Raw genomic sequence first — 57,671 nt, forward strand, 5'->3', positions numbered from 1 at the left:
GGTTCAATGAGCTCCATATCCCATGCCAGGGCCTGCGGCTCCGGCGATTGGAGGTGGCCATGTTTTCCCATCAATCATCCAAGTACATGTCCAGGATCGCGGAAGCCGACGGCGCTCCCGCGCATCTCGACGAGGAGGCGCGCCCCCTGCACGAGCGAGGAGCGATGGAGGAAGGGCTCCTGGAGCTGGAAGGAGCCTGGTTGCGCGCCGTCGCGCTCTGCTGGGAAGATCCGACGCAGCGCGATCGGTTGAAGAGCGACCCGCGGGGATACTTGATGGCTCGCTGCGGCTATGCGTTGCCGCCCGGGATCGAGCTCACCATCCGCGAGGCGCGGGAGCCAGGCTCGCCGGGCGGCGACGCGCTGCGCTTCTGCGAGCAGCGCAGCGGCTGGGACCCCTCGGCGGGCGCCATCACGCTCTGTATCCCACCAGCGCCGGAGCTGGAGGATCAGCCCGTCGCGCTGGCCGAGCTCACGAGCGATCCCGGCTCGTCTTGCATCATCTGCTGAGTCAACCCTCGACGCCGTAGAAGCTGGCGGCGTTGTCCCAGAGGATCTTGCGGAGGCTCTCGCCGGGGAGCTTGCGGCGGAGCGCGAGCGCCCGCTCCACCATGCCTGCGTCGTGATCGATGTGGGGGAAGTCCGTCCCGAAGATCGCCCTGTCCTCGCCGAGCCATGGGATCGCCTGCTCCAGGCACGGCTCGTCCGGCTCGATCTCGATGAAGCACTGGCGGCGGAAGTACGCGGACGGCTCGCGGCGGACGTGCGGCGCGACCTCCTCGGCCAGGCCCCGGTACTCGATCTCGTCGAGGCGCCAGAGCCAGTAGGGCAGCCACCCGCAGCCGGCCTCGAGGAAGGCCACCCGCAGGCCGGGGTGGCGCTCGAGCACGCCGCCCTCGATCAGCGCGAGCAAGGCCATCATCTGCTCCATCGGGTGCGAGCAGGCGTGCAGGGCGAAGCGGCTGCGGAAGCGATCGGCGCCGGCCGCCGGCAAGGAGGCGTGCGTGCCCTCATGGATGGCGACAGCGATCGAGCGCCGCTCGCACTCGGCCCAGAACGCCTCATAAGCAGGGTCGCCCAGCGTCCGCCCCGCGACGGGGTTCGGCCGGAGCACGACGGCGCGGAAGCCGAGCGCGGCCGCGCGCGCGAGCTCAGGCACCATCTGCGCCGGATCGTGCGGGCTCATCAGGGCCACGCCCCGGAGGCGCGAGGGGTCGTGATCGCAGAAGCCCCGTAGCCATGTGTTGTACGCCCTGGCGAGCGCGCTCGCGAGCGTGGGATCCAGCGGGGTCATGCCGAGGAGCGCCAGCGCGAGCGTCGGGTAGAGGAACGCCACGTCGATGCCCTCGCGATCCATGTCGTCGAGCTGCGCTCGCGGCTGCTCGAGCGGCCCGAGCGACGCGAGCGCCCCGAGCCGCCGGCGGCCGGCGGCGGCGATCGCGCGCCAGGTCCGCGCGCTCATCCTGTCATGGACCGGCCGGCCATCCACCATCGGCTGCGGGGGGAGCCGGAGCAGCCCCTCCGGCCCGAGGTGCGCCACGCGGTCGGCCAGGGGCTCGCCGTCACCGGCATACGCAAGGTACGGGGCGTGAGCGCGGAGCTCCGGCTCGAGGTGGGTCTTCCACAGAGAGAGCGGTTCGATCACGTGACGATCCGCGTCGAGGATGCGATAGCCGTCGCGCACGGGACATCTCCTCTTCTGCCGGTGCAGGCCCCGGCCGCCCTCGCGCCGAGCTGCGCCTCGCTGAAATGGTGCAGGGCGTCCGGAGGGATGCCGTCGCCGCCGAGCTCGGCCAGGCGCGCGCGACGAGCCCGGTCGACGGGCTCACGTGGCGGAGGACGGTCTCCTTGTCACCAGCGAGCTCGACGCCCAGGTGGTGCTTGAATTGCAAGGTGCGCCGGGTGCATTGGACGCGTTGGAGGCGCGGAGTGCGTGGGATGCGCTTCATGAACACCGGACCCTGATGGACAAGCTGGTGCGTCGCCGCCCGCCGGAGACGCCCGTGCTGGTGCGCAATTCAGCGTCAGCGAGCGCCTGCCTGGAGCGCGGGCGGGCGGGCTCGCCGGCGCAGGCCGCGGGATCGCGCGGACGCGCCGCCCGCGAGCCCGGGGGCGAGGTCGTGTGAGAAGGGGGTGAGCAGCGTGGCAGTCATTCGCGAGACGGACATCGGCCCGGAGACAACGCCGCTGTCCAGCAGCTTCATCGATGCGATCCAGGGTGTCAGGCAGGACGATCGACGCGTCGCCCTGCTCGTCTACCACCGCGACGGCGCCGAGCGCGCCGTGCTGAGCCCGGGCGTGCCGGTCGTGATCGGCCGGGCGCCGCCGTCGCAGGTCCAGATCGGCGACGTCAGCCTCTCGCGCGAGCACGCCCGCTTCACCCAGTCCGGCGACAAGGTCGTCATCGAGGATCTGCGCTCGACCAACGGCACCTGGCTCGGCGGCGAGCGCATCACGCGAGGCGAGGTGAAGCCGGGCGAGGAGGTGATCCTCGGCAAGGTGGTCGTCGCCGTCCGCTCGATCACGGCGGCCGAGGACGAGCTGCCAGGGCTGATGAGCCACGAGCAGCTCCGCGTCGCCCTCGAGGAGGAGGTGAAGCGCGCGCGGTACTTCGGGCGGAGCTTCGCCGTCGTGATGGCCCGGGTCGCCCGCCAGCCCGGCGCCCACGTGAGCCACCTGTTCCCGCGCGTGCGGGCGCTGCTGCGCCCCGTGGACCGGATCGCGCTCTACAGCTCGGACGTGGTGGCGGCGCTGCTGCTCGAGGCCGGGGCCGAGGTGGCGCTCGACGTGGCGCGCGCGCTCGCCGCGCCGCCCGGGGGCGGGTCGCCCGTCGTGCTCGCGGGGTTCGCGACGTTCCCCGACGCGGGGACCGTGGCGGAGGAGCTGCTCGATCGGTGCTGGAGCGCCGTGCGCAGCGCGACGGTGGAGCAGCCGGTGCGCTCGGCGCCGGGCGGGACATGGAAGAGCAGCCCGGGCGCCTGCAACTTCGAGCCGGTCGTCGTGAGCTCCGCGATGCGCCGCGTCTTCGAGATCGTCAAGCGGGTCTCGCGCTCGTCGATCCCGGTCCTCTTGCTGGGCGAGACGGGGACGGGCAAGGAGGTCGTGGCGCGGGCGATCCACGACAGCGGCCCGCGGAGCGGCAAGCCGATGGTGTGCGTCAACTGCGGGGCGATCCCGCAGCAGCTCGTCGAGAGCACGCTCTTCGGCCACGAGCGCGGCGCGTTCACCGGCGCGTGGCAGCAGCAGCGAGGGGTGTTCGAGGCGGCGGACGGCGGGACGGTCTTCCTCGACGAGATCGGCGAGCTGCCGGCCGCGGTGCAGGCCGCGCTCCTGCGCGTCCTCGAGACGCGGCAGGTGACCCGCGTCGGCTCGAACAAGCCGATCGACGTCGACGCGCGCGTCGTCGCGGCGACCCACCGCGACGTCGAGGCGATGTGCGCGTCCGGCGCGTTCCGCAGCGATCTGTTCTACCGCCTGAACACGATGACGATGACGATCCCGCCGCTCCGGGCGCGCCCGGAGGACATCGAGCCGCTCGCGCTGCGCTTCCTCGACCAGGCGAACCAGGCGAACGGCCGGTCGATCCGCGGCTTCGACGCCGAGTCGCTCGCGCGGCTCCGGGCGTACTCCTGGCCTGGGAACGCGCGGGAGCTGCGGAACGCGATCGAGCGGGCCGTGGTCATCGCCGAGGGCGAGTGGATCGCCGAGGAGGATCTGCCGGAGCGCGCCCGGGCGGCGCCCTCCTCCGAGCCGGCGGCGGAGGCGGAGAAGGAGCTGCCGTACCAGGTCGGAGAGCTCACCGCCGCGGCCCCGGGCGGGGACTACCTGAAGACGCGGCTACAGCGCTGCGAGGCCGAGCTGATCGTCGAGGCGCTCCGCAAGGCGAGCGGGAACCAGACGGAGGCGGCGCGCGCGCTGGGCATGCCGCTGCGCACGCTCGTGTACAAGCTCAAGGCGCACGGCATCAAGCGGCTCGGGTACGCGCCCCCCCGGGATCCGTAGCGCGCGCCGCATCGACGATCAGGGCACGGTCTGGAGCGCGCTCTCGGCCGAGCGGAGCGCGCCCTCGATCCCTTGATAATCGCAGTAGGCCTCGCCACAGACATGGACGCTGCCGACAGGCGCGTCGCTGCCGGGGAGGTCGAACGCCCTCAGCCTCTCGAGGACCTCCCACGATCTGACGCCTGGCCGCCAGGTATGGGCCCCCGCCCCGTAGGGCTCCCGGCTCCAGTCCCGGATGGCCCAGGTCGTCACGGTGCCGGCGGCGCGCTGCCGCCCGTCCGGGTCCTGGAGATCCACGCCGAGGTATTTCAGGAGCTGCCGCTTCAGCGCCTCGCTGCCGTCGATCTCCGCACGATCGTGGGCCTCGCCCTGGACATAGACCTTCCAGAACTCCGTGGCCGGTCGATCGGTGTAGAGCATGATCATGCCCTTGCCGTCGCTCTCGCGGTAGGTGGTGTGGACCTCCCTGGCGGGCATCAGCGACGCGTTCCTGTGGGGCGGCGTGCGCGCCGTCCACCACGGCGCGTCCGTGACCAGGAAGCACTTGAGGAGCGGAAACCCGAAGACCGCGTCGAGATCCCGCTGGATCTCCCGGGAGAAGCAGCCGGCGAGCCGCATCAGGGGGCTGCGGGGCAAGGCGAGGATCACGTGCTTCGCGACGGCCTCCACCGTCTCCGCGCCGCGGGCGAACTGCAGGCGGATCTTCCCTCCTTCCGCTGCCGCGAGCGACGTGAGCGCGTGGCGAAGGTGGATGGCGACCTGCTCGGGGCGCCGCTCGAGCTCCCGCACCAGGGCGAGGGGTAGCGCCCGGGAGCCGCCTTCGATGCTGACGAGCGAGCCGTCCCCCTCCCCCTCGCTGGACAGCGCGCGAAGCCAGAAGACGATCCAGTCCATGGCGTTGGGGTTCTCCGGGATCAGGTGGAAGAACGTGCCCTGATCCCGGATCGCGAGCACGGCCCCGTGGCTGAGGACGTCGCTCAGCGCGTTCCAGAACCCCTGTTCGTAGAGGAAGTCGCCTCCCAGCCTGGCGCCGCGGCGCATGCTGGCATAGTCGTCCTCCGCGAGGCGCCTCAGCCATTCCCTGTGCTTCTCGTCCCTGGGGTCGTCCGGGTTGCCAGGGCTCGCCCACGGGGTGTCCTTCAAGATCCTCAGGATACCGAGCTTCATCAGCTCGAGCGTCGTGTGGGGGCGATGAGCGGGTCCGGCCTCGTCGGGGGCGAGGGAGAACCGCGGCCCCTGGACGGGCTCGGCCGCATACGGGGTGAACGGCCTGGTCTTCAGGCCGAGCTCGTCGAGCAGCCCCATCAGCAGGCGCTGCCGGCGCTTCTCGAAGCGCATGGGGCCGCACTCGGCGAGGAAACCATCGAGGTCGACCGTCTCGATCCGGCCCCCGAAGCGCTCCGAGGCTTCGAAGAGCCCGACGGTGCGGCCAGGGTCCCGCCGGGCGAGGCGAAGGCTGCAGTAGAGGCCGGTGATGCCGGCGCCGACCACGATCGTATCGAACTCTTGCACGCGGATCCTCCTCGGTTCCTGGACAGGGGGTGAGGCCGGCGCCCCCGCCGGCCTCCGCGGCGCCGTCACGCGGCTGCCCGCTCGGCACAGGCGCCGCCCATCTCCGCACCTTCCTGCGTCGTTTCATAGAACAGGAAGCGCCCGGTGGTCGCCTCGCAGACGGCCTGCCAGCCGCGCATCCGACCGACGACATCGAACGAGAGCCCCCAGCGAGGCGTCTCGTCGATCACGCGCACGCCGAGGGCGTGCATCGGCAGGAGGGCGACCGGCGCCAGGGCATGGAAGACGCTGAGGGCGGGCCGCGGACAGCCGGGCTTGGCGTGGACGCTCGCGCGGAGGTAACTCGCGCTCGAGAAGCCGAGCCCGTCGACAACCCGCTCGATCAGGCCGAGGCCCCGGATGCCATGATGGTTGATGGCCATGTAGAGGGGCGTCACCTCGTCCGTCGCCGCCTGGAAGGCTCTGGCCTGGGCGGCGAGCCCGGTGGGGATCCCGTCCGGGTGCCCGGCCACGGCGGCATAGAACAGCACCGCTTCGTCCTCGTCGGAGAGGCCGCAGTCCTTGATGAACATCAGCGATCTCGACTGGGCGGCGGCCGCCTCCCTCACCGCTTCATCCTCCGCGATCGAGGCGACCACCTCCGCGGCGCTGCGCTCGACGACGCTGGCCCAGTCCGCGGGAAGGTACGCGAGGGTATCGGCGACGATCACTTCGTCACGGACGCCGAGGCGGGGTAGATCGCGCCAGAGCTGCTCGAGGTGGCTCCGGACCTCGTCCGCGCAGAAGCCCATGTCGCGGGTGTGAAGGCACGTATCCGGCACGACCACCACGTGGGCGCCGCCAGGGTGGAACTCGCGCAGGACGCGCGCCAGCGCCGCTCGCATCTTGATGCCGAGGAACTCGGCGAAATCGGGCCCCCGACCGAACCTGCCTGTCTTGAGCGGCACTGGCACCTTGCCGCCGCCCTCCGGCATGGCCAGCACGATGGGCTCACCCGTCCGCACGATCCGCTCGAGCCTGGCGTCGAACTCGGCCATGTCGCGCGGGCACTCGAACCGCGTCTTGCTGGTCTGGATCGAGGCCTTCTTGATGATGGCCTTGAGCTGGGCGGCCCTGTCGCCGTGTCGGGCCCCTGCCTTTCGCAAGCAGTCCTCGAAAGGCCGGATCGCCTGATCGAGCTCGCCGAGGAAGACGTCGATCTCGGCAGGGCCGGCGGAGCGGACCGAGGCCGCAGGTAGCCTGCTGCCGGACAGCACGCGCTGCTTCGCGGCGAGGAGCTCCGGCGCCTTCGCGAGGCCGGCGGCCGGCTGGGTCACGGCGCTCTGGTAGCGAGGGACGGCGGCGCCGCCGGAAGCCGCCCTCTCCCCGTCGAGCTCCGCGAGGCCGGCGGGTCGCGCGCTCATGGAATGACGCGCGTTGTGAGCCTCGGTGTTCTTCGCAGCCTCCGAGACGATGGTGGGGTGACCTTTGCCGAGCACAATGCTGATGAGGTCGCTGGTCGCTTCGATCTTCATGGTTCTCCCTGCGACGCGGGCGCCACGACGACGCCCCATCGATCGATCGGCTCCGCTTCGATCGAGCATTCGTCGAACGCGGATTGCCTGTCTGGCCCTAGCTCTCACGTGAGCCAGAGCACACCTCGTGCCGGCCGCGCCCGCGCAGATTCACGGGGATATCGGCGCGCTGGCCGCGCGAGCGGGGATGAGCGCGCGGACCGCTACACGATCGAGCAATGGATTGCGTGCCAGGGAGGGCGCGCCCCGCTGTCGACGGGTGATGGCGTCCTCGGCGAGGCGGGAGATCAGGAGATCTCGCGGCGAGCGAGCAAGTCGCGCGGGCGCGTGCCTGCGCTGCGGACCGCGCGAGGCGGCGGGCGGCGGGCGCGCCGCGCGCGGCCGGTGAGCTCACGTCGATGGTGGGGGATGCGCGGCGCCTCGCGGTGTGGGCGGGCGCTTGGCGAGGGGATGGGGACGATGATGGCGTGTGGGCGGGCGTCGCAGGGAGCGACGGTGTCAGGGGGCGAGCGAGATGGCGGCCCGACTGACGGGCTCGGGCTCGAGGGGGAGCTCGACCAGGAACGTCGAGCCGCAGCCCGGCGAGCTCTCCACGCCGATGGTTCCGCCGTGAGCGCGCACGATCTCGCGCGCGATGTAGAGCCCGAGCCCGAGGCCGCCGAAGTGCACAACGCCGCCCGCGCGCTCGAAGCACCTGAAGATGCGGGCCTGGTCCTCCTCCGCGATGCCCGCGCCTCGATCGCGGACGAGGAGCTCCGCTCCGCCGGGACAGGCCTTCACCTCGATGGATATCGGCCGGCCCGCGCCGAACTGGATGGCGTTCTTGACGAGATGAAACACGAGGCGTCCCATCTGCTGGCGGTCCCAGCGGCCGACGATGCCCTCCGGCGCGTCGATGGAGAGCGTGGAGGACGGGGAGCGGAGCTCCACCGGGAGCCCGGCGATCACCTCCTGGACGAGCGCGCCGAGATCGACGGTCTCGCGCTCGGGATCGAGCGGGCCCGATCGGAGCCGGATCGCCTGGAGCATGTCATCGCAGAGCCGGGTGAGCCGGTTGACCTGCCGGCCGACGACCTCGAGCGAGGCGACCCACGTTGACCCGTCCTCCGCCCGCTGCTCGCTCAGCCTCTTCATCCGCTGCACCTGCAAGTTGAGCGAGGTCAGCGGCGTCAGGAGCTCGTGCGACGCGAGCGTGAGGAACTCGTCCCGAACACTGGCGCCTGCGTCGGGCTCGCAGCCGCGGGCGGGCCGGCGAGCTTCGGGGGTTCCAGTCAGAGGGGCGTTCGAGACGGACATGGTTCAACTCCCGTTGGAGAGTGGATGGACTTTCGCGATCGCGTCCGAAGCATCGGCGATGCCACGCGTCATCGCCCTGGGAGAAGCGCGGTTTCCGCAGCACTGCGCGCAGGATCCGCGCCGCCGAGGGCGGGGGGGGGCCGTGGCGCGCGGCGAACGGTTGCTCAGGTACGCAAGAAGCAGAGCCGGTCCCTGCGAGCGGCAGTGCCAGGCTCGCCCGTCCGGGTGGGCGACCCGACCCAGGTTGGGGCAGCGACCCGACCCAGGTTGGGGCAGCGACCCGACCCAGGTTGGCGCGGCAGGGCAGGCGGCCGGCAGGCGACCCCGACCCGACCCAGGTTGGGCGATCCGACCCGACCCAGGTTGGGCGATCCACAGCGGAGACGTCATCGGTCCCTCGTCACGCAAGGCAGGGCCACGCACGCGCGCCGACCAGGCTGCCGCAGGCGGATCGACGGCCGGGTGAAGGGCTGAGGCGCGCCGTAGCGGGCCGGTCGACGGCAGCGAAACCGCGGAGGGGCTTCCGCGTAGCAGCGGATGAACCCGCCCGACGGAGCGCGCAGAGCCGCGCGCCCGCGAGCTCGGGGCGCGCCGTGCCCGTCGTCACGACGGAGATGCGCCTCGACGATCGACGCACCGACAAGCCCGCGCCGCTGGGTTCGCGGCGCCATTCCCCAGGAGCTTTCTCATGTTTCGCAGCACGATGAGCATCACGGCCCTGAGCTTCGGTCTCTTCGCGGCGGGCGCGCCCGGCGACGCCATGGCGCACGGCAGCGGCGTCCACCGGCACGGCCAGCTCTTCGTCATGAGCAACGCCGGAGACGGCAACTCCGTGATGGCGTACGACCGGGCGGCGGACGGCTCGCTCTCCTACGCCGGCACGTACGCGACCGGAGGGCTCGGCGCGCCGACCCGGCCGATCAACGCGCTCGGATCCCAGGGCTCGCTCGTCCTCAGCGAGGACGGGAAGCTCCTGTTCGCCGTGAACGCGGGCAGCAGCGAGGTGTCGATGTTCCGCGTCGGCCCGCACGGCCTGACGCTGCTCGACGTTGTCGACTCGGGCGGCGACTTCCCGGTGAGCGTCGCCTCGCACGGCGACCTGCTCTATGTCCTCAACGTGGGAGGCGAAGGCAACATCGCCGGCTTTGAAGTGAACCCGTGCGGCGAGCTCCTCCCGCTCGACGGATCGAACCGCGGCCTCGGCCTCGGCGGCACGACGCCGCCGTCGCTCGGCGCGACGCCGGGTCAGATCGGCTTCTCTCCCGACGGCGAGGCGCTGGTCGTGGCGGGCAAGGGGTCCAATCAGCTCCATGTGTTCCCCATGAGCGGCCGCGGATTGCCCAGCGACGCGCCCGTCACGACGATCTCCAGGGGCCTTGTCCCGTTCGACTTCGCCTTCGATCGTCGCGGCCATCTCATCGTGGCGGAGGTCGGCGGCGACGGCGTGCCCGCGACCGGCGACACCAGCGTGGTGTCCTCTTATAAGATCGGGCCTGACGGGAGCCTCGCTGTCATCAGCGACACGGTCGACACCTTCCAGCGAGCGACCTGCTGGATCGCCGGCGCCCCCGGGAGCCGCTATGTCTTCACGGCCAACACGGGCAGCAACACGCTCTCCGGGCTCCAGGTCGACGCGCGGGGCGCGCTGACGCTGCTCGACGACGGCGTGTCCGCCTCGTTCCCCACCGGAACGGCGCCGATCGACCTCACGATGACGCGCGACGGCCGGTTTCTGTACACCCTCAACGCCGGCACCGGATCGATCGCGGCATTCCAGGTGAGCCGCGACGGCGGCCTGATCCCACGCGGGGAGGCGGCTGGATTGACGCCCGGCGGCGGCGCCCAGGGCATCGCCGTGCGGTGACGCTCGTTCCTCGGCGTCCAGCGTCTGCCGCGCTCGGTCAGCACGCCAGCCGGGGCGCGGCGCTCACGCGGCGCGGATCACCTCCTCCGCGGCGCGGCGCGGGCCGCACACGCCATCTCGCTCCGGAAAGCCCAGCCGGAACGCGAAGGTGAGCTGCCGGTCGCCTAGACCCAGCGCCTCGGCGAACGAGCGCTCCATCGCCGGCGCTCGTCCGAGCATGCGCTCCCGGTCGATGACCTCCGGCACCTGGTTCAGCGGGTGCATCGCGATGCCGCGCGCGGTCGCCCAGAGATGCATGCGTTGCCACAGGCGCCCGGCGCGGAGCGTCGCGCCCAGGTCGTGGCGGTCGCGGACCGCGATGACGCCGACGGCGGGATCGCCCGCGAGGTGGACCTCGCGGGTGACGCGGAGCCAGTCGTCGTGCATCTGTTCCGCCGACGGACGCGGCAGCAGCTTCACCGCCGCGGTGAGCAGCGGGCCGAGCCCCATCACATCGAAGGTCAGCCCGTCCCGATGGCTCGGTACCGCCTCCGGCGCCAGCCGGAACCACGCGTCGCTGTCCCGCACCATCGCCGCGTCGCGGACGATGGTCTCGGTGGCGCGCAGCGTGTGAGCGGCGAAGCTCTCGCGCTGATCGGGGTGCTCCAGCCAGAGGACCTCACCATCGGAGCCCGCTTCGCTCAGGCGCGAGAGCTCCTGGAGCGCCGAACCAGGCACGCGCTGCGCCTGGTACGGGCCGCGGTTCGTGTGTCGCCGTGTGATGACCTCCGCGAGCGGGGACGCCGCTGCGCCTGGCTCGATCCGGACGCTCGCCACCCGGATCGCCCGCGGCGCCGCGCGCTCGAGAGCGCGAGATCCCTCCGGGCCGGAGCCCGGCAGAGGGCCGGCTTCGAGCTCAATGCGGGGCGCCCATCCCATCGAACCCGCCGCGAGCGCCAGGTTCTCTATCGCGCAACCGAGCCCGATGTGCATCTCGCGCAGGAACGGATCCATGGTGCCGAGCGATCGAGACCTGTCCGAGAACACGTCGATGCGATCCGGGTGGACCTCGAACAGCCAGGGTTGCGTGTTGTGCGGGCTCGCGGCGAGCACCGCCGCGCGCACGAGCTCGGCGAGCTCGCCCCCGCCCTGCCCGCAGAACGCGGTCCAAGGGGCGAACGGCTCGCCCGTCGGACCGTCGAACACACCCCGGCCGGCAGCGTACCAGCCCGCTCCCGCGGCCACGGCGAGCGTCGCGACGCCTTCCAGCAGGCGCCGCCGCGAGACCTTGAGTTTCCTCTCCATGATGCGCTCCATCCTCCAGAGGACGTCTGACCGGGCTCCGCGAGCGACGGCCATGCGCAGACATTGAGGCGGTTCCAACGATTAGTACAGGACATTGCTCTAATACTATGTAGTAGTACGGCTAATGATCGAGGCTCTCCCCGACGACTTGAATCTCCTGCTCGCGCTTGACGTGCTGCTGCGCGAGCGGCACGTGACGCGCGCGGCGAAGCGGCTCGGCATCACGCAGTCGGCTGCGAGCCAGCGGCTCGGACGGCTGCGCGAGTTCTTCGGCGATGCGCTGCTCGCTCCGGGGCGGCCGCTGCTCACCCTCACGCCGCGCGCCGAGGCGCTCGCCGATCCGCTGGCGCAGGCGCTCGCGAGCTTGCGAGCGGCGGTCCAGGCCGGCGCGCCGTTCGACCCGGCGACGTCCGAGCGTCGCTTCGTGCTGCTCGGCAACGACCTGCTGGAGGCGGTTGCCCTGCCGCGGCTCTTGCCCATGCTGGCGCGCGAGGCACCGCACATCACGGTGCAGGTCGACCGCGCCGAAGCGGACTTCGTGAGGCGGCTCGAGCGGGGAACGGCGGATCTCGCGTTCGTCCCGGAGTTCCTCGTGCCCCCGTCGTCACGACAGCTGCGCTTGCCGGAGGAGGGATTCGTGACGTTGATGCGCAGGGACCACCCCGCAGCGTCACGGCGGCTGACCCTGGAGCGCTACTTGGAGCTCGGGCACGTGCTGATCGCTCCGCACGGCATGCCGGGCAGCCTGGTCGATCGCGCGCTGGAAGCTCGTGGGCGGCGGCGGCGGATCGTCGCCCAGGTCCAGCACTTCGTGACGGTGCCTTTCCTGATCGCGGCCTCGGACCTCGTGGTGACGTGTCCAGCGACGGTCGCGGCGGTGTCGAGGCCCTTCCGCCTACGCGCGGTCCGGCCCCCCGTCGAGCTCGGCGTGGACCGATCTTCGGCTGTCTGGCACGAGCGCGTGCACGACGATCCAGGCCATCGCTGGCTGCGCTCCTGGCTCAGGAAGGCGATCCGCGCGGGCGCGAGGACCCAACCCAACCAGGTTGACCCGACCCAGGTTGACCGGAAGGGCAAACCCGACCCCCCAGGTTGACCCGACCCGCCGGGTGACGGAGCACGGTCCGCCATGGCGCCGCCACCTGCAGGCATGGGTAAGTACTTGGTAAGTACTTGAGATCGTTCACCACGATCGCCGGCACGGCTCTTGGAATTCTGCCCGACCATGAGCCAGCCCCGCCAGCTCGCGCCCGGCGCAACCTACCTGATCACCCGTCGCGTCCTGCGCCGGCATCTCCTCTTCCGCCCCGACGCAGCCATCACTCAGCTCTTGGTCTACGCCCTCGCGGTCTCGACCCACCGCTACGGCATCAAGGTCCATGCGCATTGCGCGATGTCGACGCACCTGCACCTCGTCGTGACCGACGTGAACGGCGTTCTGCCGCGCTTCCTGCAGTTCTTCCATCGCATCGTCGCGCTCGGCACGAAGGTGCTCCGTGCGTGGGAAGGGCCGGTATGGGACCATGAGGCCACGAGCGTGGTGCGGCTGCTGACACGCGCGGCGGTCGTGGAGAAGATCGCCTATGTCCTCGCAAACCCTGTGGCCGCTGGACTCGTCCGGCATGCGCATGAGTGGCCGGGCGCCAAGGTGAAGGTGGGCGAGATCGGCCGGGGCGTGTTGTGCGCGGCGCGTCCCGCCGTATACTTCGACCCCCAAAATCCACAGTGGCCGGAGGAAGCAACGCTGTCACTCACGCTACCGCCGACGATCGAGCATGACAGCGCGGAGGACTTTCGCCATGCCATCGCCGCCGAGCTCGATAGGCAAGAATTGCAGGCGCAAGCGGAGGTGAAGCAGCGAGGGCGCCGCTTCCTCGGCGCCGAACAAGCCGGCAAGGTCTCGCCCCATGAGCGCATCACGAGCCTCGAGGCGCCGCGCGCTGGCAATCCGACGTTTGCTGTCGGCCGCAAGCAGGGTGACGCTTGGCGCTCGGCTCGTGCCGCTGTACGCGGGTTTCGCGCCTTGTACCGGGCGGCACTCGAGCGGTGGCGTGCCGGCGTACGCAGCGTGGTATTCCCGGCAGGGACGTGGTGGATGTGCACGTTTCACGGCGCCAACATGGCCGATGCTGTGCTCACGATGTAGGTATTTCGAGGGTAAAAGGGCAGGGACAACCTGGGTGAGGTAGGGCAGGGACAACCTGGGTGAGGTAGCGCGCGCGGCTCGCGGGTCAACCCGGCTCGCGGGTCAACCTCGGTGGCACGGGTTGTTCGTTATGACGAATCCCAGTGCCTCCACGCTCGCGCGAGCGTCGCCGTCCCAGCCGAGCTGCGGATCTAGGCGAAGCTCGCCCGGCGCGAGCACGGCGGGCAGCGCTATCAGACCAACGAGCTCGACCGCATCGAGCTCCGCGCCAGTGTCGCCCGCGAACGGCGGACACAGCACGCGCCCTGCCGGCGCGAACACCAGCGCTGCGCGCAGCGGCTCGCCCAGTGTCGCGCGTAGCACGGCTAGATCGTTGCCGATGGTGGCTGGCGTGGCAGCCGCCGGCCAGATCCATACCGTGAGGCCGGGCAGGTCGGCCACGCAGACCGCCATCGCACGCTCGGGGGGGAGCGCGCGGCCACGGGCACCGAGGGGCGATGCCGCGATCGCGGCGACGATGAGCCCCGGCCGGGCGAGCGTCAACGCGGCGAGCCGACCGAGGTTGCGCTGAGCCGCCGTCCGGCGAGCAGCCATCGCGGCAAGGTGATCGGGACGATCGTAAACGAGCTCGACCTCGCGCTGCATCGCCACGTGAGGAGAGGTCTGCGCCGCCGCGGCAAGCGCCAGCTCGCGGGCTTCGCCGTCCGACGTTGGGCCTCCCCCGTCCGACGTTGGGTCTCCCTTCTCCGGGAGCGGCGCGGCTTCCTCGATTTCCAGACGCTCCCGGAGGAGCTGCGCCACCCGCGAGGACAGACCCAGGGAGCCGAGCGACCAGGCCGCGGAGAACCAGTCCGCCGGCTCGGCGAGCGCAAGCGCCTCGGCCGAGGCGCGATCCCAGGCGGCGAGCGCCTCCCCGAGCGGAAGGCCGAGCGCGCGGAAGAGCGCGCCCGCCTCATCCAGCGCCGCCGCCGCGCCCGGATCGCCGAGATCCCGCCGCGCGCGCCCGATCGCCCTTGAAGCGTAAGCGACCCAGGTTCGGAGTGGCGGCGCGGCGCGCTCGGCAATCTCGCGGGCGGAGGTCGCGAGCGCGAGGGCGTCGTCGGCGCGGCCGAGCTCGAGCGCGAGCTCCGAGAGGAACGTGAGGGCGCGCGCGCGGCCGAACGCGTCGCCGAGGCGCGCGCAGAGCCACTCCTGTCGCTGGAGCGGGGCTCGGGCGCGCTCCAGGGCGCCGAGGCCGAGCGCCGCCGCGCCGAGCTGGCCGCAGGCGATCGCCTCGCCCACGGAGTCGCCCCGGCGGCGGTGGAGCTCGGCCGCGTGCTCGAGCAGCGCCTCGGCCGCGCCGTGCGCGCCCAGGGTCACGTAGAGCGTGCCGAGCGAGTTCAGGATCTGCGCGCGCTCGCCGAGGAACGGCTCCGAGCGGCGCAGCGCCGACAGCAGCGTGCGCTGCGCAGCCGCCGCGTCGCCGAGGAGCCGCTCGGCCGTACCGCGGTAGTGGGCGGCGACGACCGCGGCGCGGCGTCCGGGATCGCCCGCGGCCGCGATGGAGTCGAGCTCCTCGATGGCAGACGCGCAGGCCGCCCGGACGTCGCGGCGCAAGCGCGCGAGCGCCGCCTCGCACCGCGCGAGGTCCCGGGCCTCGGCGGCCCCTTCTCGGTCGAACGCGGCGACAGCGCCCTCGAGGTGCAGCACGGCGGCGTCCAGCGCCCCCTCACGCAACGCGAGCGCGCCGCGCCCGAAGCCGAGCGCAGCCGCGACGAGCGGCCCGCCATCAGGCACCGCCGCCGCAGGATCGCGGCCGACACCGAGGAGCGCCTCGACGCGGTCGAGCTCGGCGCGGACCTCTGCGCCCGGCGCGCTCCGCAGCAGCCGCGACAGCGGCGACACGCTGTCGATCGGATCAAGCGGGAGCACCGCGCTCCTCCACCCCCTCGCCGCGCGCCCCACGCGCGAGCCCGTGCAGCGCCGCCTTCACCGCCTCGATCGAGAGCTCCGGCCACGCGGCGCGGATCCGCGCGACGTGCGCGGTCACGTGGGGCGCCGCGAACGACGTACCCGTCCAGCGCCGCTCGCCGCCGCCGGGCGCGGGCGCGAGCACGTCGTCGCCGGGCGCGAGGATCTCGTGATCGAGCGTGAGCTCGCTCCGGAGCGCCTCCGGGTCCTGGAAGGCCCCTCTGCCGACGCCGATCAGCGACTTGAAGCGCCCAGGATACGTGCGGAACGCCGCCGCGTTCGGGCCGGCCGCCACGAGCACGACCTCCGCGGTGTAAGCGGCGTCCGCGACCTCGTAGAGCTCGACAAGCGAGCGGTAGTCGCCCGGGCGGAGCGGCGCGTTCTTCGGAATGTCGATGCCGAGGCTCAGGTTGACCACGGAGAATCGCTCGCGGACGCAGAAGCGCAGCGCGGCGACGAGCCCGTCACGCGAGCACCGCCCGTCATCGCCGAGCGCGCGGACGCTCGTGATCTCGGCCGCGGGCGCCATGCGGTGGACGATGCCCGCGCACGCCGTCCCGTGCCCGCTGAGATCTCCCGGAGCGCACGGCGCGACCCCGTGCGCGCCGCCGCCGGCGCCGCGCTGGACCAGGGCGACGTGCCGCAGCGCCGCTGCGCGCAGCGCGGGGTGCGAGGCATCGACGCCGGAGTCGATCAGCGCGACGCGCACACCGGCGCCGCTTCGCGCGCCCGGGCGTGGCGCGCCGCGGAGGTCGCCGCCCGGTCCTGCCGGAGAAGCCGTGGTCACGCGGAGCTCCCCTCCCCTGCGGAGGCCGGCTCCCCTGCATCACCCGCGCCGCTCGCGTAGGCGTCGATCCGCGCGAGGAGGTCGAGGGCCAGGCGGGCCTCCGCCTCGCCGCGCTCGGCGAGCCTGCCCACCACCGCAGCGAGCTCCAGGCGACGGCGGTACTCGGGCGTGAGGCGCAGCGCGTGGATGTGCCGCTCCAGCGCGGCGCGGAGCGAGGTCGGCGGCGGGGCCGCCCCTTCCGGGATGGGAGGTTCCGCGCCCGAGGCTGCGCGCCCGCCTGGCCCCGCGGCCGGCTGGCCTGGCGCCTGCGCGAGCAGGTCCGGCATCGCGCGCGCGAAGAGCTCGAAGACGACGCGCTCGGTGCGGAACGACTCCACGGTGAGCGCGAGGACCTCGGCCAGCCGCTCGGCCAGGTCGAGCTCCCGCCCGCCGAGGGGCGCCTCGTGCGAGAACAGCGCGGCGCCACCCACGGTCGCTGCGCCCACGCGGATCGGCACGAAGATCGCGGACGCCGGCGCGGCGGCCAGGAGCGGCCGGAGCGGCGCGATCATCGGATCGCCGTCGGACAGCCCCACCGCGTGCCCACCGCCGCCACCGAGCAGGTACGCGAACGGGGTGCCGCTCGGCGGCAGCTCCGCGCCCGGGGCGCGGAAGCCGACCGCGTCAGCGACGACAGGGACCGTGAGCCGCCCGAGCGTTTCCATCTCGAGCGCGACGAGCGCCTCCGAGCACGGCATCGCGAGGCACGCGAAGCGCAGGTGCTCCCCGAGCCCGCGCACCCGCGCCTCCACCGCGCCGAGGAGCGCCGCCGACTCGACGGTCGAGAGCAGGTCGCGCAGGCGCGCCGTGAAGGGCGCGAGCGGCGAGCGCAGCGCGTGCGGGTGGGGGGGGAGGGCCCGCGCCGGGGCGGGCGGGACACCCGGCGCGGAGCGGTCGGCGAACGGCATGGGCCGACGATGCTACCGCCGGACCGCGCCGGAGCGAACCGCCATGACACCCCTGGGATCGGGTTGACGGGCCCAGCTCCTCTCCTAGCATGCAACGACATGCGGCGATTCGGCTGTCCGGCGCACCGTCCGAAGCGTTCGTCCGCGCGCGCGGCCGCTCGAGCGCGATCCACGGCCGCGATGCCCCTCGATCCGACGCGGGCGCGATGAGCCCGCCCGTCCGCGAGGGGCGGCGTCGCCTTGCCGTCGTCCTGTGGGGTGTCCTTGGTGTCGTGGCCGTCCTGGTCGAGGCCATCTGTCGTCTCGGCGCGACGGCGGCGCGCATCCTGACGGGTCACACGCTCACGACGGGACAGCTGGTCCTGCTCGCGGCCTGGACGGTCACGATCGCCTACTTCGAGGGGTACCGCGGCTTTCAGCAGCGCTTCTCGCCGCGGGTCGTCGCGCGCGCGCTCCACCTCGCCGAGCACGGGCGGCCCCTCCACGTGGCGCTGGCGCCGCTCTACTGCATGGCGCTCCTCCACGCGACGCGCCGCCGGCTGATCGCGACGTGGGCGCTCGTCGCGGGCATCGTGGCGCTCATCCTGCTCGTGCGGCAGATGCCCCCGCCTTACCGCGCGATCGTCGACGCAGGCGTCGCCTTCGCGCTCGCCTGGGGGGCCGTATCCATCCTCGTCTGGCTCGCGCGGGGGCTCGCGGGCCACCCGCCGGGAATCTCGGCGGACGTGCCCGAAGAGGCGGGCCGCGCTGCCGTCGAGGCCGAACATCTCGCCCGCCAGGCCGCGCGGGCAGGCGGCCCCTGCGATCGGTGACCTCCGCGCGAGCGGGGCGACCGCGCGCGCGTCTTCGTCAGCCCGCCGCCGACCTCGCGGATCGCTGCAGCGCCTCGGCCAGAAGCGACCGGTAGAGCGGCGAGCTCTCGCGGAGGGATTCATGCGTGCCCACCGCCGCGACCCGACCGCCGTCGAGCAGCACGTTGAACGTCGACCTGAGGAGGTGCGGCGCGTGGGTCACGACGAGGGTCGTGCGCCCGGCGGCGACCTCGCACGCCGTGCGGAGGATCGCCTCGGCGGTGGCGCCCGGCAGGCCCGCCTCCGGCTCGTCCAGCACGAAGACCCGCGGCTCGCGCAGCAGCACCCGCGCGAGCAGCAGCCGCCGCGCCTCACCGCCCGACAGGCTCGGCGGTGAGGCGCGCACCTCCGTCGCGAGGCCGCGCGCGGGCCGCGCCTCGCCCTCCGCCGGCGGCGCGCCTGCGAGTTCGTCGAGCTCCACCCGGAGGAGCGCCTCGCGCATGTGCTCCTCCGTGGGCGCGGGCTCGAGGCCGAGCGCCAGGTTGTCCGCGATGCTCCGCTCGAACAGCCGCGCCGATTGCCCCACCACCCCGAACAGCCGCGGGAGCTCCTCGGGCGGGATCTGCCGCAGATCCACGCCGCCCACGGCGATCGCGCCCGACGACGGCTCGTCGAGGCGCAGGAGCAGGCGCAGGAGCATCGACTTGCCGCTGCCGGAGCGACCGCAGACGCCGACCACCGCTCCGGCGGGGATCGAGAGCGACACGCCATCGAGGACGGGGCGGCTCGCGCCCGGCGGCGTGAACGTGACCCCCTCGAAGGCGATCGACAGGGGGCGCCTCGCCTCGCCGTCCAGCCGCACCGCGACGCCGCCGGAGGGGCGCGGCGGGTGCTCGGGCAGGCGCAGCAGCGCGAGCGTCGCGCGCAGCAGGGGGGCGCGCTCGATGAAGCCGGCGCGGAGGGCGTCGAGCGCCTCGAGGCGCGCCATCAGCAGCGGCACCACGAGCAGGAGCTCTCCGACCTCGCCCGCGCCGGCGACCCCGCGAGAGGCCGCAAGCGCGGCGACGATGACGAGGGGCGAGAGCGCCGCGAGCGTGCCCTTGATCTGGCCGGAGACGGCGAGCGCCTGGCCGAAGCGGCGGCGCGCGTCCGCGACCCGGCGCGCGGCCGCAGCGAGCTCTCCCTCGGCCTGGCCGCGCGCGCCGAGCAGGCGGAGGTCCTCCGCTCCCGAAAGCGCCTCGCCCACCGCGCCGAAGACGGCCGTGTCGGCGTGCTGCATCTCCCGCATCGCGCGCGCCACGCGGCCAGAGGCCCGGTCCGCCGCGAGGCGCGAAGCCGCGAACAGCGCCGCGCCGCCCGCGAGGACGAGCGCCATGCCGCTCGAGACCAGCGACCCGGCGAGGACCGCGAGCGTCGCGAGCGCCTGGGGCAAGCCGGTCGCGACGGCGATCGCGAAATCGGCGACGAGGCCGGCGTCCCGCGCGATCGCGAGCCGCACGACCTCCGCGCCCCGGATGGGCGGCGCGGGCCCGGCGCTCGGCGGCCGCGGCGCGGGCCCCGCCGCCTGCGCCGCGATGAGCGCGCGCCCGGCGGCGTCCACGTCGCGGGGCGAGGCGGAGAGCGCCGCCCGGAAGAGCGCGACGCGGAGCGCGGCGGTGAGATCGCCGCCGAGCTCCGAGCTCTTCCGGCCCGAGAGCACCGCCATGGAGGCGGACACGAGCGTGGCGCCGAGCGCTGCGAGGACCACGGCCGCCGGCGGCGCGCCGGCGAGCAGCCGGGCGAGCGCGCCGCCGATGCCGCCCGAGGGCGGCGCCTCGCGCCCGGAGACGGCGCCGAGGGCCACGCCGGCGATCGCCGGGAGCAGGCCGGACAGCGCGCCCGCGAGCGACGACAGCGCCACGACGAGGGCGAGGCGCGCGGCGGCGCTGGAAGAGCCGCCTCGCAGGCCTCCCGATGACGACGACATGGGGGACACGCTCCCCTCGCGCAGCGAGCGAAGACCGATCCGCAGGATCGCGAGGAGCGCGCGCATCGACGTGCGATGCCACGGTACACTGCCAACGCCGTTGCGCGCGACGCGCATTCGATCGACCCTTTCCCCGTGCGCACCGCGCTCGTGGTCCTGCTCCCGCTGCTCGCGGCCTGCGAGCGCCCGCCGCCCGCGCCGCCGGCGGGGGCCGACGCCGGGGTGCTCACCCCCTGGGCGCGCGGCGCCGCCGCGTCGCTGGACGACCGCGGCGGCCGCCTCCGGACGGACAGCGCGCCGGCGGTGGGGTCCGTCGAGCCGGATGCGCTCGAGGAAATCCTCGCCGCCGCGCGGGAGGCCGCCCCCAGACCGGCCGATGGCGTGAACGTCGCGAAGATCGGCACGAGCACCGGCCTCCCGGCGCCTTCCGCGCTCCCGCCGGAGCCGGCGCCCGCCCCCACCCCTGCCCCCCGCTCGCGCGTCGAGATCGGCGCGCCCATGGTGCAGGCCAACATGTCGAGCCCGGCGATCGAGAAGGCGGCGCGGGCGCAGCTCTACTGGGACCTCGTGCAGCGCTGCCGCGGCCCGGGCGGGAGCCTGCTGCCGCCTGACGCCATCCGGGTGGAGTTCAACGTCGACGCCGAGGGCTATATCGTGGTGCCGACGATCATCGGGAGTGCGTCCGACCCCCGCTACGACGAGGCGGCCACCTGCATGCGGCGGGAGCTGTCGGGTGCAGCGTTCCGCGCGCCGGCAGGCGCGCGCGGGCTCCCAACCCGGGTCGACGCCACCGTGCCTTCGGTCGACTGAGCCGGAGCGGATCCGGCGCGCGGGCTCCCAACCCGGGTCGACGCCACCGTGCCTTCGGTCGACTGAGCCGGAGCGGATCCGGCGGGCGTGCTGGCTGCCAACTCCGGGCTGCCCGCCCGCAGGCCGCCGACCCGGGCTCGGGCTACCCACCCGGGGCTGCCCACCCAGGTTGGGTCGACCGCCACTCTCGCGGGCCGCCAACCCAGGTTGGGTCATCCGGGCTGCCCACCCAGGTTGGGTCGCGGGCCGCCAACCCAGGTTGGGTCGACGGCTGCCGACCGCTGAAAGCGGAAAGGGAAAGCGAACCCGGGTCGGGGCGCCCAACCTGGCCGCCCAACCTGGGCGGGGTGCCCAACCCGGGTCGGGTTGGGGTCGGGTCGACCGACCGGGGTTGGGTCGACGGGCCGACGGTCGACGAGGCCCGGGTCGGGTCGACGCCTCAGTCGAGGCGTGAGACCCCGAGCGATCGCATGAGGGCCCGCTTCTTGTCCTGGTGCTCGTGCATCCGGCGGAGGACGTCGACCACGAACGCGACCGTCGCGACGATGTTCTCACCCTGGTTGAGCATCACGCACTCCGCGCGCGAGCTCATCGCCGCGTCCGTCACCTCCCCGCGGGTCGGCACGCCGGTCTTGTTCAGGCTCTCGAGCACCTGCGTCGCCCAGATCGCGGGGACCAGCCCCGCCTCGCAGAGCCACAGCAGCTCCTCCTGGACCTCTGCCAGCCGCATGAACCCCATCTCGACGGCCATATCGCCGCGCGCGAGCATCACCCCCACCTGCTCGCTGCGCATCGCCGTGAGCAGGAGCCTCGGAAACCGCGCAAACGCAGGCGTCGTCTCGATCTTGAGGACGATCCCGAGGTGAGCCGCCTCGCGCGCGGCGAGCTCCGCCTGGAGGCGCTCCACATCGGAAGGAGACCGAACGAACGAGAGCCCCACCATGTCCGCGTGGCGCGCGATGAAGTCGAGATCCTCCAGATCCTTCGGCGTGAGCGACGGGATCCCGAGCTCGGTGTCCGGAAAGTTCAGGCCCTTTCCAGGCTTCAGCTTCACGGAGCCCTGGCGCGCGAAATCCACCTCCACGAGCGCGGCGCCTCCGGTCACGAGCTTCACCGTGCCGCCGAGCCGCCCGTCGTCGTAGAACACCCGGTGCCCGGGCCGGAGGTCGTCGACGATCTCCGGGATGGTGCACCCGAGCGCGAGCACCTCCCCCGAGCCGGTGCTGCCCGCCGAGGGGCGCGCCCGCTTCACGTCCTTGCAGAGCCAGAGCCAGGGCCGCTCGCCCCGCTCGGACAGCGTGACGCGCGCCGGATCCCCGTCGATCTTGCTCACGCGCGGGTTGGGCCCGGCGATGTCGCAGAGGACCTTGCACCGCACCCCGGTCTCCCGTCCCGCCTCCCGGAGCCGCTCGATGAGCCCGGCCCACGCGCCCGCGTCCTCCTTCGCGCAGTTGATCCGCGCGACGTCCATCCCTCCCTCGAGCAGCCGCTTCAGCTCCCCCTTCCGCGCGTCCCCGGGCAGCGTCACCATCACCCGCGTCGTTCGCCCCTGGCGCCCCTCCCCGAGCAGCGCCCGCGCGTGCTCCTCGAGCAGCGCGCCCCCCGACGCGAACGTGGTGGGCGACTCGCCGGGCGGCCGCACCTCGGGGCGCCGCGCGAGCGCGTCGAGCGCCCCGCGCACGGCGTCGAGGGAGGCCAGCGCGCAGCGCTCCAGGCGCCCCAGCGAGCTCAGCCCGAGCGAGGCGAGCTGCCGTTGCAGGTCGCGGATGTCCTGCTGCCGGACGGCGAGGTAATGCAGCAGGTTCGTCGCTCCCGCCCGGTGCTTCGGGTGCACCGCATCGACCAGGTGCCGGTTTCGCAGCTCGTGCTCGATGGCGCTCGCCCGCAGCGCCTCGACGGCGGCGAGGGCGCGCTCGACAACCTGCAGGTCGGGATAAACCATGGCGCGATCTCCTCCGGGCTCCGGCGCGCGGCCCCTCGCGTCCGCTGCAGCGCACCGCGCGCCACGCGCCACGCGCCACGCGCCACGCGCCACGCTGACGAGTCCAGCACCGCGCGCGAGGCCAGTCCAGCGCCCCACGCCGCAAGAGCCCCGCCGACGGCAGGCCGTCTCCTTTCCTCCACGGCAGCGTCATCGACCGCCGCCCTGCCGGGCGACGCGACGGCAAGGGCGGCCGCGAGCGCTACGCCGGCGCGCGGTACCGCGCCACGACGACCGTGATGTCGTCGTCCGGGCTCGGGCACCACCCCTCGACCTCCCTCAGGATCCTGTCGCGGATCGCCTCGACCGGCGCGGTCTGCACGGACTCGACGGCGGTGCAGAGCCGCTCCAGCCCGAACTGCTCGCGGTGCGCGTTGCGCGACTCCGTCACCCCGTCGCTGTAGAGCACGAGCACGTCCCCGTCCTCCAGGACGAACTGGGCGTCCCGCGTCACCTCGTCGATGACGGGCAACACGCCGATCCAGACGCCCGAGCTCGGGATGCACACGCACCGCCGCGTGCGCGCCGAGCACACGATGATGTCGTCGTGCGCCCCGGCGAACGTCACCCGCCCGCCCCGCTCGTACCGGAGCAGGAGCAGCGTCGCGTGCTCGTCCCGCTTCAGCCGGCTGCGCACGTTCTTGTAGAGCGCCTTGTTGAGCGCCGCGAGCAGCTCGCTCGGGCTCGCGCCCGGATCCCTGCTCGTCAGCGCCGACACCATGCTCTGGATCATCAGCATCACGAGCCCCGCAGCGAGCCCGTGCCCCGCGACGTCGCCGATCCCGAGCCACCCCCCACCGGGCGTCGCGATGACGTCGTAGTAGTCGCCGCCCACCTCGGCCGCCGGCGTCATGGCCGCGGAGAGCTCCAGCCCCTCGATGTGCAGCTGCTCCGGCACCAGCGTCGTCTGGAGGCGCGCCGCGAGCGCCGTCTCCTGCCGCTCGCTCTCCTGCTCCAGCCGCTCGCGCAGCTCCACCTGACGCACCATCTCCCGGTGCAGCGCCACCGTCTTCACCGCGGAGCCGATCTGGAGCCGCAGCGCGTCGTAGACCATCTCGTTCATGCCGCTGTTCAGCGCCATCACCCCGAAATACTCCGTGTCACCGAACGTGAGCGGCATCACGACGACGCTCGTGCGCTCGCTCGAGCTCAGGAACCCGGGTGGGGCCAGGCAGCGCGACGGGAAGCTCTCGGTCGGCGGCGTCACCTCGTGGCCGTCCTCCATCAGGAACAGCGTCTTCAGGGTGGCTCGCTGGGCGTCGTCGTAGAGCGAGACGGCGGCGCGCGTGAAGTGCAGCCTGGGCATCTCCGACGCCAGCATGCGCTGGAAGAGGGGCAAGCTCAGGCACGTCGAGAACCACCGCCCGCTCCAGCTCAGGTCGATCGAGGCGACCTCGACGTCGAGGCGCTGCCGCCCCTCGACGCGCACGGACGCGCTCCCGATGAGGACGCGGCACGCATGCCACAGCTGCTCAAGGGCCTCGTTCACGGCGGCGTCGCCCCCCTCCTCGACCGGCCGCCGGAGCCGCGCGCGCAGGAGCGTCACCACGCCCTGGAACAGATCGAGGAACACCCCCTCCCGCCCGGCCGTGTCGAGGACGCGCTCCAGCACGTGCAGGAAGCACCCCTCGTGGCCCTCCAGCTCCTCCTCCAGCGCCGACAGGAGCCCGCCGGCCCAGCCGTCGAGCGACGCGGCCGGGATACCCACGGCCTGCTCGAGCGCGCGCTCCAGCTCGTCGCGCCGGCCGCCGAGCGACATCACCCCGAGGCGCGGCGGGCTCGTGAGCGGCCGCATCGCGACCGCCTGGTACGCGCAGCCGCAGGACTCGCGCCGCGTGAGCTCGATCTGCTGCAGGTTCCGATCGGGGACGGGCTCGCCGTCGAGCATGCGCACGACCGTCTCGAGCGCGATCTCCCCGAGCCGCTTGATCGGCTGGCGAACCGTCGTCAAGGACGGCTTCGCGTAGCGCGCCACGCCCACGTCGTCGAAGCCGCACACAAGGACGTCCCTCGGCACGTGGAGGCCCCGCGCCTTCAAGAGCTCGATCGCGCCGAGGGCCATGTTGTCGTTCGCCGCGACCACCGCGTCGATCTCGACCCCGCGGTCCAGGATCTCGGCCATCGCGGTGCGGCCCGTGTCGATCGTGAACTGGCCGCTCGCGACGAGGCGCTCGTCGTACGGGATCGCGCGCGCGGCGAGCGCCTTGCGGAACGCGTCGGCCCGGATCCTCGCCTCCTCGTTGTTGACCGGCCCGCCGATGTACGCGACGCGCCGGCACGCGTGATCGTCGAGCAGGTGGCCGGCCGCCATCTCGATCCCGAGGCCGTTGTCCACGAGGATGCTCGGGATGCCCTCCAGCGGGATCCCGATGCTGCACAGGGGCATCGGCGCGTAGTCCTGGCAGAAGCGCTGCACCCCCTCGGCGCCGACGAAATTGCAGAGCGTCGCCGCCGCGACCACGATGCCGTCGACCGCCTCGGCGCTGACGAGGCGGTAGATGCTGTTCTGGGCGGCCTCGGAGGGACCGTGGGCGGAGAGCGTCTCCCCGACGGCGATCACGAGGTTGACGTCGTGCGCCTCGGCGGCGCGCTCGACCCCGATCCGCAGCGCGGATTGGTACTCGCCGCGCACATAGTCCATCACGAGGGCGATCGTCCGGCGCTTCTTCATCTTGTCCTGCGGCTCTCCGGTCAGGTGTCCTCGATCGAGACCAGCTCCGGAGACATGCGCTCGAGCGCCGCCAGGCTCCGTCTTTGCCATCCCAGCCGCGCGTCCGTGCGGAACTGCACCTTGCACTTCAGCCCCTGGCCCGCGAGCCCGCAGATGAAGCTGATGAACGCTTTCAGGCAGCTCGAGTTGAGAAAGTAAAGAGCCCTTATATCGAACTGCACCGCGCTGATGGAGAGGCGCATGACCTCTCCCTGGAGGGCCTTGAGGCAAAGGCCGAGCGGCGCCGCCGCCGCCATGTCGCCCGTGCCGGTGAGCTTGACGCCGAGGGTGTCGTCCCTCAGGGTCGGCTCGATCCCGAAGCTGTCCGTGACGACAGGCTCAACCCTTAAACCGCTCATCTCCCCTCCATCCCGCAACCGGCGCCTGCGCGATGATCGTCAGCCTGCTCCCCTCGATCGTGCAGTCCACGTCGAGCCCGCCCTCCGCGCACACCCGCGCGAGCCCGAGCCCGGATACCCCTTCTACCATCGCCGTCTCACAGATGAGTTCGTCATAGTGCTTCACAGGATCGCTCGCCGACCTCAGCGCGGAGAGCCGCCGCTCCACCTCGCGCAGCCGCTCCGGCGACGCCTCGTTCCGCGCGCGGATCACGAGGACCCGCGCGCCCTCGCCCCCCTCCAGCGCGAGCTCGACGCTGACCTCCGGGCCGGACGCGTACTTGATGAGGTTCTCGACGAGCTCGTGCGCGGCCATGTAGAACCGCGAGCTCGCACTCTCATCGTCCAGCACCATCCCACAGAAGCTGGACACCAGCCGTAACACCGCGCTAGCCATCCGTTCACTCGGGAAAAACGTGATGCACAAGAACGGTGAAGCGTCCTGGCTCACTCCGGAAGCTAACACGGTTCACGCATCGTACGTAATTCTTGCACCGGATCCAATCCCCCTTGGTCGGCCGTGTGCCTATGTAGGCGAGCAAACGATCGCGAGCGCTCCGGCGCGCTGTTCACGTCGTCCGTCTCCGCCGCGCGCTCACCGCTTCGACGGGCGCGCCGGCCGCGCCTCGACCGATGCGTCAGGGCTGCCGGGGGGCGCGGTACCTCGCCACGACGACCGTGATGTCGTCGTCGGGGCTCGGGCACCACCCCTCGACCTCCTTCAGGATCCTGTCACGAATGACCACGACGGATTCTGTCTGGACGGCCTCGATGGTGGTGCAGAGCCGCTCGAGGCCGAACTGCTCATGGTGGGCGTCGCGCGCCTCGGTCACTCCATCGCTGTAGAGCACGAGGACGTCGCCGTCCTCCAGGATGAACTCGGCGTCTCGCGTCATGTCGTCGATGGATGGCAACGCGCCGACCCAGACCCCCGTGCTCGGGATGCACACGCAGCGGCGCGTCCTCGCGCGGCACACGAGGAGGTCGTCGTGCGCCCCGGCGAACGTCACCCGCCCGCTCCGCTCGTACCGGAGCAGGAGCAGCGTCGCGTGCTCGTCCCGCATCAGGCGGCCCCGGACATTCTCGTACAGCGCCGCGTTGATGGCCGAGATCACCCTGGCGGGGCTCGCCCTCGGGTCCCTGCGCGTCAGCGCCGACACCATGCTCTGGATCATCAGCATCACGAGCCCCGCCGCGAGCCCGTGCCCCGCGACGTCGCCGATCCCGAGCCAGCCGCCGTCGGCGGTCGCGAGCACGTCGTAGTAGTCGCCGCCCACCTCGGCGGCCGGCTTCATGAGGGCGCAGAGCGAGAGCCCCGCGACCGACAGCCGCTCCGGGACCAGCGTCGTCTGGATGCGCGCCGCGACGACGCTCTCCTGGCGGACCCTCTCCTGCTCCAGCCGCTCGCGCGCCTCCACCTGACGGACCATCTCCCGGTGCAGCGCCGCGGCCTTGGTCGCGGAGCCGATCTGGAGGCGGAGCGCGTCGTAGATCAGCTCGTGCGCGCCGCTGCTGAACACCGCGACACCGAACTTCTCCTCGTCGCCGAACGCGACCGGGAGCGCGATCATGGTCGTGCGCTCCCGGCCTCCCAGGAACCCGTCGGGCGCGAAGCGCCGCGCCGGGAAGCTCGCCGCCGGCGGGTCCACCTCGCGGCCGTCCTCCATCAGGAAGAGCGACCTCATGACACCTCGTTGCGCCTCGGGAGCGTCGTCATACAGCGACACCGCGGCCCGCGATATCCCGAGGGCCGGCAGCTCCGACGCGAGCACGCGCTTCAGGCTGGGCAGGCTCAGGCACGTCGAGAAGCTCCGCGCGCTCCAGCTGAGGTACGTCGCCGCGAGCTCCACGGTCAACCGCCGCTCCCCCTCGAGGCGCATCGACGCGCTCGAAATGACCATGCGCGACACGTGCCATAGCCGCTCGAGGGCGTCGTAGAGAGCGATGCCCCCTCCGCCCGACGGCGGCCGGCCGAGCCGCTCCCGGAGCACATCGATCATGGCCTGGAAGTGATCGAGGATGGCGCCAGCGCGCCCCGCCGCGTCGAGGAGCGCCTCGAGCGCGTGCCGGAAGCGGCCCTCCCGCCCCGCGAGCTCGTCCTCCAGCGCCGACAGGAGCTCGCCAGGCCAGCCGTCGAGCGAGCCAGTCGGGATGGCCACGCTCCTCCTGAGCGCCGTCTCCAGCGACTCCCGCCGCGCCGCGACCAGGGACGCCCCGTCGCGCGGCGTCGAGGCCGACGGCGCGAGCGAGGCGCTCGCCTGGACCCTGCAGCCGCACGACTCACGGCACGTGAGCTCGACGTCGAGGAGCGCCACGTCCTCCACGGCCTCGCCGTCGAGCATGCGCATCATCGTGTCCATCGCCTGGGCCCCGAGCCGCTTCATGGGCTGGCGAACGGTGGTGAGCGACGGCTTGGAGAAGCGCGCGATGAACGCGTCGTCGAAGCCGGACACGAGGATGTCCTGCGGGACGCGGAGCCCCCGCTCCGCGAGCAGCTCGATCACGCCGAGGGCCATCTTGTCGTTGGCGGCGACCACGGCGTCGACCTCGACCCCGCGGTCCAGGATGTCGCGAATCGCCACGCGGCCGCTGTCGATCGTGAACGCGCCCGCCGCGAAGAGGCGCTCGTCGAGCGGGAGGCCGCGCGCCGCGAGCGCCCCCCAGTAGGCGTCGGCGCGCGCCTTGGCCTCCTCGTTGTTGGCCGGTCCGCCGACGTACGCGATGCTCCGGCGCCCGTGGACGTCGAGCATGTGCCCGACCGAGAGCTCGATCCCGAGGCCGTTGTTCACGATGAGGCTCGGGATACCGTCGATCGCCATCCCGATGCTGAAGACGGGCAGCGGCGCGTACGCCCGGAAGAACTCGCGCATCCCCTCGATGCCGATGTGATGGCAGAGGGTCGCCGACGCGACGATGATGCCGTCGACCGTCTCCGGGCCGATGAGCTGATAAACGCTGTTCTGGGCCGCCCCCCCCTCGCAGGGCAGCGCGAGCGTCTCTCCGAAGGCGATCACGAGATTGACGTCGTGGGCCTCCGCTGCGCGCTCGATGCCGAAGCGCACCTCGGACTGGTAGTCTCCCCCGACGTAGTCCATCAGGAAGGCGATCGTCCGGCGCTTCTCGCTCATCTCCCGCGGCTCTCGCGTCAGGTATCGGCGATGGAGACCAGCTCAGGAGACATGCGCTCGATGGCCGTCAGGCTCCGCCGTTGCCAGCCCAGCCTCGCGTCGGTCAGGAACTCCACCTTGCACTTCGGCCCCTGGCTCGCGAGGCCGGCGATGAAGCTGATGAACGCTTTCAGGCAGCTCGAGTTCAGGAAGTAAAGGGCCCTCACGTCGAACGCGATGGCGCTCACGCGGAGGCGCGCCGCCTCGGCGTGGAGGTCCTTGAGCAGCAGACCGAGCGGCGCGACCGCCGCCATGTCGCCGGTGCCGGTGAGCTTGACGATGAGGGTGTCCTCCCTCAGGGCCGGCTCGATCCCGAAGCTGTCCGTGACGACGGGCTCAACCCTTAAGCTGCTCATCGACCCTCCACCTCCCCACCGGCGCGTGCGCGATGATCGTCAGCTCGTTGCCCTGGATCGTATAGTCCACGTCGAGCCCGCCCTCCGCGCGCACCCGCGCGAGGCCGAGCCCCGACACCCCTTCTACCATCGCCGTCTCACAGATGAGTTCGTCATAGTGCTTCACAGGATCGCTCGCCGCCTTCAGCTCGAAGAGCCGCCTCTCCACCTCGCGCAGCCGCTCCGGCGACGCCTCGTTCCGCGCGGAGATCTTCATGACGCAGGAACTCTCGCGCTCCTCCAGCGCGAGCTCGAGGCTGACCTTGGGGCCCGAGGAGTACTTGATGATGTTCTCGGCGAGCTCGTGCGCGGCCATGTAGAACCGCGAGCTCACGTTGGCGTCGTCCAGCACCATGCTGCAGAAGCTGGACACCAGCCGAAGCACGCTGTTGGCCATACGCTCGCTCGGGTGGAACGAGATGCATAGAAACAGTGACCCGTTCGGACTCGGTTCGGACACTGACACGATTGGCGCAGCGTACGTGGTTCTCAACCCGGATCCAATCCCTTCTGCTGACACCGACGATAGCGCTCATGTAGGAAAGCGGGCGGCCTCGGGCCACAGTTGCCACAATTACAGTGTTCGAGGCGCGCTGTACCTCGCCACGACCACCGTGATGTCGTCATCGGGGCTCGGGCACCAGCCCTCGACCTCGTCGAGGATCCGGTCCCGGATCGCCTCGGCGGGCGCGCTCTGGGAGGACTCGATGGTGGAGCACAGCCGCTCGAGGCCGAACTGCTCATGGTGCGCGTTGCGCGCCTCCGTCACGCCGTCGCTGTAGAGCACGAGCACGTCCCCGTCCTCCAGGACGAACTCGGCGTCTCGCGTCATCGCGTCAATGGCGGGCAGCGCACCGATCCAGACGCCCGAGCTCGGGATGCACACGCAGCGGCGGGTGCGCGCGCGGCACAGGATGATGTCGTCATGCGCCCCCGCGAACGTCACCCGCCCGCTCCGCTCGTACCGCAAGAGGAGCAGCGTCGCGTGCTCGTCCCGCTTCAGCCGACCGCGGACGTTCTCGTACACCGCCCCGTTCACCGCAGAGAGGATGTCCCCGGGGCTGGCCCGCGGGTCGTTGCGCGTCAGGGCCGAGATCATGCTCTGGATCATCAGCATCACGAGCCCCGCCGCGAGCCCGTGCCCCGCGACGTCGCCGATCCCGAGCCAGCCGCCCTCGTCCGTCGCGAGCACGTCGTAGTAATCGCCGCCGACCTCCGCGGCCGGCTTCATGACGGCGGAGAGCTCGAGGCCTTCGACCGAGAGCTGCGCCGGCACCAGCGTCGTCTGGATGCGCGCCGCGACGACGCTCTCCTGGCGGACCTTCTCCTGCTCCAGCCGCTCGCGCAGCTCCACCTGCCGCACGACCTCCCAGTGCAGCGCCGCGGCCTTGACCGCCGAGCCGATCTGGAGGCGGAGGGCGTCATAGACCATCTCGTTCGCACCGCTGTTGAGCACCGCGACACCGAACTTCTCCTCGTCGCCGAACGCGACGGGGAGCGCGATCATGCTCGTGCGCTCCCGGCCTCCCAGGAACCCTTCGGGCGCGAGGCGGCGCGCCGGGAAGCTCTCCGCCGGCGGCTCCAGCTCGCGCCCGTCCTCCATCAGGAAGAGCGGCTTCATGGTGGTGCGCTGCGGGTCGTGCGCGGTGTCATAGAGCGACACCGCGACCCGCGAGAACTGCATCCGCGGCAGCTCCGACGCCATCATGCGCCGCAGGATGGGCAGGCTCAGGCAGGTCGAGAAGCTCCGCGCGCTCCAGCTCAGGTAGAGCGACGCGAGCTCCACGTTGAGCCGCTGCTGCCCCTCGGCGCGCACGGACGCGCTCCCGATGACGATGCGCGAGGCGTGCCAGATCCGCTCGAGCGCCTCGTCGAGGACCGCGTCCCGGAGGGCCCCGTGGCCCCGGCGGAACTGCTCGCGGAGCAGCGTGATCATGCCCTGGAAGTGCTCGAGGATCGCGCCCTCGCGCCCCGCCGCGTCGAGGAGCGACTCGACAGCGCGCAGGAAGCGGCCCTCCGTCCCCTCGAGCTCCTCCTGCAGCGCCGACAGGAGCAGGCCGGCCCAGCCGTCGAGCGATCCGGCGGGGATCGCGACGCTCTTCTCGAGCAGGCGCTCCAGATCGTCCCGCTGGCGAGCGGACGGGAGCGGCGCGCTCCACGCCTTGCTCGAGGGCGCGCCCGCGGGCTCCACCTGGTACCCGCAGCCGCAGGACTCGCGCAGCGTGAGCTCGACCGGGAACAGGTGGTACTCGGGGACCGGCTCGCCCTCGATCATGCGCACGATCAAGTCCACGGCGCGCGCGCCGATGCGCTTGATGGGCTGGCGGATGGTGGACAGCGACGGCTTCGCGAAGCGCGCGATCACGGCGTCGTCGAAGCCGCACACGGGGAGGTCCTTCGGGACGCTCAGGCCGTGCGCCTTGAGCTCCTCGATGGCCCCGAGCGCCATGTTGTCGTTGGCGGCGACAACGGCGTCGAACGCGGCCCCGCGCCCGATGATCTCCCGCATCGCGGCGCGCCCGGTCTCGATCGTGAAGCTGCCGAACGAGACGAGGCGCTCGTCAAAGCGGAGCGTGCGGTCCGCGAGCGCCCGCCGGTAGGCGTCGGCGCGGACCTCCGCCTCCTCGTTGCTCGGCGGCCCGCCGATGTACGCGACGCGCTGGCACCCGTGGTCGTCGACGAGGTGTCCGACCGAGAGATCGAGCCCGAGGCCGTTGTCGACCACGAGGCTCGGGATGCCTTCGATCGCCATCCCGAGGCTGCAGATCGGCAGCGGCGCGTAGGACCGGCAGAACCGCTTCATCCCCTCGATGCCGACGTGGTGGCAGAGCGTCGTCGAGGCGACGAGGATGCCGTCGACCGTCTCCGCGCCGATGAGGTGATACATGCTGTTCTGGGCCGTGCTGGCCGCCCCGGGGCAGGCGAGCGTCTCGCCGAAGGCGATGATGAGATTGACGTCGTGCGCCTCGGCGGCGCGCTCGACCCCGAAGCGCACCTCGGACTGGTACTCGCCTCGTACGTAGTCCATCAGGAGGGCGATCGTCCGGCGCTTCTTCATCGTGTCCCGCGCTCCTCGCTTCAGGCGTCCGCGATGGAGACCAGCTCGGGGGACATGCGCTCGAGCGCCGTCAGGCTCCGCCGCTGCCACCCCAGCCTCGCGTCCGTGAGGAACTGCACCTTGCACCTCAGCCCCAGGCCCGCGAGCCCGCAGATGAAGCTGATGAACGCCTTCAGGCAGCTCGAGTTCAGAAAGTAAAGAGACCTTACGTCGAACTCCACGGCGCTCACGGAGAGGCGCACCACCTCCGCCTGGAGGGCCTTGCAATAGGAGCCGAGCGGCGCGGCCGCCGCCATGTCGCCCGTGCCGGTGAGCTTGACGCTGAGGGTGTCCTCCCTCAGGGCCGGCTCGATCCCGAAGCTGTCCGTGACGACGGACTCAACCCTCAAGCGGCTCATCTCCCCTCCATCTCCCAACCGGCGCGTGCGCGATGATCGTCAGCTCGTTGCCCTCGATCTTGTAGTCCACGTCGAGCCCGCCCTCCGCGCGCACACGCGCGAGGCCGAGCCCCGACACCCCTTCTACCATCGCCGTCTCATGGATAAGCTCGTCGTAGTGCTTCACCGGATCGCTCGTCGTCTTCAGCTCGAGCAGCCGCCTCTCCACCTCGCGTAGGCGATCGGCAGAGGCCTCGTTCCGCGCGCGGATCTTCAGGATACAGGAGCTCTCGGCCTCCTCCAGCGCGAGCTCCAGGCTGACCTTGGGGCCCGTCGAATACTTGGTGATGTTCTCGGCGAGCTCGTGCGCGGCCATGTAGAACCGCGAGCTCACATTCGCGTCGTCCAGGATCATCCCGCAGAAACTGGACACGAGCCGCAGCACCGCGGTCGCCATGCGGTCGCTCGGGAAGAACGTGATGCACAGGAACAGCGATGCATTCAGGTTCGGTTCCGACGCGGGCACGATTGCCACAGCCTACGTCGTTCCCGCATCCGAGCCAACGCCTTCTCTCGCGCGAGCGCGGTCGCGAGCGCGCGGGTGAGGGCAGACCCTACAATACGGCGCGGCGGCGAGCTTTGACCTGCCGCGTCGACCGCGGCATCACTGGCGCGCTGCTTCACTGGCGCGCTGCTTCACTGGCGCGCGCCCTCACGGCCGCGCGATGAGCCTCTTCCCCTGGGCCCTCAGGTTCGACACCACCTCTCCCACGCGCTGGGCGAGCGGCAGGCCCCGGGGCACCACGAGGCCGGTCGCGCCGCCCACGCGGCCGAAGGACCATGAGAGCACCGAGCCGTCGGCGTCCCACGGCGCGAGCCGCTCGCGGCCGTCGGACGGCATGGCGCCGACGATCTCGTGCCGCTCCAGGTCGAGCGCCGCGATCCGGTCCGCCGACGAGAGCAGCAACGTCTTGCCGTCAGGCGCGGCGGCGATGTCCTCCCACTCCGCCCCGCTCACGCCCTCGAGCACCCGCTCCGTGAGGCCGGCGCGGCGGATCACGACGACGCCCGTCGCGTCCGCGAAGGCCGCGTCCCCCGGCAGGGGGCCGTCCGCGATCGCGGTCGCGCGCGGCGTGGCGTACCCGAGGACCCGCACCTCGCCCCGCGCCTCGTCGATGCGCGCCAGCGCGCCCGAGCTGAACGCCAGCCATAACCCGGGGCCCACGTCGCCGCGCGCGGCGCTCGGGCGCGCCTCGTAGACATAACCGTCGGTCACCGCGATCGTGCGGGACGACAGGTCGCGGAGCGACGTCGCGACGACGTTTCCGTCGAGCTCCTGCGTGAACAGCGTCCGGCAGGCGGCGTCGACGCCGAGCACGAGCGCCGGCGCCCTCGGCACCACCTCCACCGTCGCGCCGGTCGTCGCGTCGAACAGCGTCCACACCCCCTCGTCCCGACGGTACGCCATGAGCCGGCCGTCGTCGCAGGCGCGCAGCAGGTGGCCCCGCCGCGCGGCCGTGCGGCGCCGCGAGCCCTCGTCGTACAGGCGCACCTCGCCGCCGATCTCGAAGGCGACGACGCCCCCGCGCCGCAGCGCGGCCGCGGCCGAGGCGGCCGCGCCGCGCACCTCGGGGCTCCCCTCCGGGTCGAGCCCCTCGAACCCGAGGAGGCGCTCCGCGGCCGGCGCGCCCGGGCTGAACAGGACGAGGTCGCGCGTGAGCACGCGCCGGTCCGGCAGCCGCCACCCGCCGAGCAGCGCGTGCGGGCCGACGTCGCGCTCGGCGATGTCGGCCATCTCGCCGCGCGCGCGCAGCGGCCGCGGCGCGCCCTTGCCCGGGGACGCCTCGCACGGCGAGCCCTCGGGCGGCGGATCGCCCGCGGCGCGGCCGCCCTTCCGGAGGTAGTGCCAGACGCTGCCGCCGCTGCCGCACACGCCCAGATCGAGCCCGCCCGCGTCCCAGCGCGCCGACGCGGGCGCCGGATCCGTGTCGAGCTCGAAGAGCGGCGCCCCGGGCCGGTCGAGGGTGTAGATCGACGTCCTGCTCTGCTGCACGAGCGCGATCACGGGATCGCGCGGGCTGAAGCGGCCGAGCACGGCGGGCGCGCCCAGGGTGATCTCGGCGCCCGCGCCGCCGCCGGGCCCCCAGAGCAGCGCCCTGCGCCCGAGCACCGCCGCCACGTGCGCGCCGTCGGGCGAGACGCCGAGCACGTTGCCGCGGAACGGGTGCCGATCGACCGCCTCGGCGGCGCCGCCGCGCCGCATGTCCCAGCGCGCGATCCCGCCGTCGGTCGAGCAAGCGAGGACGGGCGCCGCCTCGGCCGCGTGGACGGCGCTGCTGCAGCGCACCGGCGCGACCGCGGCCAGCGCGACGGTGCCGCCCTCCCGCAGCCGGAAGACGCGGACCTCGCCGGTGACCGAGCGCGTCGCGAGCGCCGTGTCGAACGCGAACGGCACGCGCTCGACGTGCGGGGCCTCGTGCGGCCGCAGCGCGAGGACGCGCGGCGATTTGGCGCGCTCGATGCTCTCCGGGTCGGCGTCGAGCGCCACGTCGTCGATGACCTCCGGGTCGGGCGGGCGCAGGTCGGCGACGAGCAGCGAGCCCCCGGGGCCGCCGGCGATGACCCACCGATCGTCCCACGGCAGCGCGGGCCCCACCACGCCGTCGACGGTCAGGAAGCGCGCGCGCGGCAGGCCCACCGCGGCCGACGCGAGATCGAGCGGCAGCGCCGCGTCGTCCGCGCGCCGCGCGAGGGCCGCGGCGATCCACGCGGCGCGGTGGTACGGGTCCTCCGTGCGGCGCGCCTTGCCGATGAGCTCGGCGAGCTCGGCGCGCTCCTCGGCCTCGCGCGCCTTGGCCTCGGCCTGCGCCTGGCGCGCCGCGACCCACCGCTCGGCCACGAACCCCGAGGCGACGGTGAGCCCGAGCGCCAGGGCCACGCCGATCTTCTTGGCGCGCTGGGCGCGGGCGCGCCGGAGGCTCTCGCGCACGAGCGCCTGCTCGCGCCGCGGCAGCCGCGAAGCGAGGGCCGGGCTCTTGCTCACCTGCTCGAGCAGGTCGCTGCGCAGGAGGAGATCGCGGCTCTCGCCGGAGCGATCCCACACGTCGGCGGCCTCGCGGAGCCGCTCGAGCAGGATGAGCCGCTCCATGTGCAGCGCGCGGGTGGCGGCGGCGTGCGGCCAGCTCGAGACGAGCGACTCGTGGGCGAGCTCCACGGACCTGTCGCGGCGGACGAGGAGGCGCGCGCGCTCGAGGGCGCCGAGGACGCGGTCGACATCGGCGGGCGGCGCGGCGACGGCCTCGGCGAGCTCCGCCTCGGCCCAGCGGACGCGCGACCCGTCCATCGCGCCGAGCCGGAGCAGCGCCTCGTCGGCGATCGCGCGGTCCTCCGGGGCGAGGGCGGCGAGGGCAGCGTCGGCGTGCCGCGCGAGGGCGCCGCGCACGCCGCCGAGCTCCTGCCAGGCCTCGCCGCTCAGCGCGCCGCGAAGGGCGCGCGCGCGCTCCCACCATCCCGCGAGGGCGAGCGCGATGAACGAGAGCGCCGCGCCGCCGCTCCGCAGCTCGCGCTGCGCCTCGGCCGCGACCTGGGCGAGCCCGCGCACCTCGGCGCCGGCGAGCCTCGCCGGGCCTGCGACGAGGTCCTTCACGGCGGCGGCGGCGGGCAGCCCCACGTAGCGCAGCGCGGCCCGGAGGCCCTCGCCGGCCGGGGTGGCGAGGAGGGCCGCGGTGCGGTCGTCGGCCTCGTCGAGCACGCCGATGAGCCGGAGCCCTCGCCGCGGCTCGCCGGTCGCGAGCGCGCCCACGAGGGCGGCGAGGCGCCCGCCGCCGAGGGGCGCGATCGGGTCGACGATGAGCGCGACGCCGACGGCGGACGCCATGCAGAACCTGGTGAGGGCGTCGAGGTCCGCGGACTCGAGCTCCGGCGAGACGGCGGCGAGCGCGCGGGCGAGGGCGCCGTCGGGGTCGTCGCCGGGGGTGAGGCGCGCCTCGATCCAGTCGTCCTTCTGGTCGACGTGGCGGCGCGCGAGGTGGGGCACGAGCCCCGCGGAGGCGAGCGAGCTCTTGCCCGATCCGCGCGGCCCCTGGAGCACGACGCACGGCTCGAACTCGAGCTCGCGCCCGAGGCGCGCGGTGTCGTCGTCGCGCCCGAACAGGAGCCCCTCGTCGGTGGACGAGAGCGGCGCGAGGCCCTTGTACGGCCGATCGGGGACGCCGTGGGGCCGCTCCCAGACCTCGTCGAGCAGCTGCGTCAGCTTCCCGGGCGCGACGCGCCGGTGGGCTGGATCGACGGACAGGAGCCGATGGAGGAGCGCGACGAGGCCGCGCGGCAGCCGCGCGGGGTCGCGCTCGAGGTCGCGCATCGTGCCGCGCAGGGTCGCGGCGCGGAGCTCGGTCCACCAGGCGGAGACGCTCGCGGGGTCGGAGCAGTCGTCCGGCTCGTCGGCCACGGCGTGCGGGAGGCGCCCTGTGGCGAGCTGCGCGATGCAGACGGCGAGCGCGTAGGCGTCGGTGGCGGCGGTCGGCTCGGCCATCTCGAGCACCTCCGGCGCCATGAAGCCCGGCGTCCCGATGACGTTGCGCGCGGCGGCGGGGCTGTCCGCGCCGGCGAACGCGCGGCGCGTGGAGGCGTAGACGTCGCGCTCGGCGAGGAACGCCGCCGTGCCGAGGTCGCCGCCGCCGCTGTCATGGCCGCCGCCGCTGTCATGGCCGCCGCCGACGGCGACGGCGGGGGCGCGGGAGACGGGGGCGCCCGCGCGCCGCGAGATGCCGAAGTCGAGGACCTTGAGGGCGCCGTCCTGGGTGAGGAACAGGTTGGCAGGCTTGAGGTCGAGGTGGACGACGCCGCGCGCGTGGATGACGTCGAGCGCGCCGGCGACGTCGCGCGCCCAGGCGACGACGCGGCGCCAGGGGATGCGGCGGCGGAAGCGGATCAGGTCGGCGAGGTTCCGGCCCTCGAGGAGCTCCATCGAGACGAACGGGGTCTTCGGCGCGCCGTGGAGGATGCCGGCGGCGTAGATGGTGACGAGCGACGGGTGGCGGAACGAGGCGAGGAGCTTGGCCTCGTCGGCCCAGTCGGCGGCGTCTGCGAAGTCGGAGACGAGGAGCTTGAGGGCGACCTCGCGGAACGGCGCGCCGTCCGGCAGGAGCTCCTCGGCGCGCCACACGTCGCCGAAGCCGCCGCGGCCGAGGCGGACGCGGAGCCGGTAGCGGCGGTCCAGCACGTCGCCGGGGGCGTGCGCGAGCCCGCCCGCGGGCATGGGCACCGGGCCCGGATCGCGGGAGGAGCTCCCCTCGTCGACGAGCGTGCGGTCCATCGCGGGACGACGGTATCACCGGCGCGGCGAGAGGTGGACGGTCCCGCTCACCGCGGTCCTCGGCGCCGCGGCGGTCCGCCCGGCTGCGCGTGGACATCGGAAGCCCGGCGCGCGACACTGCCGCACATGGGAGAAGCGGCGCCGCGACGGAAGCTCTCGCCGGCAGAATACCTCGATCTCGAGCGCGCATCGGAGGCGAGGCACGAGTACGCCGGCGGCGAGCTCTTCGCGATGTCTGGCGGCACGTTCGAGCACAGCGCCATCGCCGCGAACATCGGCCGATTGCTCGGCAACGCGCTGGGCGAGCGTGGATGCGTGGCGCTCAACTCCGACATGCGCATCAAGATCCCCGCCGCGGATCGCTACGTGTACCCGGACGGCTCGGTCGTCTGCGGCCGCCCCGAGTTCGAGGACGAGCGGCGCGACACCCTCCTGAACCCGGTCCTCGTGATCGAGGTGCTCTCCGACTCTAGCGAGGCGTACGATCGCGGCGACAAGTTCGCGCATTACCAGACAGTGGCGTCGATCCGAGAGGTCGTCCTGGCGTCACAGAAGGCGCCCCGTATCGAGGTGTTCGCGCGCCAGGCCGACGGGAGCTGGGTGCTCCGGGTCTATGGCCCCGGCGCCCGGGCTGCGCTGTCGTCGGTGGGGTGCGAGCTCGGCGTGGACGACGTGTACCGGGGTGTGCTCGCGGCCGCCAACCTCTGAATCCGCGGTTTCAGCGATACCGCATCGAACCGATCCACCACCGCTGTAGCGGGAGTCGCCCCGAGGATGCCGCTCGAGGTCGCGAGAAGCGCTGAGCGTGCTGAGCGCCGCCAGGCTGGACATCCATGCCTTGCCGCGTATTCTGCCGGCGGGTGAGTCTCTGTCCGACGGGGGGACGGCGGATGCTCGAGCTGATGTGTGGGGGGCGTCACGTTCCTTTGGATGCTGACGCGAAACACGGGGCCTTGCTGCCATGATCGATCTGTCAGGTCATACGCTGTTCGAGAGGGTATACGAAGGCTCCGAGACCGTGCTGTACCGCGGCCGCCGGAACGAGGACGGCGCGCCGGTCGCGGTCAAGATGCCTCGGTCCGAGTTCCCGACCGCCCGAGATCTCGCGCGGCTGCGGCGCGAGTTCGCCATCCTGCGGGACGCGGGCGAAGTGGCCGGCGTCGTCAAGGCACACGCCATCGAGAAATGCGGCAGGGGCCTCGCGCTCATCATGGAGGACCTCGGCCCATCCTCGCTGCACGCCGTCCTGAAGGCGCGCAGGCTCGACGTGGGCACGGCGCTCCGCACCGCCATCGCGCTCGCGGGCACCCTCGACACGCTCCACGGACTCCGGATCATTCACAAGGACATCAAGCCGCACAACATCCTGATCGACGAGAAGACGCAGAGCCCGCGGCTCGTCGACTTCGGCATCGCGGCGCGCCTCTCGAGGGAGACCCCCGAGACGGTCCCGCCGGACGCGCTCGAGGGCACCTTGTCGTATATCGCCCCTGAGCAGACTGGCCGCATGAACCGGAGCGTGGATCTGCGCGCCGATCTCTACTCGTTCGGCGTCACGCTCTACGAGATGCTGACAGGGGCCCTCCCGTTCCAGGAGGGCGATCCCACCGCGCTCATTCACAGCCACATGGCGCGCATGCCGACGCCGCCGCACGAGCGCGCGCCGGGGGTGCCCCGCGCGCTGTCGGACGTGATCGTGAAGCTCCTGGCCAAGATGCCGGAGGACCGGTATCAGAGCGCCCGCGGGGTCAAGCTCGACCTGGAGGAGTGCCTCCGGCGGTGGGAGGCGACGGGCCGCGCCGATCCGTTCCCGCTGGGCCAGCACGACCGGCCGCTGGATCTGCGCGTTCCCCAGCGGCTCTATGGCCGGGATCACGAGGTGAACGTGCTCCTGTCCGCCTTTCAGCGGGCTCGCCGGGGCGCGGCCGGGCTGGTGCTCATCTCGGGCTACTCCGGCGTCGGCAAGACCACGCTGGTGAACGAGATCCACAAGCCCATCGCCCGACATGGGGGGTATTTCGCCAAAGGGAAGTTCGATCCGATCAACCGGGATGTCGCGCTCGCGTCGGTGGCGCAGGCCTTCCGCGAGCTCATCCGGCAGGTGCTGACCGAGTCGGCGGCGGCCGTCGAGGAGTGGAGGCGCAAGCTGCTCGCCGCGGTCGGCGCGAACGGGCAGCTCCTCATCGAGCTGATCCCGGAGCTCGAGCTGATCGTCGGGCCTCAGCCGGCCGTGCCGGAGCTCGGGCCGACCGAGGCCCGGAACCGCTTCGATCTGCTGGTGCAGCGCTTCCTGCGGGTCTTCGCTGCGCCGACCCACCCGCTGACCCTCTTCCTCGACGATCTGCAGTGGGCCGATCCGGCCTCGCTCAGGATCCTCGAGCGCCTCCTCACGGACGTGGAGGGCAACCATCTCCTGATCATCGGCGCCTATCGGGACAACGAGGTGGACGCCGCCCACCCCCTGCACGCGACGCTGGGTGAGCTCCGCAAGTCGGGCGTGGCGATCGCCGAGCTCACGCTCAAGCCCCTCGACATGCCGACGGTCACGCAGATCGTCGCCGACACGCTGAGCGCGCGGCCGCACGCGGTCGCGCCGCTCGCGACGATGGTCTTCGACAAGACCGAGGGCAACCCCTTCTTCCTGGGCCAGCTCCTCGGCGTGCTGCACGACGCGGGGGCGCTGTGGTTCGACGCGCCCTCGGAAGCCTGGGCATGGGACGAGACGCGCGTCCGGGAGGCGGTCGCCGCGGACAACGTGGTCGACCTCATGCTCGACAGGCTGCACCGGCTCCCGCCGGCGACGCAGCGCGCGCTGAAGCTCGCGGCGTGCCTGGGCCACACGTTCGATCTCACCATGCTGGCGGCCGTCCACGAGAAATCGCCCGCCGCGACGGCCGCCGACCTGTGGGACGCGCTGCGCGGGGGCCTGATCGTGCCGCGTGACAGCGCTTATCGCTTCTTCGACGAGAGCGCGGACACCGAGCCTTCGGCCCCCCAGGAGATCAAGGTATCGTACCGGTTCCTGCACGACCGGGTGCGCCACGCGGCCTACTCGCTGGTCGAGCCCTCGCGCAGGGAAGCGCTGCACCTGGCGATCGGCCGGCTGCTCTGGGCGCGGGCCGGCGAGACGCCGCCGGACGAGGACCTGATCGAGATCGTCCGCCACCTGAACCTGGGCGCGCGGGGCATCGCCGACGAGGCCGGGCGGCTGGCCCTGGCCCGGCTCAACCAGCGGGCGGGCAGGGCGGCCAAGAGCAGGACAGCCTATCAGGCGGCCGCAGACCACTTCAGCGCGGGGCTAGAGCTCCTCGGGGACGCGCGCTGGGAGCGCCACGAGGCGCTCTGCTTCGCGCTCAGCCGCGAGAACGCGGAGTGTGTGTACCTGAGCGGCGCGCCCGAGCGGGCCGAGGAGCTGTTCACGTCCCTCATGCCCCGGGCGCCGTCGAACGTGGAGCGGGCGCACATCTACAGCCTCCGCGTGCTGCTCCACGTGACGCTGGGCAACCTCGCGGACGCGGTGCGCCTGGGCGGCGAGGGCATCGGCGTCCTCGGCTTCCCGCTGCCGAGCAGCGAGGCGGAGCTGCAGGCGCGCGTCGGGGCCGAGCTCGCAGAGGTGGACGCGAATCTGGCGGGCCGGCGCATAGAAGACCTGATCGACGCGCCGGTGATGGACAGCCCGGAGCAAAGGGCGCTCGTCCAGCTCATCAGCGATATGATGGGGCCGGTCTTCTGCCTGAGGCCCGAGCTTTACCCGCTGTTCGTCCTCAAGCAGGTCAACATCTCCCTGCGGTACGGCCACGCTGACGTGTCCGCCCCCGCGTACACCTCGTACGGATTCCTGCTCGCGGTCTTGCAGGGGCGGCCCGCGGACGGCCATGCGTTCGGCCGCCTCGCCATCACCTTGAGCGACAAGTTCTCGAACGCCGCTCTGGCCGCCAGGGTGAACTACGTCTTTGCCACGTACTCCCACCTGTTCCACGACGTGCGCGACGGGATTGCTCGCTTCCTGCAGGCGCGGCAAGGGCTGCTGGAATCGGGCGACTTCGCCCATCTCAGCAACGTGTGGAACTGCGTGACCAGCAACATGTTCACCGCGGGCTATCCGCTCGAGGAGCTGCGCGAGGAGGTGGAGCGAGGCCTCGTCGTGCTGCGGCGGACCGGGGACGTCAGCGGCACCGCCGTGATGACGCTCATGAGGCAGGCTATCGCGAGCCTGCAGGGGAGGACGCGGGCCCCCGACAGCCTGAGCGACGACCAGTTCGACGAGGGCGAGTTCGTCGCGCGCCTCAAAGAGAGGGAGTTGATCGCGGGCCTCTTCTTTTACGCGCTGCTCAAGCTGCAGCTCCCCTATCTGTACGGGGACTGCGAGACGGCCGCGGCGAACGTCGCGGACGCCGAGGCCTACGGCGCCGGCATGCTCGGTTTGTATCAACCGACGAAGCTGCATTTCTACGCTTGCATGGCGTTCCTTGGGCTGCCCGCCGCGGCGTCGCCCGAAGAGGCGGAGCGCCGCGCGCGGACCATCACCCGTCACAAGGAGCGGATCGCGGGCCTCGCCGCGAGCGCTCCCATGAACTTCCAGCACCTGCTGCTGCTCATCCAGGCCGAGGAGGCGCGCGTCGCCGGCGCTCAGCTCGAGGCCATGGGCCTTTACGACCGGGCGATCTCCCTGGCCCGTGAGAACGAGTTTCCTCACGACGAGGCGCTCGCGAACGAGCTGTGCGCGAAGCTGCACCTCCACGAGGGCAGGACGAAGGTGGCGCGCGCGTACATGGCGGACGCGTACCTCGGCTACCGGCACTGGGGAGCGACGGCCAAGGCGGACGCGCTCGCGCGCGATCACGCCGCGCTGCTGCCCCTTTCGAGCGACAGCGTGCCGATCTCGTCCATCCCCTCGGCGACGTCGGGCCCGGCGCACGCGGGGACCATCCTCGGCCGTACGACGGTCGGCAACCTGCGGGACGCCGCGCTGATCGTGCGCGCCGTGCAGGGCATCGCCGGCGAGACGGAGCTCGCGCGGGTGATCGAACGCCTCGTGACGCTCGTGCTCGGGAACTCCGGTGCGCAGCGGGGGGCGCTGGTCCTGGAGCGGGACGGGCGGCTCTTCGTCGAGGCGACCTTCGGGGTCGAGCCCGGGACGCTCGCGCTCGGGCCGAGCGAGCCGCTGGATTCGCGCCCCGACCTGCCGCACAAGGTGGCGCTGTTCGTCGCTCGCACCCGCGAGCCGCTGGTCCTCGACGACGCCAGCGCCGATGCCCGGTTCTCCGACGATCCCTGCGTCGTCGGGCAGCGCACGCGATCCGTCCTGTGCCTTCCGCTGCTCCACCAGGGCCGCATGAACGGCGTCCTTTACCTGGAGAACAACGCCGCGAGCAGGGCGTTCAACGCGAGCCGCGTCGAGCTGCTCGGCCTTTTGTCGTCCCAGGCCGCGATATCCATTGAAAACGCGCTGCTCCTCTCGGGCATGCGGGAGGTGAAGGAGCAGGTCCAGAACGCCAACCGGCGGCTCGAGGCCGAGGTCGCGCAGCGCACCGAGGAGCTCCAGCGCTCCAACGCGCAGCTCAGCGCGAGCAACGAGCGCCTGAAGATCGAGCTCACGCAGCGCGAGCAGGCGGAGCGGGAGCGGGCCGCGCTGCAGCGCCAGATGTTCGAGGCGCAGCAGACGAGGCTGGCGGAGCTCTCGACGCCGCTCATCCCGATCACGGACCAGATCATGGTGATGCCGCTCATCGGCACCATGGACGCCGCGCGGGCGGCCCAGGTGCTGGAGGTCGCGCTCGACGGCGCCCAGCGCCACCAGGCGCGCGTCGTGATCCTGGACATCACCGGGATGAAGCACATCGATACCCAGATCGCGCAGACGCTCGTGGGGACCGCCAACGCGCTGCGGCTGCTCGGCACGGAGGCCGTGCTCACCGGCACGCGCGCCGAGGTCGCCCAGGCGATGGTGGGCCTGGACATCGAGCTGAAGTCCATCGTCACCATGGGCACCCTTCAGAGCGGTATCGCCTATGCGCTCCGCCGCGCCGGGCAGTCGACGGGGATGAGCGCGCCGCTGTCCTCGGGGCCAGCCCGCGCGCGCCCGCCGGCGAGGTGAAATCGGGCGGTCACGCTCGAACCGATCGTGGAGGTCAGAGAGCGCCGACGGCGCTCTCGTGCACGCGCAGGCCCGGGCCTGCGGCGTGCGTTCGGTCGCCTCACGCCTTGATGGCGTCGAGCTCCCCCGGATTCTTGATGCCGGGCCCGTCGGTGACCTTGCCTGCGCCATCGGTGGTGAACGACGGCCCGCTGCCGCCGAAGCCAACCGCGACCGCATCCGAGACGCCGAAGCGATCGACAGGAACCCACTCGGGCATCCCGGCGCCGAGCGCGTTGATCAACGTCGTGTACAGCTTGTTCAGCGGGACGGTTCCGCCCGAAGAGCCGGTGTTGCCGCTGTTGTTCTCGCCCTCCGTGCCGCTCGAGCAGGTGGCTTCGCTGTTGCCTGCCTCGAGCTTCCCGCCCGCGACGTTCACCGAGACGCCCTGCTTGAGGTAACCGCCGGCGCTGCCGGCGATCACGATGGGCAGGTTGTTGTTGTTGTGCGCGTTGCCGTCGGCGAGCTCCGGCAGCCACATGACCGCGGAGTTGTCGAGCATGGTGCCGCCCCCCTCCTCGATGCTGTCGATGGTCTTCACCAGCTTGGCGAACCGACCCGCGTACCAGCGGTCGATCTCGTGGATCTGCTCGATGACGCCGCTCACGCACTGGCCGCCGACCGCGGCGCTCCCGTTCCGGTGCGAGAGCCCGTGGTGATCGTGGGTGTGCGCGATGCCGTCCCACTTGAACGTCACGAAGCCCGGCCACTGGAGCACGATGGATCGGTTGTTATCGCACATCATCGTGAGGGCGATGAGGCGGATCATCATCTCGCTGCCCAGGGTGTACACCTTCTCGTTGTTGGGGAAGCCGCCGCCGCGAGCCGGGTATCCCGCCTCGGTGAGGGCAGCGTCCGTGACGCCGAGCGCGGTGGCCGACTCCGCGGTGCAAGCGGAGGGGATGACGCGCTGCTCGGTCTCGCGGAGCAGGGAGAGCCAGTCGTCGATCTTCTTCCGATCGGCGCCGCTCATCTTGCGGGCCTTGTAGGCGTTCAGGTCACGGCTCACCAGATCGATGATGCTCTCGCCGCGAGCCACGCGATAATCCGCCTCGGTCCCGGAGCCGCTCACGAAGAGCCCGGTCAGGCTGCTGTACACCGTGCGCGCGTTGGTCACGGGCGCATACGGCGTCTTCGGCGCCGAGTACGACACGATGCCCTTGACGTTCGTGAAGGCATTGCCGACGGAGAGCACGAGCGGGACCTTGTTGGTGCCCGGATTGAAGCGCTGCGCGATCTCGTGATCGAGCGAGTGCGACAGCGCCCAGTGATCTCCGCCGGGATCGAGCGGCGCGCAGGTCAGCTTGCTGCCCATGCCCTGATCGTGGGGATCGAAATACTCCGTGCCGTCCACCTTGTTGTTGAAGCCGTTCAGCGGCATCGCGAGCCCGCGCGGGAAGAGCAGCTTCGCCGCGAAGGGCGCGAGCGGGGCGAGGGTCCGGGGCTTATCGTCCGCCTGCGTCGTCTCCAGCGACGCCGCGGTGACGCTCCCGGCCCCGTTCTCGATCCCCGTCGGGAACCAGCGGTTCGTCAGGCAACCGTTGTTGGTGTAGAAGATCACCAGGCGGCGCGGCGACGGCGCCTCCTGCGCTCGCGCGGAGCGGCCGAGCGAATTCAAGAAGGGGACGGCGAGCGCCGCGCCACCGATTCCACGCAGAAACAGTCTTCGGTTCACGGCTCCACCTCCGCCTGCAGGGCACGCACTCGGAACGATTGACTCTGTGTGAGGTCTGCGATGAGGTCGAGCACCGAGTAGCCGCCCTGCGTGAGCTTGGCGGTCAGCTCGTCCACGGTGCAGGAGTCCTCGTTGTTCAGCTCGCGCTGGTAGGCGAACGAGACCCACTTTCGCACGTAGCACGTGTGCGCCTCCGGGGAGCTCGCGATGGCCTCGGAGAGCGCCACCGGGCCGTCGACCTCCACGACGTCCTCGCCGACGCCGACGTCCACCCGTGTGTCGATGGGCGCGCCCGAGAACGATTCGGTCTGCTGGAAGGCGCCCACGGCGTCGTACGCCTCGAACGCGAAGCCCGCCGGGTTGATGTACGTGTGATGGCAGAACGCGCAGGCGTCTCCCGCCGTCTGCGCGTCGACCCGAGCACGGTTGGTCGTGAGGTTCGCGTCCGTCGGCAGCGGTGTGCCCTCCACCATCGGGGGCGGCGGCGGGATGTTCGCGCAGAGGACCTCCTTCTGCAGGAACGCGCCGCGCAGGATGGGCGACGTCCGGTCGTACCCCGAGTGCGACACAAGGAAGCCCAGGCGGGTGAAGAGGCCAGAGCGCTGCGTCGGGTCGAGCTCGACCGGCACGAGCTCCGCGCCGTTGAACTCCGCAGGATCCAGGTCATAGAGCGGCGCCAGGGCGGCGTTGACGAAGCCCACCGGCGTGGTGACCAGATCCTGGAACGTCCCGGCCTGATCGAAGACCACGTGCTCGATGAAGCGATCGGTCTCCTCCGACAGCAGCGGGATCATCGACGCTTTGAAGTCCGGGAAGGCGGCCGGATCACGCTGGATGTCCGACCAGCGCGTGCCGGGGCCCATGTGGAGGTAGAGCTCGTGGAAGGCCTTGACCATCCCGCGGCTCTTGGGATCCGCCAGCATTCGCTGCGCCTGCGCGAGGATCTGCTCCGGCGTCTGCAGCGCATCGGCGTCTGCCGCGGCGAACAGCGCGTCGTCCGGCATGGTTCCCCAGATCAGGTACGAGAGGCGCGACGCCACCTCGTGGCTGTTCAGCACGAAGTACTCGCCCTCGGGCTTCTCGCTGATCTCTGCGCGCATCAGGAAGGAGGGCGAGAGCAAGAACCCTTCGATGATCAGCTGGGCGCCGTCCTCGAACGAGCCGGTCGGCGTGAGCGCCTGGCGGCGAGCGTAGAGGGCCTGGAAGAGCCCTCTCTCCTCGTCGGTGAGCGGGCGCCGGAAGGCGCGCCGTCCCAGCGTATCGATGAGCTGGTTCGCGCACGCGGCGCCGTCGCCTGCCGGCGTGCACGGGATCGTCTTGGCGCGCGCCCTGGCGTCTGCCATCACCGCCGCCGCGACCGTCGCTGCGGCGGTCTTGTACCCGTCCCACGCGCGCTGATCGACGCTCCCGACCCCGTCCGGAGCGAGCATCGACGACGGCTGGGTGTCGATGCCGACCAGATCGCGAATCGTGTTGTCGTATTGCGCCCTCGTCAGACGCGGCAGCGCCGACGTTTGCGGGACGCCCGGCACGCACACCGTCGGCTCGACGCCGGGGCCGCCCCCCGCCGAGCCGTCCCCTCCGGCGCCGCTCCCGCTGCCAGACCCGTTGCCAGACCCGCTCCCGGGCCCGTCGCCAGAGCCGCTGTTCGCCTCCGGGTCATCGCCGCCGATCATCGCGGTGCAACCGCCCATGGCTGCGTAACTCGCCGTGAGCAGCGCAGGAACGATGAACCGTCTCGCCCACGTGTTCATAGGACTCACCTCATCTGAGTGGCTCTCACATCGAGCGTCGCCCAGACATCATGATGCCTTGTCGTGGGTCGCAGATCACGAGTTTTCTCGTATTTTCGTCTTGGCGCAAGTTTGCTTTCGCCCGGCAAATCCGCTGGTTTGCGAGGCGCCAGGGCGAGGCGCGTGAGTAGAATTTCGACTTCTCTTGTGATACAGAAATTATTGCGTGAGAGTGGCATGATGATGTGAGCGTTCACATGGACATCGACTTACAGCGGACAGCGCCACGCGACCCATTGCGCTCTTCGCGCGAACCGGACCACGCCTGCGCGGGAGCGGCCGGACACGCTCTCGGCGCTGCTCTGCTGAGCAATTGGAGCGGTCGCGAACCAAACCAACCTTCGCCCTCTTCAACAACAACGATCCCGCAGGAGTCGGGCGCCGGCGGCTCGGCGAGCTGGCGCGTCTCACAGGCGGGGAAGGACGCTGGAGAGAACGTGCAGACCCTCTCCCATGCGGCCGGTGAGCAGCCCTGGTTCCGTGAGAGCTTCGGCGCGAACTTCGGCAACAAGGTGACGACGCTCCCGTTCGATCATCACATGGTCATGGGCCTCGTCGCTCCGCGCGCGCTGCTCGTCGTCGACAATCGGATCGATTGGCTCGGCATCGACAGCACCTTCACGGCCGGGTCGATCGCCCACGCGATCTGGGAGTGCCTAGGCGTGCCCGACAGGATGGCTTACTCACAGCTCGGCGGCCATGAGCACTGCCAGTTTCCCGCGCAGCAGAGGGCGATCCTCGAGGCGTACGTGAAGAAGTTCCTCGTCGGGGGCGGCACCGACGACACCAACCTGCTCGAGAGCGACGGGGCGAAGGCCGACCTCGGCCGATGGATGACGTGGACGCCGCCGAACCTCCAGTGACCGCAGGGCTGACCCGTCGCGGAGGCCGAGCCTGACGGCCACCTCCGGCGCGGTGCGGACGGCGAGCTGGAACGTGGTCCGGCGCTTCTGGCGAAGTCCGCCGAGCTTCCGAGGGGTCCTGGACGCCTTCCGGCCGAGCGGGCGCCTGCGCCTCATCCCGGGGAGCGTCGCCGCGTCTTCCGCTTCCCTCGGGCTTGCGCCAGCTCTGCCCGCAGCGCCTGCACCTCGGCCTGCAGCTTGTCGTTCGCTTCGCGCGCCTTGCTCTCGGCCTCGCGCGCCTTGCTCTCGGCCTCGCGCGCCTTGCTCTCGGCCTCGTCCGGCGTCGGCAGCAGATCGTGGCCTTCGCGGTCGCGCGCCAGCCGGAGCATCGGGCCGAGCGACGGGTCTTGCACGACGGTCCACCAGAGGCCCAGCGTCTCGCAAGCGCGCAGATCGGGGTCGTCGGACGCCCGCTCCACGAGATCGCCCTCCAGGGCGTCCCAGATGCGGATCGGTCGCTCTCGATCCTCGGGATCGAAGCGCACGACCTCCGGGATGCCCGCGGCGCGGTAGCGCTCGAGCTTCTCGTCCCAGGCGGGCTCGCCCTCGTCCGAATCGCTCACGATCTCGACCCCGAGGTCAGGCGCCCCGTGCAGCCAGATCTTCCAGGTGCGGAAGGTCCGATGAGGCATACCCAGCCGGACGAAGGCGTTGGGGGCCAGGCGCTCCATCGATGTCGTCGGGTTCCAGTAGACGAACTGGTCGGAGCCGAGGGTCGCCGTGTGCGCGAGCTCGCGCTTGAGGATGAGGTACAGCGCGGTGCGAAGCTCCAGGTGGCGGTTCGTCTCGGGCACTTCTTCGGCCTCGGGGAAGTACACCGGCTCGGGCGGGCGGCTGTAGACATGGGCTCCCATCCGGCGGCGGGGTGCGGCGGCCGGACGAGCTGCAGCGGACAGACGGGCCGTGGATTCGACAGCTGACATGGCCTGCTTTGGAGGATACCACGACCGCCACCTCTGCGACATCGACAGGCCGAGGCAGCGGCTGCCAGGCGAGGGAACGCGCCGCGCGGCTCCGTCGAACCCCCGCGTGGACCGAGTGAGCGGTGGAGTAACTTCCTCGAGGAGGAGGGCGCGCCTGATGGTGAGATCATCGGCCCTTTGGGCCTCCCCGCGCGTCCACGCGACGCACAGAGCGGCCGGCAGCAAAGCGCGCTGCGCGACCGCGCCGCGCTCAACCCCTCAGCCGCCCGCGACTTCCAGCATCGCCCGCAGGAGCGGCGGCGTGCGCCGCGGATCGCAGGGGGCCTTCACCGCCCGGCCCGCGACGACCGCGCTCATATGGCACGTCCCCGGCCGCGGCAGGTGATCCATCCAGTAGAGATCGAACCGGTCGTCCGGCGCGAGCCGCCGCACCATCGGCTCGAGCGGCAGCATCAGCCCCTCGCGGAAGCGGGCCAGATAGACCACGTTCGACAGGCGAACAGGGGAGTTCAGCCCGATGCGCCGCCGCGTCCCGGACGCGTAAGGACCGGTGTGATCGATGAACTCCACCGTCTGGAGATCGCCGTAGAGATCCGGCTCCGTCTTCTCGACCGTCACCAGCGTCCACGCGCAGAGCGGCCGCTGCGCCCGCAGGAGCGCGCGCGTCATCTGCTCGAAGTCGGGCAGATCCGCGGCCGCCCGCGCCTCGGTGTAGTGGCCGTGCGCGAACTGGTTGCGCTCGGCCTGCATCAGGTTCGAGAGCGTCTCGAACGTCTGGTTGTGCGAGAGCTTGACGTCGAGCACCTCCCTCGCCATCGAGCCGATCGGATCGTCGCGATCGCCGAACGCCCGCGCGGCCGTGCGCGCGAGCTCGCGCCACGCGCCGAGCGCCAGGCCGTCGCGCGTGCGCGTGCGGCCGTGGAAGTCGAGGAGCGCGCCCCACCCCGGAGGCGCCCCGCCCGCGCCCGGACCGCCCGCGCCCGGACTGCTCGGGACGCCGCCGCGCGCCGAGGTCGGGGGCGCGCTGCCGCCGCTGAAGAAGGCCGAGACGAGCACCGTCGCGATGAAGCGCCACGTGCCCTCGAGCACGTCGAACAGCATCTTCACCCGCTCGATCGCGCTCGACGCCCCGATCGCCGCCCGCACCCGCCCCGCGATGGGATAAGGCAGGCCGCCGCTCAGCGCCGAGAGCACCCCGTGCGGATCGCCGCACTCGCGCGAGATCTCCGCCGCCCGCGCACCCGCGTCGGCGTCGTGCAGGAGCTCCCACGACAGGGTCCGCGCGTGCTCGACCCTCCCGTCGAGGATGGGCGGCCGGCCGTGCCAGTCGCACTGCACCGCGCTCGCCATCACCGCAGGATCCGCCTTGCGGGGCACACACGCGGCGACCACGCCGGGCGCGAGCGGCGCGATCAGCGCGCCGGCGCCCGCGTGGGTCGCCACGACCGCCGCGAGCTCCTGCGCGAGCGCCCCGATGACGTGCGGCCCGACGCCGCCGAGCGCGCTCTGCTCCTCGATGCCGAACAGGACCGTCGCCCGGCGCCCGCTCCGCGACGCCTCGACCACCTCGAACGGCGCGGCGAAACGCGCGCTGGCCGCGCTGTCGCGGAGCTCCGCCACGGGGGTGGACGCGCCGTCCACGCCCGCCGCGCCGCGCTCGCGCTCCGCCGCGAGCGACGCGCCCCGCTCCCGCTCCGCCGCGAGGGACGCAATGGCGTGCAAGCCGAGCTCGACCTCGCGGCCGGCGACGTCCGCCTCGCCGGCGATCGTGAAATAGCCGCACGCGAACGCTCCGAGCCCCGCGGCCTCCGCGGCCTCCAGGGCCTGCCGGGCCGCGGCGGCCGCCTCCGCGGCGCCGCCCCGCACGAGCACCACCGCGGTGCCGTCCGCGTCGCCGACCGGCCGATCCGGCCACAGCCGGTGCACGGCGACCAGCGCGGCCGCCGCGCGCGAGGGCGCGCCCGCCTCGATCGGCCGCAGCAGGACGAGCGCGCCCTGGCCCTTCCGCGCGAGGAGCGACGCGCACTCCTGCTCCAGCCCGGCGCGCGCGAGCAGGCCCGTCGCCGGGTCGACCGCCCCGGCAGGGACCGACAGCGCGGCGTAGCGGCGGTCGAAGAACGTCGCGCGCATGCCGCCGACGCAGACGAAGGTCCCGTGCACGAGCGGCGACTCCTCCCCGCGCGCGAGGTGCCGCGCGCCGACCTGCACGGGCACGCTGCACTCCTCGCGGCGGCGCAGCCACCAGCGCACGCCGTCGTGGCGCAGCGAGGCCGCGAGCCGCGACGCCACGTCGGGGTAGACGAGCTCGTTGCGCTCGTCGCCCACGCGCTCCACGCGGCCGAGCCGCAGCGCGCCGACCGGCTCGAGCCGGAGCTCGTGGAGGTAGCCGTCGCGCCCCTCGATCCGCAGCCGATCCGGCGCGGCCACCTCGCCGCGCCACAGCGAGAACCCGGGCGCCTGCGTGAGCCAGAGCGTGGCGCCGCCCGCCGCGACCGACCGCAGCTCGGCCCCGGGCGCGCCCTCGGGGCCGCCCGCCTCGACGGGCGCGGGCGGGACGCTCTCGCCCACCGGAAGGTCCCCCCCGCTGTCTTGTCCGCCCGTCACGCGTCCCTGTCCATGGTGATGCCCGCGAGCCGCGTCCCCCGAGCATCCGGGGGGCTCCTCGGGCGATTACCGCACCGCGCCACGGCAAATTCAACGCAAATGAGCTGGGGCGCATTCCTCGAGCGCCGTGCCCCCCCCGCCCTCTCGCCCGCGTCGTCCTCCCCCCGTCGCCGGCCGCTGGCGACACGCGACCGGCAGCTCCGACGCCCCGACGCGGTCTCGCCGTGTCAGGACCATCCGCGCGAGCCGCCCTGATCCGGAGGGCAGACGCGATCTCGACGACTCGCCTGCGGGTCGATTCGCGGCACCGGTATGTCGCCAGCGTTCTGTCGGCCTGGACTCGAGCGTGGATGTAAGAGCTGCTGTAGCGTGGCAAGGTCAGCGGACGCGACCCGATGAGGACGGACGGCTGTTGCGCCCTGACGCCCGCCTCCTCTACGCTAACGACGTCTTGATCGGACACCTCTACGACGGCAAGTACCGGGTTATCCGCTTGCTAGGGCAAGGGGGGATGGGCGCGGTCTACGAGGCCGAGCACGTCGAGGCCGGTGAGCGCGTCGCGCTGAAGTGCATGCATCCAGCGCTCCTGGCTCCGGGCAGGAAAGGCACGGCCCGCTTCCGCCGCGAGGCGAAGGCCCTGAACGCGATCGACACCGATCACATGGTCCGGGTGCTCGACACAGGAACGGATTCGGAGACCGAAGCGCCCTATATCGTCATGGAGCTCCTGGAAGGAGAAGACCTCCAGCAGCTGTTCGACAGGCTCGGCAGCCTCGAGCCCGACGCCGCCCTCCGGATCGCGGCGCATGTCTGCCTCGGCCTCCAGAAGGCCCACGAAGCGGGCGTCGTGCATCGGGACATCAAGCCGGCCAACCTCTTCCTCGCCCGGTGCAGGGAGGGCGGGCTCGTCGTCAAGATCCTCGATTTCGGGATCGCCAAGATCAGGCCGGCGCCGTGCCACGGCGGCCCGACCACGGGCCTCACCCACACCGGCGGGATCCTCGGCTCGCCGCTCTACATGTCGCCCGAGCAGGCCCGGGGACTCAGCGACGTCGACCATCGAACCGATCTCTGGTCGCTCGGCATGGTGCTCTATCGCGCGCTCGCCGGGAAGCATCCGTACGAGCACATCGCCGGCTTCGGTGACTTGATCATCGCGATCTGCTCGCAGCCGCCTTGCTCCATCCAGACGCTCGCGCCCTGGATCCCGCCGGAGGCGGCGGCCGTTGTGCACGGCGCGCTCAGCCTCGACGCCGGCGAGCGATTCTCCAGCGCGGCGGCGATGCTCGACGCCATCCGCGCGCTCCTGCCCGACGGCTTCGCCCTCCGCGGCGAGCTCCTGGTCCCCGCCAGCGCGACGACCCGCGCCATGACGGCGGTGACGCTGCCGATGGTCGACGTCGCGAGGGGCGCTCGCCAGCCGCTCGCGACCACGGTCGAGCAGGGAGAGCGCCGCGACGAGGGGGAGACGGTCGTCGCGAACGCGCCCTGCTTTGACGCCGGCACGACCACGTCCCTCGAGCCGTGGCAGCTGATCGTCAAACATCCGGACTACGTCATGGCGAGCTGGCGCCACATCTTCTGCACCATCTGGCGCCACGAGACGACCGAAGAAGGCGTGCGTTGCCTGTGGGAGTCGTGCACGGAGTTCGCAAAGCAGCATCCGCGCGGCATTGGGCTGCTCACCATCGTCCAGAGCCGGGCGTCGTTGCCCCCGGGACATATGCGCAGGGCGCTCTCGGCCTTCCTCGCGGACGCGAGCGAGTACGCGAGGTGCTCGGCGGTCGTCGTCGAAGGAGGAGGCTTCCGAGCTGCAGCGGTGCGCAGCGTCGTGACAGGGCTCGCCCTCGCTGCCCGCCAGCGATACCCACACAAGGTGTGCGACCTGAGGGAGGCCGAGCTGATGTTCGCCGAGATCTTGCCCGCCGCGACAGGCATCGACGTGAGCGACCGCGTGTTCAGCGTGTCGCTCATGCAGCTCCGCGAAACCCTGGACCGCCAGTGAACCGGCGACGCCGGACCGACCGCCAGCGCTGACCCCAAGAGAGGCCGGTCTCGCAGAAAATTACGCGATCCACAGAAGAGCAGCGCGCAGCTCGGGCTTGACGCCTCTGGAACGCTTGCATTTCCTTCCCCCCGTGCAGGCATCCTGCTCCCGGCCGCGCCCATGAGACAGCTCCGCCTCGGCTTGTGCAGATCCGGGCGACGTGAGGGTGCAGCCCCCGGGGGCAGGGGAGTTTTCCGCGCTCCGCGCGAGCAACTCGGAGAGAATCGATGGCAAAGACACAGAGACCTCACGGAATCACCTCAGGACGCCGTGGCGCCCTGCGCTCCTCGCTCGAGCCGCCGAAGCGAAGGCTCGGTCACTCACCGCGAGCTTCCCTCCTCGCCGCGGTGATCGCGCTGATGACGGGTGTGCTGGCGCGCCCCGCGCTGGCCGCGGACAAGGCGCCCGAGGGGCGATGGGTCGCTGGATGGCACAGCAGCCCGACGCCCGGCGGCACGTTCAACTCCCAGGATTGTCCGTCGGACGTCGGCCTCGCCGACCAGACGGTCCGGAACATCGTCCGCGTGAGCGCCGGCGGGAGCTCGGTGCGCGTGCGCATCTCCAACGCGGGCGGCAGCGAGCCGCTCAAGGTGGGCTCGGCGTCGGTCGCGCTCTCGGCCGGTGGAGCCGCCACGGTCGCGGGGAGCTCACTGCCGCTCCGCTTCGGAGGCCAGACATCGATCCTCATCGCCGCGGGCGGCGAGGCGGTGAGCGACCCCGTGGCGCTGAAGGTCCAGCCGCTGCAGGCGCTGGCGGTGAACGTCCACCTTCCGGGCAAGACCGGGCCGATCACGCAACACTACTTTGCGGCACAGGACAACTTCCTCGCCTCGGGCAACCAGACAGGGAACGGCGCCGACAAGCAGTTCACACGGAAAATCTCGTGCTGGATGGCCGTGTCGGGCGTCGACGTCAAGGCCTCGCCGGACGTCGTCGGCACCCTGATCACGCTCGGTGATTCGATCACGGATGGCTATCTGTCGACAAAGAACGACAACCATCGCTACCCCGATTACCTCGCGCAGCGCCTCGCCAGCCGGAAGGGGCCGACCCTCGCCGTGGCGAACGCCGGGATCATCGGGAACGAGCTGCTCACCGTCCGTCCGCAGCTCCAGTTCGGGTATCCGGTCCCTGCCCGCCTCGCGCGCGACGTGCTGACCCAGCCCGGCGCCCGCGCGATCATCTTGCTCGCAGGCATCAACGACATCGGCGACCGCTCCGCCAAGGCCGCGGATCTGATCCCGGCGATCCAGCAGATCATCCAGTCTGCCCGCGCCGCCGGGCTCAAGATCTACGGCGGCACCCTGGTGCCGTTCGCCGGCTCGAACGGCACCTACAAGGGCGATTACGGGACAGCCAAGGGCGAGCAGGAGCGGCAGAAGCTGAACACCTGGATCCGCACGAGCGGCGCCTTCGACGGGGTGATCGACTTCGACAAGGCCCTGCGCGACCCGGCCGATCCGAGCCGCCTGCTCCCGGCCTACGACGCGGACAAGCTGCACCCGAACGACGCCGGCTACCAGGCGATGGCGAACGCCGTGGACCTGGACGCGATCATCGGCGCCGTCGTCAAGGGCGCCTCTCCGTAAACATCGAGCTCCCGGCGCCGCCGGCCCGGGGCGCTCGGCAAGCGCCCGTCAGCGGCGCGCTCCGACTCAAGCCCCCTTTGCGGCGGAGAACGGGTTCACGTACGTCGTGGCGCCGATCTGTTCCCAGGTGTCGTGGAGCCCGTCGAGGTACACCACCGGGACGCCCGTGAGGTCTGCGTCGTCGAAGCAGTTCAGGTTCACGGAGCAGAACTCCCCGCCGAGCTCCGGGATGTTTCCGTGCCCGAAGACGCGGATACCGCAGGTCTTGCAGAACCGGGCATGGCCGGACTCGTGCCGCGAGTAGTCGCCGAGGACCTCCTCGCCGGCGAGCAGGCGGAAGGCGCTCGGCTTCACGATGGTGCCCCACCACCTCGTCTTCGTGCAGATCGTGCAGTTGCACTGCGTCGTCCCGGCGCTCGGGTCGAAGTCGGCCTCGAAGCGGACGGCGCGGCAAACGCAGCTGCCCTTGTAGGTCCGGATGCCGGCGGTGGTCGTTGCGTGGTCGGAAGCGGCGTTGCTCATGGGCGGTGGCTCCAGGGATGGGGGGCGCGGCGCCTTCGGGCGCCTCGCCCCCGGGATGAGAGGAAGCTAGACTGGATTGCGGACAGATTCGGTCCGCTAAGGAGAGAGACGGTATCAAGCTCCTTTTGCTGCGCGGAACGGGTCCACGTACGTCGTGGAGCCGATCGGCGCCCACGTGTTGTGGAGCCCGTCGACGTACAGCACCGGAACGCCGGTGAGGTCCGCGTCGTCGAGGCAGTTCAGGTTCACGGAGCAGTAATCGCCGCCGAGCATCGGGAGGTGCCCGTGCGCGAACACGCGGACGCCGCAGGTCTTGCAGAACCGGGCATGGCCAGCCTCCGATCGCGAGTGGTCGCCGAGGACCTCCTCGCCGGCGAGCAGGCGGACGGCGCTCGGCTTCACGATGATGCCCCACCACCTCGTCTTCGCGCAGATCGTGCAGTTGCACTGCCCCGTCCCGGCGCTCGGGTCGATGTCGGCCTCGAAGCGGACGGCGCGGCAAGCGCAGCTGCCCTTGTAGGTCCGGGAGCCGGGGGTCGTCGTTGTGTGCTCGGAAGCGGCGTTGCTCATGGGCGGTTGCTCCAGGGATCTGTGGGGCGGGGGCCGTGGGGCTCGTCGAGACGCGCCTTCGAGCGCCTCGCCCCCGGGATGAGCGGAAGCTAGACTGGATTGCGGACAGATTCGGTCCGCAAGGAGACAGGCGGCACATGGTCCAGACGTCAGCGCGGCTGCTGAAGCTCTTGTCGCTGCTGCAATCCCGGCGCTTCTGGACGGGCGGCGAGCTGGCCCGCGAGCTCGCGATCACCGAGCGCAGCGTCCGGCGCGACGTGGACAGGCTCCGGAGCCTCGGGTACCCCGTCCACGCGGCCACCGGCATCGGCGGCGGATACCAGCTCGGCGCCGGGAAGGAGCTGCCGCCGCTGCCGCTCGAGGACGACGAGGCCGTCGCCGTCGCCGTGGGGCTGCGCGCGGCGGCGACCGGGCCCGTGAGGGGGCTGGAGGAGGCGTCGGTCCGCGCGCTCGGGAAGCTCGAGCAGGTGCTCCCCAAGCGGCTCCGGCGCAAGGTGACCGCGCTGGGCGCGGTGAGCGTGCAGCTGGTCGACGGTAGCCCCACCGTCGACGCGGACGCGCTCGCCGCCATGGCGAACGCGTGCCGGGACGCCGAGGCCCTGCGCTTCGACTACAGCAGCCACAGCGGCGCCGCGAGCACGC

The 57,671-nt window shown here is 72.0% G+C and carries 40 protein-coding genes (1 of these 40 cut by a window edge); 14 read left to right on the plus strand and 26 right to left on the minus strand.

Annotated features, from left to right (window positions below; genetic code table 11):
* Positions 1–59 precede the first annotated feature (59 nt).
* The gene (locus WMF45_RS29135) at positions 60–509 is read left to right on the plus strand and encodes a BMA_0021/BMA_0022 family TOMM bacteriocin (protein ID WP_437707995.1); all 450 of its coding nucleotides are present in this window, start codon (positions 60–62) and stop codon (positions 507–509) included.
* Between the two features lies 1 nt (position 510).
* Here the strand turns inward: WMF45_RS29135 and WMF45_RS29140 are convergent, their stop codons facing one another.
* Complete coding sequence (locus tag WMF45_RS29140) at positions 511–1,683, minus strand: amidohydrolase family protein (RefSeq protein ID WP_437707997.1); 1,173 nt, start codon at positions 1,681–1,683, stop codon at positions 511–513.
* A gap of 145 nt (positions 1,684–1,828) precedes the next feature.
* Between WMF45_RS29140 and WMF45_RS29145 the strand changes: the two genes are divergently transcribed.
* The gene (locus tag WMF45_RS29145; RefSeq protein ID WP_437707999.1) at positions 1,829–2,125 is read left to right on the plus strand and encodes a hypothetical protein; all 297 of its coding nucleotides are present in this window, start codon (positions 1,829–1,831) and stop codon (positions 2,123–2,125) included.
* Between the two features lie 16 nt (positions 2,126–2,141).
* Entirely contained in the window at positions 2,142–4,001 is a 1,860-nt protein-coding gene (locus tag WMF45_RS29150) for a sigma 54-interacting transcriptional regulator (protein ID WP_437708001.1), read from the plus strand.
* Between the two features lie 18 nt (positions 4,002–4,019).
* Here WMF45_RS29150 and WMF45_RS29155 read toward each other — a convergent pair whose 3' ends face one another.
* From WMF45_RS29155 to WMF45_RS29165, 3 genes are all read right to left on the minus strand, one after another.
* Positions 4,020–5,513 (minus strand): flavin monoamine oxidase family protein, encoded by a 1,494-nt coding sequence (locus WMF45_RS29155; RefSeq protein ID WP_437708003.1) that lies wholly within the window; start codon positions 5,511–5,513, stop codon positions 4,020–4,022.
* Between the two features lie 65 nt (positions 5,514–5,578).
* Positions 5,579–7,027 carry a hypothetical protein gene (locus WMF45_RS29160; RefSeq protein ID WP_437708005.1) on the minus strand — a complete coding sequence of 483 codons (1,449 nt, stop codon included), beginning with the start codon at positions 7,025–7,027 and terminating at the stop codon, positions 5,579–5,581.
* Between the two features lie 498 nt (positions 7,028–7,525).
* On the minus strand, positions 7,526–8,323 hold the full coding sequence (locus tag WMF45_RS29165; RefSeq protein WP_437708007.1) for a sensor histidine kinase: 798 nt from the start codon (positions 8,321–8,323) through the stop codon (positions 7,526–7,528).
* 688 nt (positions 8,324–9,011) lie between these two features.
* Between WMF45_RS29165 and WMF45_RS29170 the strand changes: the two genes are divergently transcribed.
* Positions 9,012–10,187, plus strand: coding sequence for a lactonase family protein (locus WMF45_RS29170; RefSeq protein WP_437708008.1), 1,176 nt, complete (start codon positions 9,012–9,014; stop codon positions 10,185–10,187).
* Between the two features lie 63 nt (positions 10,188–10,250).
* On the opposite strand, the gene WMF45_RS29175 is transcribed toward WMF45_RS29170, so the two are convergent.
* Complete coding sequence (locus WMF45_RS29175; protein ID WP_437708010.1) at positions 10,251–11,471, minus strand: Acg family FMN-binding oxidoreductase; 1,221 nt, start codon at positions 11,469–11,471, stop codon at positions 10,251–10,253.
* 124 nt (positions 11,472–11,595) lie between these two features.
* On the opposite strand from WMF45_RS29175, the gene WMF45_RS29180 reads away from it, so the two are divergent.
* Both WMF45_RS29180 and WMF45_RS29185 read left to right on the plus strand, forming a co-directional pair.
* The gene (locus tag WMF45_RS29180) at positions 11,596–12,567 is read left to right on the plus strand and encodes a LysR family transcriptional regulator (protein ID WP_437708012.1); all 972 of its coding nucleotides are present in this window, start codon (positions 11,596–11,598) and stop codon (positions 12,565–12,567) included.
* A 129-nt stretch (positions 12,568–12,696) separates the two neighbouring features.
* Positions 12,697–13,617: a transposase gene (locus tag WMF45_RS29185; RefSeq protein ID WP_437708014.1), complete on the plus strand. Its 921-nt coding sequence runs from the start codon at positions 12,697–12,699 to the stop codon at positions 13,615–13,617.
* A 102-nt stretch (positions 13,618–13,719) separates the two neighbouring features.
* Here the strand turns inward: WMF45_RS29185 and WMF45_RS29190 are convergent, their stop codons facing one another.
* Genes WMF45_RS29190 through WMF45_RS29200 form a run of 3 tightly spaced genes read right to left on the minus strand, consistent with a single transcriptional unit; the run spans position 13,720 to position 17,301 of the window.
* Complete coding sequence (locus WMF45_RS29190) at positions 13,720–15,528, minus strand: hypothetical protein (protein WP_437708016.1); 1,809 nt, start codon at positions 15,526–15,528, stop codon at positions 13,720–13,722.
* Positions 15,515–16,354, minus strand: a complete 840-nt coding sequence (locus WMF45_RS29195; protein WP_437708018.1) for a S8 family peptidase — start codon at positions 16,352–16,354, stop codon at positions 15,515–15,517. The genes WMF45_RS29190 and WMF45_RS29195 overlap by 14 nt, the downstream gene beginning before the upstream one ends.
* Positions 16,351–17,301, minus strand: coding sequence for a hypothetical protein (locus WMF45_RS29200; RefSeq protein ID WP_437708019.1), 951 nt, complete (start codon positions 17,299–17,301; stop codon positions 16,351–16,353). The genes WMF45_RS29195 and WMF45_RS29200 overlap by 4 nt, the downstream gene beginning before the upstream one ends.
* A gap of 206 nt (positions 17,302–17,507) precedes the next feature.
* On the opposite strand from WMF45_RS29200, the gene WMF45_RS29205 reads away from it, so the two are divergent.
* The gene (locus WMF45_RS29205; RefSeq protein WP_437708021.1) at positions 17,508–18,113 is read left to right on the plus strand and encodes a hypothetical protein; all 606 of its coding nucleotides are present in this window, start codon (positions 17,508–17,510) and stop codon (positions 18,111–18,113) included.
* A gap of 37 nt (positions 18,114–18,150) precedes the next feature.
* Here the strand turns inward: WMF45_RS29205 and WMF45_RS29210 are convergent, their stop codons facing one another.
* Entirely contained in the window at positions 18,151–20,124 is a 1,974-nt protein-coding gene (locus tag WMF45_RS29210; protein ID WP_437708023.1) for an ATP-binding cassette domain-containing protein, read from the minus strand.
* A gap of 69 nt (positions 20,125–20,193) precedes the next feature.
* Here WMF45_RS29210 and WMF45_RS29215 point away from each other — a divergent pair, with 69 nt between their 5' ends.
* Positions 20,194–20,868 (plus strand): hypothetical protein, encoded by a 675-nt coding sequence (locus tag WMF45_RS29215; protein WP_437708025.1) that lies wholly within the window; start codon positions 20,194–20,196, stop codon positions 20,866–20,868.
* A gap of 439 nt (positions 20,869–21,307) precedes the next feature.
* Here WMF45_RS29215 and WMF45_RS29220 read toward each other — a convergent pair whose 3' ends face one another.
* The 11 genes from WMF45_RS29220 to WMF45_RS29270 form a co-directional block, all read right to left on the minus strand.
* Positions 21,308–22,810, minus strand: a complete 1,503-nt coding sequence (locus WMF45_RS29220; RefSeq protein WP_437708027.1) for a pyruvate kinase — start codon at positions 22,808–22,810, stop codon at positions 21,308–21,310.
* A gap of 241 nt (positions 22,811–23,051) precedes the next feature.
* A complete protein-coding gene (locus tag WMF45_RS29225) occupies positions 23,052–25,520 on the minus strand; it encodes a SpoIIE family protein phosphatase (RefSeq protein WP_437708029.1) in 2,469 nt (822 codons plus the stop codon).
* A 20-nt stretch (positions 25,521–25,540) separates the two neighbouring features.
* Positions 25,541–25,918 (minus strand): hypothetical protein, encoded by a 378-nt coding sequence (locus WMF45_RS29230; protein WP_437293104.1) that lies wholly within the window; start codon positions 25,916–25,918, stop codon positions 25,541–25,543.
* The gene (locus WMF45_RS29235; protein WP_437708031.1) at positions 25,899–26,354 is read right to left on the minus strand and encodes a hypothetical protein; all 456 of its coding nucleotides are present in this window, start codon (positions 26,352–26,354) and stop codon (positions 25,899–25,901) included. Before WMF45_RS29235 ends, WMF45_RS29230 begins: the two co-directional genes overlap by 20 nt.
* Positions 26,355–26,595: 241 nt before the next feature.
* Entirely contained in the window at positions 26,596–29,085 is a 2,490-nt protein-coding gene (locus WMF45_RS29240; RefSeq protein ID WP_437708033.1) for a SpoIIE family protein phosphatase, read from the minus strand.
* Between the two features lie 17 nt (positions 29,086–29,102).
* Positions 29,103–29,480 (minus strand): hypothetical protein, encoded by a 378-nt coding sequence (locus WMF45_RS29245; RefSeq protein ID WP_437708035.1) that lies wholly within the window; start codon positions 29,478–29,480, stop codon positions 29,103–29,105.
* Positions 29,461–29,916: a hypothetical protein gene (locus WMF45_RS29250; protein ID WP_437293108.1), complete on the minus strand. Its 456-nt coding sequence runs from the start codon at positions 29,914–29,916 to the stop codon at positions 29,461–29,463. The genes WMF45_RS29245 and WMF45_RS29250 overlap by 20 nt, the downstream gene beginning before the upstream one ends.
* Positions 29,917–30,093: 177 nt before the next feature.
* Positions 30,094–32,577, minus strand: a complete 2,484-nt coding sequence (locus tag WMF45_RS29255) for a SpoIIE family protein phosphatase (RefSeq protein WP_437708036.1) — start codon at positions 32,575–32,577, stop codon at positions 30,094–30,096.
* 20 nt (positions 32,578–32,597) lie between these two features.
* Positions 32,598–32,975: a hypothetical protein gene (locus WMF45_RS29260; protein WP_437708038.1), complete on the minus strand. Its 378-nt coding sequence runs from the start codon at positions 32,973–32,975 to the stop codon at positions 32,598–32,600.
* Positions 32,956–33,489, minus strand: coding sequence for a hypothetical protein (locus WMF45_RS29265; RefSeq protein ID WP_437708040.1), 534 nt, complete (start codon positions 33,487–33,489; stop codon positions 32,956–32,958). Before WMF45_RS29265 ends, WMF45_RS29260 begins: the two co-directional genes overlap by 20 nt.
* Positions 33,490–33,666: 177 nt before the next feature.
* Positions 33,667–38,268: an nSTAND1 domain-containing NTPase gene (locus tag WMF45_RS29270; protein ID WP_437708042.1), complete on the minus strand. Its 4,602-nt coding sequence runs from the start codon at positions 38,266–38,268 to the stop codon at positions 33,667–33,669.
* Positions 38,269–38,394: 126 nt separating this feature from the next.
* Between WMF45_RS29270 and WMF45_RS29275 the strand changes: the two genes are divergently transcribed.
* Positions 38,395–38,976 carry a Uma2 family endonuclease gene (locus tag WMF45_RS29275; protein WP_437708044.1) on the plus strand — a complete coding sequence of 194 codons (582 nt, stop codon included), beginning with the start codon at positions 38,395–38,397 and terminating at the stop codon, positions 38,974–38,976.
* A 253-nt stretch (positions 38,977–39,229) separates the two neighbouring features.
* Positions 39,230–44,365, plus strand: coding sequence for an AAA family ATPase (locus tag WMF45_RS29280; protein WP_437708046.1), 5,136 nt, complete (start codon positions 39,230–39,232; stop codon positions 44,363–44,365).
* 100 nt (positions 44,366–44,465) lie between these two features.
* Here WMF45_RS29280 and WMF45_RS29285 read toward each other — a convergent pair whose 3' ends face one another.
* Positions 44,466–46,079, minus strand: a complete 1,614-nt coding sequence (locus WMF45_RS29285; RefSeq protein ID WP_437708048.1) for a DUF1552 domain-containing protein — start codon at positions 46,077–46,079, stop codon at positions 44,466–44,468.
* The gene (locus WMF45_RS29290) at positions 46,076–47,833 is read right to left on the minus strand and encodes a DUF1592 domain-containing protein (protein WP_437708050.1); all 1,758 of its coding nucleotides are present in this window, start codon (positions 47,831–47,833) and stop codon (positions 46,076–46,078) included. Before WMF45_RS29290 ends, WMF45_RS29285 begins: the two co-directional genes overlap by 4 nt.
* Before the next feature lie 236 nt (positions 47,834–48,069).
* Between WMF45_RS29290 and WMF45_RS29295 the strand changes: the two genes are divergently transcribed.
* Entirely contained in the window at positions 48,070–48,735 is a 666-nt protein-coding gene (locus WMF45_RS29295) for a glucuronyl esterase domain-containing protein (protein WP_437708052.1), read from the plus strand.
* Between the two features lie 152 nt (positions 48,736–48,887).
* Here the strand turns inward: WMF45_RS29295 and WMF45_RS29300 are convergent, their stop codons facing one another.
* Both WMF45_RS29300 and WMF45_RS29305 read right to left on the minus strand, forming a co-directional pair.
* Positions 48,888–49,628: a Uma2 family endonuclease gene (locus WMF45_RS29300; RefSeq protein ID WP_437708054.1), complete on the minus strand. Its 741-nt coding sequence runs from the start codon at positions 49,626–49,628 to the stop codon at positions 48,888–48,890.
* A 327-nt stretch (positions 49,629–49,955) separates the two neighbouring features.
* A complete protein-coding gene (locus WMF45_RS29305; RefSeq protein ID WP_437708056.1) occupies positions 49,956–52,301 on the minus strand; it encodes a hypothetical protein in 2,346 nt (781 codons plus the stop codon).
* A 451-nt stretch (positions 52,302–52,752) separates the two neighbouring features.
* Between WMF45_RS29305 and WMF45_RS29310 the strand changes: the two genes are divergently transcribed.
* Both WMF45_RS29310 and WMF45_RS29315 read left to right on the plus strand, forming a co-directional pair.
* Positions 52,753–54,306: a serine/threonine protein kinase gene (locus WMF45_RS29310; protein ID WP_437708058.1), complete on the plus strand. Its 1,554-nt coding sequence runs from the start codon at positions 52,753–52,755 to the stop codon at positions 54,304–54,306.
* 389 nt (positions 54,307–54,695) lie between these two features.
* Positions 54,696–55,937, plus strand: coding sequence for an SGNH/GDSL hydrolase family protein (locus WMF45_RS29315; RefSeq protein ID WP_437708060.1), 1,242 nt, complete (start codon positions 54,696–54,698; stop codon positions 55,935–55,937).
* Positions 55,938–56,003: 66 nt separating this feature from the next.
* On the opposite strand, the gene WMF45_RS29320 is transcribed toward WMF45_RS29315, so the two are convergent.
* Positions 56,004–56,459, minus strand: a complete 456-nt coding sequence (locus WMF45_RS29320; protein ID WP_437708062.1) for a GFA family protein — start codon at positions 56,457–56,459, stop codon at positions 56,004–56,006.
* Between the two features lie 114 nt (positions 56,460–56,573).
* Positions 56,574–57,029, minus strand: coding sequence for a GFA family protein (locus WMF45_RS29325; protein ID WP_437708064.1), 456 nt, complete (start codon positions 57,027–57,029; stop codon positions 56,574–56,576).
* Between the two features lie 137 nt (positions 57,030–57,166).
* On the opposite strand from WMF45_RS29325, the gene WMF45_RS29330 reads away from it, so the two are divergent.
* On the plus strand, positions 57,167–57,671 hold the 5' portion of the coding sequence (locus tag WMF45_RS29330; protein ID WP_437708066.1) for a helix-turn-helix transcriptional regulator. The gene runs 476 nt beyond the window's last position; the window shows 505 of its 981 coding nt (coding positions 1–505); the start codon lies at positions 57,167–57,169; the stop codon falls past the right edge of the window.

This window comes from Sorangium sp. So ce448 (genome assembly GCF_051520915.1).
Classification (GTDB): Bacteria; Myxococcota_A; Polyangia; order Polyangiales; family Polyangiaceae; genus Sorangium; species Sorangium cellulosum_B.

Coding starts and splice junctions, on each gene's coding strand:
- WMF45_RS29225 (WP_437708029.1), bottom strand. CDS start 25,520: ATGAAGAAGCGCCGGACGATCGCCCTCGTGATGGACTATGTGCGCGGC.
- WMF45_RS29165 (WP_437708007.1), bottom strand. CDS start 8,323: ATGTCCGTCTCGAACGCCCCTCTGACTGGAACCCCCGAAGCTCGCCGG.
- WMF45_RS29300 (WP_437708054.1), bottom strand. CDS start 49,628: ATGGGAGCCCATGTCTACAGCCGCCCGCCCGAGCCGGTGTACTTCCCC.
- WMF45_RS29250 (WP_437293108.1), bottom strand. CDS start 29,916: ATGGCCAACAGCGTGCTTCGGCTGGTGTCCAGCTTCTGCAGCATGGTG.
- WMF45_RS29280 (WP_437708046.1), top strand. CDS start 39,230: ATGATCGATCTGTCAGGTCATACGCTGTTCGAGAGGGTATACGAAGGC.
- WMF45_RS29205 (WP_437708021.1), top strand. CDS start 17,508: ATGAGCCCGCCCGTCCGCGAGGGGCGGCGTCGCCTTGCCGTCGTCCTG.
- WMF45_RS29260 (WP_437708038.1), bottom strand. CDS start 32,975: ATGAGCCGCTTGAGGGTTGAGTCCGTCGTCACGGACAGCTTCGGGATC.
- WMF45_RS29270 (WP_437708042.1), bottom strand. CDS start 38,268: ATGGACCGCACGCTCGTCGACGAGGGGAGCTCCTCCCGCGATCCGGGC.
- WMF45_RS29240 (WP_437708033.1), bottom strand. CDS start 29,085: ATGAGCGAGAAGCGCCGGACGATCGCCTTCCTGATGGACTACGTCGGG.
- WMF45_RS29245 (WP_437708035.1), bottom strand. CDS start 29,480: ATGAGCAGCTTAAGGGTTGAGCCCGTCGTCACGGACAGCTTCGGGATC.
- WMF45_RS29200 (WP_437708019.1), bottom strand. CDS start 17,301: ATGCCGTTCGCCGACCGCTCCGCGCCGGGTGTCCCGCCCGCCCCGGCG.
- WMF45_RS29185 (WP_437708014.1), top strand. CDS start 12,697: ATGAGCCAGCCCCGCCAGCTCGCGCCCGGCGCAACCTACCTGATCACC.
- WMF45_RS29230 (WP_437293104.1), bottom strand. CDS start 25,918: ATGAGCGGTTTAAGGGTTGAGCCTGTCGTCACGGACAGCTTCGGGATC.
- WMF45_RS29160 (WP_437708005.1), bottom strand. CDS start 7,027: ATGAAGATCGAAGCGACCAGCGACCTCATCAGCATTGTGCTCGGCAAA.
- WMF45_RS29135 (WP_437707995.1), top strand. CDS start 60: ATGTTTTCCCATCAATCATCCAAGTACATGTCCAGGATCGCGGAAGCC.
- WMF45_RS29320 (WP_437708062.1), bottom strand. CDS start 56,459: ATGAGCAACGCCGCTTCCGACCACGCAACGACCACCGCCGGCATCCGG.
- WMF45_RS29255 (WP_437708036.1), bottom strand. CDS start 32,577: ATGAAGAAGCGCCGGACGATCGCCCTCCTGATGGACTACGTACGAGGC.
- WMF45_RS29175 (WP_437708010.1), bottom strand. CDS start 11,471: ATGGAGAGGAAACTCAAGGTCTCGCGGCGGCGCCTGCTGGAAGGCGTC.
- WMF45_RS29220 (WP_437708027.1), bottom strand. CDS start 22,810: ATGGTTTATCCCGACCTGCAGGTTGTCGAGCGCGCCCTCGCCGCCGTC.
- WMF45_RS29235 (WP_437708031.1), bottom strand. CDS start 26,354: ATGGCTAGCGCGGTGTTACGGCTGGTGTCCAGCTTCTGTGGGATGGTG.
- WMF45_RS29275 (WP_437708044.1), top strand. CDS start 38,395: ATGGGAGAAGCGGCGCCGCGACGGAAGCTCTCGCCGGCAGAATACCTC.
- WMF45_RS29170 (WP_437708008.1), top strand. CDS start 9,012: ATGTTTCGCAGCACGATGAGCATCACGGCCCTGAGCTTCGGTCTCTTC.
- WMF45_RS29290 (WP_437708050.1), bottom strand. CDS start 47,833: ATGAACACGTGGGCGAGACGGTTCATCGTTCCTGCGCTGCTCACGGCG.
- WMF45_RS29325 (WP_437708064.1), bottom strand. CDS start 57,029: ATGAGCAACGCCGCTTCCGAGCACACAACGACGACCCCCGGCTCCCGG.
- WMF45_RS29295 (WP_437708052.1), top strand. CDS start 48,070: ATGGACATCGACTTACAGCGGACAGCGCCACGCGACCCATTGCGCTCT.
- WMF45_RS29180 (WP_437708012.1), top strand. CDS start 11,596: ATGATCGAGGCTCTCCCCGACGACTTGAATCTCCTGCTCGCGCTTGAC.
- WMF45_RS29210 (WP_437708023.1), bottom strand. CDS start 20,124: ATGCGCGCGCTCCTCGCGATCCTGCGGATCGGTCTTCGCTCGCTGCGC.